Annotated in this window: 62 protein-coding genes and 1 pseudogene; 16 read left to right on the plus strand and 47 right to left on the minus strand. The window is 68.4% G+C overall.

From position 1 onward, the window contains the following. The 12 genes from MK181_05305 to MK181_05360 all read right to left on the minus strand — a co-directional run. Positions 1 to 332: translation initiation factor IF-2 N-terminal domain-containing protein (locus tag MK181_05305; GenBank protein ID MCH2419213.1), on the minus strand; the 332-nt coding region annotated here is incomplete at its 3' end. A 444-nt stretch (positions 333 to 776) separates the two neighbouring features. Beyond that, positions 777 to 1,904: a transcription termination factor NusA gene (gene nusA / locus MK181_05310; protein MCH2419214.1), complete on the minus strand. Its 1,128-nt coding sequence runs from the start codon at positions 1,902 to 1,904 to the stop codon at positions 777 to 779. Next, the gene (locus MK181_05315) at positions 1,901 to 2,413 is read right to left on the minus strand and encodes a ribosome maturation factor RimP (protein ID MCH2419215.1); all 513 of its coding nucleotides are present in this window, start codon (positions 2,411 to 2,413) and stop codon (positions 1,901 to 1,903) included. The genes nusA and MK181_05315 overlap by 4 nt, the downstream gene beginning before the upstream one ends. A gap of 235 nt (positions 2,414 to 2,648) precedes the next feature. Continuing rightward, positions 2,649 to 3,875, minus strand: coding sequence for a flavodoxin-dependent (E)-4-hydroxy-3-methylbut-2-enyl-diphosphate synthase (gene ispG / locus MK181_05320; GenBank protein MCH2419216.1), 1,227 nt, complete (start codon positions 3,873 to 3,875; stop codon positions 2,649 to 2,651). Between the two features lie 51 nt (positions 3,876 to 3,926). Next, entirely contained in the window at positions 3,927 to 5,222 is a 1,296-nt protein-coding gene (locus MK181_05325) for an RIP metalloprotease (protein MCH2419217.1), read from the minus strand. Between the two features lie 6 nt (positions 5,223 to 5,228). Further along, the gene (gene dxr / locus MK181_05330; protein ID MCH2419218.1) at positions 5,229 to 6,386 is read right to left on the minus strand and encodes a 1-deoxy-D-xylulose-5-phosphate reductoisomerase; all 1,158 of its coding nucleotides are present in this window, start codon (positions 6,384 to 6,386) and stop codon (positions 5,229 to 5,231) included. Positions 6,387 to 6,427: 41 nt separating this feature from the next. After that, entirely contained in the window at positions 6,428 to 7,729 is a 1,302-nt protein-coding gene (locus MK181_05335) for a phosphatidate cytidylyltransferase (GenBank protein MCH2419219.1), read from the minus strand. A 27-nt stretch (positions 7,730 to 7,756) separates the two neighbouring features. Further along, the gene (frr, locus tag MK181_05340; GenBank protein MCH2419220.1) at positions 7,757 to 8,320 is read right to left on the minus strand and encodes a ribosome recycling factor; all 564 of its coding nucleotides are present in this window, start codon (positions 8,318 to 8,320) and stop codon (positions 7,757 to 7,759) included. 52 nt (positions 8,321 to 8,372) lie between these two features. Then, positions 8,373 to 9,110: a UMP kinase gene (gene pyrH, locus MK181_05345; protein ID MCH2419221.1), complete on the minus strand. Its 738-nt coding sequence runs from the start codon at positions 9,108 to 9,110 to the stop codon at positions 8,373 to 8,375. Between the two features lies 1 nt (position 9,111). Next, positions 9,112 to 9,903, minus strand: coding sequence for a translation elongation factor Ts (tsf, locus tag MK181_05350; GenBank protein ID MCH2419222.1), 792 nt, complete (start codon positions 9,901 to 9,903; stop codon positions 9,112 to 9,114). A 2-nt stretch (positions 9,904 to 9,905) separates the two neighbouring features. Continuing rightward, positions 9,906 to 10,877 carry a 30S ribosomal protein S2 gene (rpsB, locus tag MK181_05355; GenBank protein ID MCH2419223.1) on the minus strand — a complete coding sequence of 324 codons (972 nt, stop codon included), beginning with the start codon at positions 10,875 to 10,877 and terminating at the stop codon, positions 9,906 to 9,908. Between the two features lie 166 nt (positions 10,878 to 11,043). Continuing rightward, positions 11,044 to 11,379: a cytochrome c gene (locus MK181_05360; protein MCH2419224.1), complete on the minus strand. Its 336-nt coding sequence runs from the start codon at positions 11,377 to 11,379 to the stop codon at positions 11,044 to 11,046. A gap of 162 nt (positions 11,380 to 11,541) precedes the next feature. On the opposite strand from MK181_05360, the gene MK181_05365 reads away from it, so the two are divergent. Next, positions 11,542 to 11,736 (plus strand): hypothetical protein, encoded by a 195-nt coding sequence (locus MK181_05365; GenBank protein ID MCH2419225.1) that lies wholly within the window; start codon positions 11,542 to 11,544, stop codon positions 11,734 to 11,736. A 19-nt stretch (positions 11,737 to 11,755) separates the two neighbouring features. On the opposite strand, the gene rplS is transcribed toward MK181_05365, so the two are convergent. The 20 genes and pseudogenes from rplS to MK181_05465 form a co-directional block, all read right to left on the minus strand. Further along, positions 11,756 to 12,103 (minus strand): 50S ribosomal protein L19, encoded by a 348-nt coding sequence (rplS, locus tag MK181_05370; protein MCH2419226.1) that lies wholly within the window; start codon positions 12,101 to 12,103, stop codon positions 11,756 to 11,758. A gap of 169 nt (positions 12,104 to 12,272) precedes the next feature. Next, complete coding sequence (gene trmD, locus MK181_05375) at positions 12,273 to 13,007, minus strand: tRNA (guanosine(37)-N1)-methyltransferase TrmD (GenBank protein ID MCH2419227.1); 735 nt, start codon at positions 13,005 to 13,007, stop codon at positions 12,273 to 12,275. Next, positions 13,004 to 13,531: a ribosome maturation factor RimM gene (gene rimM, locus MK181_05380; GenBank protein ID MCH2419228.1), complete on the minus strand. Its 528-nt coding sequence runs from the start codon at positions 13,529 to 13,531 to the stop codon at positions 13,004 to 13,006. The genes trmD and rimM overlap by 4 nt, the downstream gene beginning before the upstream one ends. A 7-nt stretch (positions 13,532 to 13,538) precedes the next feature. Next, entirely contained in the window at positions 13,539 to 13,787 is a 249-nt protein-coding gene (locus tag MK181_05385; GenBank protein MCH2419229.1) for a KH domain-containing protein, read from the minus strand. Positions 13,788 to 13,966: 179 nt separating this feature from the next. Then, positions 13,967 to 14,188 (minus strand): annotated as a pseudogene (rpsP, locus tag MK181_05390) (30S ribosomal protein S16). Positions 14,189 to 14,369: 181 nt separating this feature from the next. Next, positions 14,370 to 15,821: a signal recognition particle protein gene (gene ffh, locus MK181_05395; GenBank protein MCH2419230.1), complete on the minus strand. Its 1,452-nt coding sequence runs from the start codon at positions 15,819 to 15,821 to the stop codon at positions 14,370 to 14,372. Between the two features lie 22 nt (positions 15,822 to 15,843). After that, positions 15,844 to 16,689, minus strand: a complete 846-nt coding sequence (ftsY, locus tag MK181_05400) for a signal recognition particle-docking protein FtsY (GenBank protein ID MCH2419231.1) — start codon at positions 16,687 to 16,689, stop codon at positions 15,844 to 15,846. A 116-nt stretch (positions 16,690 to 16,805) separates the two neighbouring features. Beyond that, positions 16,806 to 18,323 (minus strand): trypsin-like peptidase domain-containing protein, encoded by a 1,518-nt coding sequence (locus MK181_05405; GenBank protein MCH2419232.1) that lies wholly within the window; start codon positions 18,321 to 18,323, stop codon positions 16,806 to 16,808. 49 nt (positions 18,324 to 18,372) lie between these two features. Further along, complete coding sequence (locus tag MK181_05410) at positions 18,373 to 19,584, minus strand: HAMP domain-containing histidine kinase (protein ID MCH2419233.1); 1,212 nt, start codon at positions 19,582 to 19,584, stop codon at positions 18,373 to 18,375. Continuing rightward, positions 19,581 to 20,273 carry a response regulator transcription factor gene (locus MK181_05415; protein ID MCH2419234.1) on the minus strand — a complete coding sequence of 231 codons (693 nt, stop codon included), beginning with the start codon at positions 20,271 to 20,273 and terminating at the stop codon, positions 19,581 to 19,583. The genes MK181_05410 and MK181_05415 overlap by 4 nt, the downstream gene beginning before the upstream one ends. A gap of 51 nt (positions 20,274 to 20,324) precedes the next feature. Beyond that, positions 20,325 to 23,825, minus strand: coding sequence for a chromosome segregation protein SMC (smc, locus tag MK181_05420; GenBank protein MCH2419235.1), 3,501 nt, complete (start codon positions 23,823 to 23,825; stop codon positions 20,325 to 20,327). Between the two features lie 94 nt (positions 23,826 to 23,919). Then, positions 23,920 to 24,759: a hypothetical protein gene (locus MK181_05425; protein ID MCH2419236.1), complete on the minus strand. Its 840-nt coding sequence runs from the start codon at positions 24,757 to 24,759 to the stop codon at positions 23,920 to 23,922. Further along, complete coding sequence (gene rnc / locus MK181_05430) at positions 24,756 to 25,511, minus strand: ribonuclease III (GenBank protein MCH2419237.1); 756 nt, start codon at positions 25,509 to 25,511, stop codon at positions 24,756 to 24,758. The genes MK181_05425 and rnc overlap by 4 nt, the downstream gene beginning before the upstream one ends. Beyond that, positions 25,489 to 25,779: a phosphopantetheine-binding protein gene (locus MK181_05435; GenBank protein MCH2419238.1), complete on the minus strand. Its 291-nt coding sequence runs from the start codon at positions 25,777 to 25,779 to the stop codon at positions 25,489 to 25,491. Before MK181_05435 ends, rnc begins: the two co-directional genes overlap by 23 nt. A 140-nt stretch (positions 25,780 to 25,919) precedes the next feature. Beyond that, positions 25,920 to 26,903, minus strand: a complete 984-nt coding sequence (gene plsX, locus MK181_05440) for a phosphate acyltransferase PlsX (protein ID MCH2419239.1) — start codon at positions 26,901 to 26,903, stop codon at positions 25,920 to 25,922. A 19-nt stretch (positions 26,904 to 26,922) separates the two neighbouring features. Beyond that, the gene (gene rpmF / locus MK181_05445; protein ID MCH2419240.1) at positions 26,923 to 27,102 is read right to left on the minus strand and encodes a 50S ribosomal protein L32; all 180 of its coding nucleotides are present in this window, start codon (positions 27,100 to 27,102) and stop codon (positions 26,923 to 26,925) included. A 136-nt stretch (positions 27,103 to 27,238) separates the two neighbouring features. Beyond that, the gene (locus MK181_05450) at positions 27,239 to 27,775 is read right to left on the minus strand and encodes a DUF177 domain-containing protein (protein ID MCH2419241.1); all 537 of its coding nucleotides are present in this window, start codon (positions 27,773 to 27,775) and stop codon (positions 27,239 to 27,241) included. Between the two features lie 40 nt (positions 27,776 to 27,815). Further along, positions 27,816 to 28,481: a hypothetical protein gene (locus tag MK181_05455; protein ID MCH2419242.1), complete on the minus strand. Its 666-nt coding sequence runs from the start codon at positions 28,479 to 28,481 to the stop codon at positions 27,816 to 27,818. Then, positions 28,478 to 28,957 carry a pantetheine-phosphate adenylyltransferase gene (gene coaD / locus MK181_05460; GenBank protein ID MCH2419243.1) on the minus strand — a complete coding sequence of 160 codons (480 nt, stop codon included), beginning with the start codon at positions 28,955 to 28,957 and terminating at the stop codon, positions 28,478 to 28,480. Before coaD ends, MK181_05455 begins: the two co-directional genes overlap by 4 nt. Continuing rightward, positions 28,954 to 29,541, minus strand: coding sequence for an RsmD family RNA methyltransferase (locus MK181_05465; protein ID MCH2419244.1), 588 nt, complete (start codon positions 29,539 to 29,541; stop codon positions 28,954 to 28,956). Before MK181_05465 ends, coaD begins: the two co-directional genes overlap by 4 nt. Positions 29,542 to 29,589: 48 nt before the next feature. On the opposite strand from MK181_05465, the gene MK181_05470 reads away from it, so the two are divergent. Beyond that, on the plus strand, positions 29,590 to 29,781 hold the full coding sequence (locus tag MK181_05470) for a hypothetical protein (protein MCH2419245.1): 192 nt from the start codon (positions 29,590 to 29,592) through the stop codon (positions 29,779 to 29,781). A 10-nt stretch (positions 29,782 to 29,791) separates the two neighbouring features. Here MK181_05470 and MK181_05475 read toward each other — a convergent pair whose 3' ends face one another. The 3 genes from MK181_05475 to MK181_05485 form a co-directional block, all read right to left on the minus strand. Next, positions 29,792 to 30,394, minus strand: a complete 603-nt coding sequence (locus tag MK181_05475; protein ID MCH2419246.1) for a GNAT family N-acetyltransferase — start codon at positions 30,392 to 30,394, stop codon at positions 29,792 to 29,794. A gap of 48 nt (positions 30,395 to 30,442) precedes the next feature. Then, the gene (gene recG, locus MK181_05480; protein MCH2419247.1) at positions 30,443 to 32,572 is read right to left on the minus strand and encodes an ATP-dependent DNA helicase RecG; all 2,130 of its coding nucleotides are present in this window, start codon (positions 32,570 to 32,572) and stop codon (positions 30,443 to 30,445) included. A 62-nt stretch (positions 32,573 to 32,634) separates the two neighbouring features. Next, positions 32,635 to 34,278 carry a DAK2 domain-containing protein gene (locus MK181_05485; protein ID MCH2419248.1) on the minus strand — a complete coding sequence of 548 codons (1,644 nt, stop codon included), beginning with the start codon at positions 34,276 to 34,278 and terminating at the stop codon, positions 32,635 to 32,637. 173 nt (positions 34,279 to 34,451) lie between these two features. Here MK181_05485 and rpmB point away from each other — a divergent pair, with 173 nt between their 5' ends. The 3 genes from rpmB (at position 34,452) to MK181_05500 (ending at position 36,803) form a co-directional block, all read left to right on the plus strand. Continuing rightward, complete coding sequence (gene rpmB / locus MK181_05490) at positions 34,452 to 34,646, plus strand: 50S ribosomal protein L28 (GenBank protein ID MCH2419249.1); 195 nt, start codon at positions 34,452 to 34,454, stop codon at positions 34,644 to 34,646. Between the two features lie 22 nt (positions 34,647 to 34,668). Then, positions 34,669 to 34,893, plus strand: coding sequence for a hypothetical protein (locus MK181_05495; protein ID MCH2419250.1), 225 nt, complete (start codon positions 34,669 to 34,671; stop codon positions 34,891 to 34,893). Between the two features lie 101 nt (positions 34,894 to 34,994). Beyond that, positions 34,995 to 36,803 carry a phosphoenolpyruvate carboxykinase (GTP) gene (locus MK181_05500; protein ID MCH2419251.1) on the plus strand — a complete coding sequence of 603 codons (1,809 nt, stop codon included), beginning with the start codon at positions 34,995 to 34,997 and terminating at the stop codon, positions 36,801 to 36,803. A gap of 9 nt (positions 36,804 to 36,812) precedes the next feature. On the opposite strand, the gene MK181_05505 is transcribed toward MK181_05500, so the two are convergent. Genes MK181_05505 through MK181_05520 form a run of 4 tightly spaced genes read right to left on the minus strand, consistent with a single transcriptional unit; the run spans position 36,813 to position 40,081 of the window. Then, positions 36,813 to 37,196 carry a hypothetical protein gene (locus MK181_05505; protein MCH2419252.1) on the minus strand — a complete coding sequence of 128 codons (384 nt, stop codon included), beginning with the start codon at positions 37,194 to 37,196 and terminating at the stop codon, positions 36,813 to 36,815. 44 nt (positions 37,197 to 37,240) lie between these two features. Further along, entirely contained in the window at positions 37,241 to 38,065 is an 825-nt protein-coding gene (locus MK181_05510; protein MCH2419253.1) for a PIG-L family deacetylase, read from the minus strand. A gap of 2 nt (positions 38,066 to 38,067) precedes the next feature. Further along, a complete protein-coding gene (locus tag MK181_05515; protein ID MCH2419254.1) occupies positions 38,068 to 39,210 on the minus strand; it encodes a CoA transferase in 1,143 nt (380 codons plus the stop codon). A gap of 34 nt (positions 39,211 to 39,244) precedes the next feature. Then, entirely contained in the window at positions 39,245 to 40,081 is an 837-nt protein-coding gene (locus tag MK181_05520) for an alpha/beta fold hydrolase (GenBank protein MCH2419255.1), read from the minus strand. 60 nt (positions 40,082 to 40,141) lie between these two features. Between MK181_05520 and MK181_05525 the strand changes: the two genes are divergently transcribed. After that, positions 40,142 to 40,582, plus strand: coding sequence for a GNAT family N-acetyltransferase (locus tag MK181_05525; GenBank protein MCH2419256.1), 441 nt, complete (start codon positions 40,142 to 40,144; stop codon positions 40,580 to 40,582). 11 nt (positions 40,583 to 40,593) lie between these two features. On the opposite strand, the gene MK181_05530 is transcribed toward MK181_05525, so the two are convergent. Further along, positions 40,594 to 40,938, minus strand: a complete 345-nt coding sequence (locus tag MK181_05530; GenBank protein ID MCH2419257.1) for a metallopeptidase family protein — start codon at positions 40,936 to 40,938, stop codon at positions 40,594 to 40,596. 79 nt (positions 40,939 to 41,017) lie between these two features. Here MK181_05530 and MK181_05535 point away from each other — a divergent pair, with 79 nt between their 5' ends. After that, a complete protein-coding gene (locus tag MK181_05535; GenBank protein ID MCH2419258.1) occupies positions 41,018 to 43,348 on the plus strand; it encodes an ATP-dependent DNA helicase UvrD2 in 2,331 nt (776 codons plus the stop codon). A gap of 28 nt (positions 43,349 to 43,376) precedes the next feature. Here MK181_05535 and MK181_05540 read toward each other — a convergent pair whose 3' ends face one another. Then, positions 43,377 to 44,159 carry an exodeoxyribonuclease III gene (locus MK181_05540; protein MCH2419259.1) on the minus strand — a complete coding sequence of 261 codons (783 nt, stop codon included), beginning with the start codon at positions 44,157 to 44,159 and terminating at the stop codon, positions 43,377 to 43,379. 17 nt (positions 44,160 to 44,176) lie between these two features. Further along, positions 44,177 to 44,821, minus strand: a complete 645-nt coding sequence (locus MK181_05545; GenBank protein MCH2419260.1) for an HAD-IA family hydrolase — start codon at positions 44,819 to 44,821, stop codon at positions 44,177 to 44,179. Between the two features lie 65 nt (positions 44,822 to 44,886). Here MK181_05545 and ettA point away from each other — a divergent pair, with 65 nt between their 5' ends. Genes ettA through MK181_05575 form a run of 6 tightly spaced genes read left to right on the plus strand, consistent with a single transcriptional unit; the run spans position 44,887 to position 50,314 of the window. Then, positions 44,887 to 46,584, plus strand: coding sequence for an energy-dependent translational throttle protein EttA (ettA, locus tag MK181_05550; GenBank protein ID MCH2419261.1), 1,698 nt, complete (start codon positions 44,887 to 44,889; stop codon positions 46,582 to 46,584). Continuing rightward, positions 46,581 to 46,928, plus strand: a complete 348-nt coding sequence (locus tag MK181_05555) for a hypothetical protein (GenBank protein ID MCH2419262.1) — start codon at positions 46,581 to 46,583, stop codon at positions 46,926 to 46,928. The genes ettA and MK181_05555 overlap by 4 nt, the downstream gene beginning before the upstream one ends. 10 nt (positions 46,929 to 46,938) lie before the next feature. Further along, the gene (locus MK181_05560) at positions 46,939 to 47,703 is read left to right on the plus strand and encodes a 3'(2'),5'-bisphosphate nucleotidase CysQ (protein MCH2419263.1); all 765 of its coding nucleotides are present in this window, start codon (positions 46,939 to 46,941) and stop codon (positions 47,701 to 47,703) included. A 3-nt stretch (positions 47,704 to 47,706) separates the two neighbouring features. Then, positions 47,707 to 48,390: an endonuclease NucS gene (gene nucS, locus MK181_05565; protein ID MCH2419264.1), complete on the plus strand. Its 684-nt coding sequence runs from the start codon at positions 47,707 to 47,709 to the stop codon at positions 48,388 to 48,390. A gap of 7 nt (positions 48,391 to 48,397) precedes the next feature. Continuing rightward, the gene (locus MK181_05570) at positions 48,398 to 49,603 is read left to right on the plus strand and encodes an NAD(P)/FAD-dependent oxidoreductase (GenBank protein ID MCH2419265.1); all 1,206 of its coding nucleotides are present in this window, start codon (positions 48,398 to 48,400) and stop codon (positions 49,601 to 49,603) included. A gap of 57 nt (positions 49,604 to 49,660) precedes the next feature. Then, positions 49,661 to 50,314 (plus strand): phosphatase PAP2 family protein, encoded by a 654-nt coding sequence (locus tag MK181_05575; protein MCH2419266.1) that lies wholly within the window; start codon positions 49,661 to 49,663, stop codon positions 50,312 to 50,314. A gap of 22 nt (positions 50,315 to 50,336) precedes the next feature. On the opposite strand, the gene MK181_05580 is transcribed toward MK181_05575, so the two are convergent. Together MK181_05580 and MK181_05585 are read right to left on the minus strand one after the other, a co-directional pair. Next, entirely contained in the window at positions 50,337 to 50,516 is a 180-nt protein-coding gene (locus MK181_05580; protein MCH2419267.1) for a hypothetical protein, read from the minus strand. A 109-nt stretch (positions 50,517 to 50,625) separates the two neighbouring features. Next, positions 50,626 to 51,423, minus strand: a complete 798-nt coding sequence (locus MK181_05585) for a thioesterase family protein (protein MCH2419268.1) — start codon at positions 51,421 to 51,423, stop codon at positions 50,626 to 50,628. Between the two features lie 381 nt (positions 51,424 to 51,804). On the opposite strand from MK181_05585, the gene MK181_05590 reads away from it, so the two are divergent. Continuing rightward, positions 51,805 to 52,635 (plus strand): ChbG/HpnK family deacetylase, encoded by an 831-nt coding sequence (locus MK181_05590; GenBank protein ID MCH2419269.1) that lies wholly within the window; start codon positions 51,805 to 51,807, stop codon positions 52,633 to 52,635. Between the two features lie 9 nt (positions 52,636 to 52,644). Here the strand turns inward: MK181_05590 and MK181_05595 are convergent, their stop codons facing one another. Further along, on the minus strand, positions 52,645 to 53,040 hold the full coding sequence (locus MK181_05595) for an SCP2 sterol-binding domain-containing protein (GenBank protein MCH2419270.1): 396 nt from the start codon (positions 53,038 to 53,040) through the stop codon (positions 52,645 to 52,647). Beyond that, entirely contained in the window at positions 53,040 to 53,939 is a 900-nt protein-coding gene (gene mca / locus MK181_05600) for a mycothiol conjugate amidase Mca (protein ID MCH2419271.1), read from the minus strand. Before mca ends, MK181_05595 begins: the two co-directional genes overlap by 1 nt. A gap of 92 nt (positions 53,940 to 54,031) precedes the next feature. Here mca and MK181_05605 point away from each other — a divergent pair, with 92 nt between their 5' ends. Together MK181_05605 and MK181_05610 are read left to right on the plus strand one after the other, a co-directional pair. Continuing rightward, positions 54,032 to 54,481, plus strand: a complete 450-nt coding sequence (locus MK181_05605) for an NfeD family protein (GenBank protein ID MCH2419272.1) — start codon at positions 54,032 to 54,034, stop codon at positions 54,479 to 54,481. Positions 54,482 to 54,520: 39 nt separating this feature from the next. Continuing rightward, positions 54,521 to 55,528 (plus strand): SPFH/Band 7/PHB domain protein, encoded by a 1,008-nt coding sequence (locus tag MK181_05610; GenBank protein MCH2419273.1) that lies wholly within the window; start codon positions 54,521 to 54,523, stop codon positions 55,526 to 55,528. A 37-nt stretch (positions 55,529 to 55,565) separates the two neighbouring features. Here MK181_05610 and MK181_05615 read toward each other — a convergent pair whose 3' ends face one another. Continuing rightward, the gene (locus MK181_05615; protein ID MCH2419274.1) at positions 55,566 to 56,786 is read right to left on the minus strand and encodes a hypothetical protein; all 1,221 of its coding nucleotides are present in this window, start codon (positions 56,784 to 56,786) and stop codon (positions 55,566 to 55,568) included. Positions 56,787 to 56,806 lie beyond the last annotated feature (20 nt).

Consider the following 56,806-nt stretch of genomic DNA (forward strand, 5'->3'; position numbering starts at 1 on the left):
GCGCCGGCGCGCGGCTGGCGGTGGCAATCGGGCACGGGTTCGGGGACAGGGTACCAGACCTGCGGCGCTCCGGCTGAGCCGTCGCCCGGCTCGGGCTCGGGATCCGGCTCCGGCGGCTTCGCGACCTTCTTCTTGCCTGGTTCCTCAGGCTGGACGTCGCGCACCAAGCCCTCACGCTGTGCCTTGCGACGGGCCCGGTCGGCCTGGGCTTCGACGATGCCCGATGAGTGGCTCTTCACACCTATACCCAGGGATTCACAGAGGTCGAGGACCTCGGCGTTGGTCATCCCCAGTTCTCGCGCCAGCTCATAGACGCGGATGTTCTTCGGCACGGTGGTTTCGTCGTCCTGTTTGTTGGTGGAGTTTGTTGGTGGAGTTCTGCTCGTACGGGGATCGGCCCCCGAATCAAAGAGATCGACAGGTGGGTCGGCACCGGCCGAACCGCCGTCTGACGCTATCGGTTGGAGGGTTGGATCACCCGTCCGACTCCCGCGGGTCGGAGATGGCTCGACAGGCAGCGACTATCGAACGGAGATAGTCGACAGTCGCCGGCCGACGAAAGGACCGGGCCAGGTCGCTGACCCGCAAAGCTTCCAGACAGGCGTCTGTCGGGTGCAGCCAAGCACCCCGGCCGGGGGCCGTCCGGTCGACCCGTGGGCCGGCCGCACCCTCCGGCCAGGCCAACCGGACCATCTCGGTGGCCGGCCCTATGGCCCGGCAGGCGACACAGGTCCGCTCTGGCCCGACCCCCACGGGAGCGGTACCGGGTCGGACGCCTACTTCTCTTCCTCCCCGGTCTCGGTGGCCGCCACGGTCCACTCGCCAGCCGAGACGGCCGGGCCGCCCTCGGCGGGCTTCCAGACCTGTTCACCAGTCTCCTTGTCGACCACCCACTCGCCCTCGGCCCAGTCGACGTCGGCGTACGCCGCTTCTTGGGCCACCTGGGTCTCACTCTTAATGTCGACCCGCCAGCCCGTCATCCGTGCAGCCAAGCGGGCGTTTTGGCCCTCCTTGCCGATGGCAAGGGACAGCTGGTAGTCAGGAACAACCACCGTGGCGGTGCCGGTGTCCTCGTCAATGAGGACTTCCTTTACCTTGGCCGGAGAGAGGCCCTTCATCACGAAGTCGGCCGGATCCTCCGAGAACGGGACGATGTCGATCTTTTCGCCCCGCAGTTCGTTGACGACCATCCGTACCCGGGCTCCCCGCGCACCCACACAGGCCCCAACCGGGTCCACGTTGGAGTCGTTGGACCACACAGCGATCTTGGTGCGGTGACCTGGCTCCCGGGCACAGGCCCTGATCTCGACAACGCCGTCCGCGATCTCGGGAACCTCCAGCTCGAACAGCCGCTTGATGAGTCCCGGATGGGTCCGACTGACCACGATCTGGGGGCCCTTAGCCGTCTTGCGGACCTCTACGATGTAGGCCTTAAGCCGGGCGTTGGCCTCCGGGCGCTCGAAGGGAACCTGCTCGGCCTGAGGCAGCAGGGCTTCGACCCGGCCTAGGTCCAGAAGGGTGTACCGAGCGTCAGTCTGCTGGATCATGCCGGTAACGATGTCGCCCTCGCGGCCGGCGTACTCCTCGTACTTGAGGTCGCGCTCGGCCTCCCGGATCCGCTGGGTCATGACCTGCCGGGTCGTCTGGGCGGCGATTCGACCGAAGTTCTCAGGCGTAACGTCAAACTCCTCACCAACCGGCTCGCCCTCCTCGTCTAGGTCCTGAGCCAGCACCCGAATGTCCATCGTCTCGGGATCAATGGTTACCCACGAGAATTCGTGGGCGCCGGGCATGCGCTTGTAGGCCGACTCGAGGGCATCGGCCAGAGCGGCGAACAGGGAGTCCACGGAGATCCCGCGGTCAGCCGCCAGGGCCTGGAGGGCCTCCATCATCTCGGGGTTCATGACCCGACCTTCCTTCCCGAGTCGGCGGAGCCGTCCCGATCGTGCCCCTTACGAGCCGACTTGGGCTCAGGGGTCCAGATGAAGACGGTGCGCGCCTTAAGAATCTCGTCGTGGCGGATGGATCGGACCGAGCCGTCGGCCGTCCGGACAACGACGCCCTCGCGATTACTCGCCTGCAGGACGCCGGAGACCCGACGATCGCCGTCGGTGCCGGGCTGGGTCTTGATCGTCACCTCGGTACCGACGGCCCGCTCGAAGTGGACGGGACGCTTGAGGGGCCGCTCGAGGCCAGGGCTGGTGACCTCGAGGGTGTAGGTCCCGGCAATGAGATCCTCATGGTCGAGGGCACGCGAGACCTCGCGGGTGATCCCGGCGATGGCGTCCATCCCGACTCCCTCGGGGTGGTCGACCACTAAGCGAAGCACGCCGCCCTCGTACTCGACGTCGAGCAACTCGATGCCTATCCGGTCACACAGAGGAGCCGCCATAGCGTCGATCCTGTCGGTCACCGCCATGATGCCTCCTTCCTGTCGTTCCGTCCCGGTGTCGCCACCGGAGCCTCGATTTCCGTCACGGTCACCCGCCGGAACCGAAAACAAAAGGCGTGGGCAGAGCCCACGCCTCGTCGGGAAACCGGCGATGCACGTCGGCGGAAGCATACCGGCGACAGCGGTCAGCGACTAGGGCCAACTGGTGACCGCGGTCGCTGGGCCAACGTGCCCTGGAGCCGCGGACTGACCCGGATCAGACCGTATGACGCCGGATGAGCTCGATCCGCGAGCTGGTGTCGTTGGCATCTTCACCCTGTTCGGCCAGGAGCCGCTCCCGGTCGCGTTCGGCCTCGCGGGCCGCCTTCTCGGTGTCAACGCGGGCCAAGGCGGCCTCGACCCCCTCGGCATGGATGAACTCGGCCCACTCCACCAGGGCATCGACCATCTCGTCCTCGGCCACCACGGCGGCGTTGCGCCCCTTCACGAATAAGTGACCCCGGCGGTTACCTGCCGCGATCCCCAGGTCGGCGTCCCTCGCCTCGCCAGGCCCGTTCACCACGCAGCCCATGACGGCCACCTGCAGGGGGATCTCCCGGTCGGCGAAGGCGGCCATGGCATCGGCGGCCACTGCCACCACATCGATCTCGGCCCTCCCGCAACTCGGACAGGCGATCAGGTCCACGTTCTTGCGCTCACGGAGGCCCATGGCCTCAAGCAGGGCCCGACCGGCACGGGCTTCCTCGACCGGGTCGGCGGTCAGTGAGTACCGGATGGTGTCGCCAATCCCCTCAGCCAGCAGGGTGCCGATGCCGGCCGAGGACTTGATCAGTCCGGCGGGCGGGGGGCCGGCCTCGGTTACGCCAAGGTGCAGCGGATAGTCGGTCACCTCGGAGAGTTGCCGATAGGCCTCGATCATGAGCGGAACGCTGGACGCCTTGACGGAGATCTTGATGAGATCGAAATCAACCTCGGCGAAGTAGCGGATCTCGTCGAGGGCCGACTCGACCATGGCCTCCGGGGTCACCCGTCCGCCGTATTTCTCGTAGAGATCGGGGTGTAGCGAGCCGCCGTTGACACCGATCCGGATGGGCACGCCCCGGTCGCGGGCCTCGGACGCCACGGTTCGGATGTGCTCCGGTCGTCTGATATTGCCGGGGTTGAGACGCAGGCAGTGAACCCCGGCCTCCAGGGCGGCCAAGGCCATTCGGTACTGGTGGTGGATGTCAGCCACGATGGGGACCGGCGAGCGGGGGACGATCCGAGCAAGCCCCTCTGCGGCCTCCAACTCATTGCACGTACAGCGGACGATGTCGGCACCGGCCATGGCCAGGTCGTAGACCTGCTGGAGGGTGGCCTCGTGGTCGGCGGTCCGGGTGATGGTCATGGACTGCACCGAGATCGGTGCTCCCCCACCCACGGCCACGTCTCCCACCATCAGGCGACGGGTGGGGCGGCGTTCGATCCCGGCCTGGACCTCCATGGGGATGAGGCTACCGGTGACCCGACAGAGCCTCCCCTCGGCCGGCGTCGGTCAGCCGAAGTCGGGGAAGTCCACGATGTCCCGGTAGAGGGCAACCACGGTGATGGCCAGGATGAGAGACACCACAGCCCAGGTGACCGGCACCAGCCGGGAGGCGTCGGCCATGTGGCGCCGCCCACCGATTGACCTCACCCGCTCGTATGTGGCGATGGCTACGTGCCCGCCGTCGAACGGGAGGAGCGGCACCAGGTTGAAGACGCCGACGAACACGTTCACCAGGATCAAGAACCACACGTAGGTAGACCAGCCGTCGTCGAACATGGCGCTCCCGAGGCGGGCCGCCCCGTAGATGGAGAGCAGCCGCTCATCGTCGGCCGGGTCGGCTGCTGGCTCCACGACCGGGGCCGGCGATTTGTCGGGCACGGCAGACGGACCACCGGTGGTGGCCTCAGACGGACCTACTGCTCCGGCGAAGAACTTGGCTAGGCCATCGGGGCTGAAGATGCCCACCAGCCCCGTGACCGACATCCACGCTAGGTCGGCGAAGCGAACTACGGCCTCGCCCGCCGCCCGGACGGGACCCATCGTGACCAGGGGTCGGTCCGCTCCGACGCCGAAGAACCCGGTCACCACGCCGTCCACGCCGACCCGCTCCCCGATCACCGCCCGGTGGACCATCGCCTCCCCGTCTCGCTGGACCACCACGTCCACCAGGTCGCCGGGCACCGATCGGACAACGGCGCCGAACTCGTCGAACCGTGTGGTCTCGACCCCGTCCACCGACAGGATCCGGTCGCCCGCTTGAACGTCAACGGCGGCGGCCGTCGATCCTGGTACCACCTCTCCGACTACCCACCGGTCGGGGTCGGGGGTCCCCACGGCGGCGTAGACCACGACTAGCAAGAACAGGGCGATGGCGAAGTGGGTGGCCGACCCGGCGAGGGCCACGGCCATCCGCTTCGGGTAGGACTGCTGGCGGTAGGTCCGCGGCTCGTCTGTCGGATCGACGACGTCGAGGCTGCTCATACCGGTGATCCGGACGTAGGCGCCGGCAAGGAAGATGGCCTTGACCCCGTAGGTGGTCTCTCCCCGGCGCACTGACCACAGTCGCGGGCCGAAGCCGACGAAGAACTCGGTGACCTGCATCCCCGCCCACCGGGCGACCAGGAAGTGGCCTAGTTCGTGCAGGGCCAGCATTGCGACGATCGACAGGACCACCACCAGCCCGGACAGGCCTCCGATGAGGCCGAAGGACACCAGGGCGCCGATCAGGAGGGTTAGCCGGATTCGATCGTTGCGGGGTTCGTTACGGACCGCACGGTCTCTCGGCTCTGGCAGATCGGTCACGGCCGGTCAGTTCCCGGCAACAACGAGGGCCCGGGTCGCCTCGCGGGCCCGCCGATCAACGTCCAGCACTGATTCCACGTCCTCGGCTCGATCACCGGGCCACTGGTCCAGGACCTCGGCCAGGAGGCGGCCGATGCCGACCCATGGCAGGACCCCATCGAGGAAGGCGGCCACAGCTACCTCGTTGGCGGCGTTCAACCAGGCCGGGGCCGTTTCGCCCAGCCGACCGGCGGCGATGGCCAGGTCCAGGCACGGGAAACCGTCCCTGTCGGGTTGCTCGAAGTCGAGGCGCCCTAACTCGGCCCAGTCGATGGCCCCGTAGGCCACTTCGAACCGGTCCGGCCAGGCCAGGGCGTAGCCCATGCACAGGCGCATGTCCGGGTTGGAGAGCTGAGCGATGGTGGCACCGTCGGTGAACGTCACCATGGAGTGGACGATGGACTGTGGATGGACAACCACGTCGATGTTGTCGTAGGCCGTCCCGAACAGTTCGTGGGCCTCGATCACTTCGAGCCCCTTGTTCATGAGGGTCGAGGAGTCGACGGTGACCTTGGGGCCCATGGCCCACGTCGGATGGGCCAACGCCTCTTCCACGGTCACGGCGGCCAGTTCTTCGGCCGACCGGCCCCGGAACGGGCCCCCGGACGCTGTGAGGACGATGCGCGCCACCCGTTCGTCCACGTCGTTGGCTCGCAGGCACTGGTGGATGGCGCAGTGCTCGCTATCGACTGGCAGCAGTTCGGCGCCCGGGGTGGTCCGCACTCGCTGGACAACCGGACCGGCGGCGATCAGGGACTCCTTGTTGGCCAGGCCGAGGCGGCGGCCGGCGGCCAGGGTGGCCAGGGTCACCGGGAGCCCGGCGAACCCGACCACGCCGTTGATGGTCACGTCGGCTAGGACGGCCGCCTCGGCCAGGGCGTCGGGTCCAGCCAGCACTTCGGTTCCGTCGGGCACCCCGGACGCCACGTCGGCGGCCACCGACGGGTCGGCCACAGCCACCAAGTCGGGTCGAAAGGTACAGGCTTGTTCGACCAGCAGGTCGACGGAGCGGGCGGCACCGAGGGCCACCACGTCGAAGTCGTCGGGCCGGTCGGCCACCACCTCGAGGGTTTGGGTGCCGATGGATCCAGTCGACCCGAGTACGGCGACCGAGGTCGGTGACATGGGGCGAGCCTACCGACGGGCTCCCGGACGCCGTGAGCGGATCAGACGGTGAACAGGTCCATCAGCCGGGCAGCGAAGTAGGTGGCCGGCAGGACGAACAGAAGGGCGTCGAACCGGTCCATCAGGCCGCCGTGGCCGGGGAGGATGCTTCCCATGTCCTTGATCCCGAGATCCCGCTTGATCATCGACTCACAGAGGTCGCCGAGCGGAGCGGCTAGGGCGACCACGATGCCGAGTACGAACGCCGTGCCCAGGTCGCCGGGGTCCTGGCCGAACGGGGTTATACGCCCCACCACCAGCACAGCGACCCCGAATGCGACGGCCATACCGCCAATCAGGCCCTCCATGGTCTTGTTGGGACTGACCGCCGATAGTGGGCTGCTCCCGAACATGCGGCCGATGAGCAGGCCTCCAGTGTCGTAGCCGACCGTGCACAGCACGGCGGCCAGCAACATCCCGATGCCGTTCGGGTCGCTCAGCATCAGCCCGACGAAGGAACCCAGGAATCCCACATAGAGAACGCCGAAGAGGGTCACCGAGACGTTGAGCATGGGTGCCTGGCGGTCGATGCCCGTCAGGTACCAAAACAGGGTGAACAACACGGTCAGGGCCAGGATCAGCGGGATGGCGGCTTCAAAACGCCAGTAGGCCCCCAGGTTCAGGGCAGCCACCGCTGTGACGCCGAGAAGGGAGGCCGGCTGGTAGCCGGACCGGCGGACTGCGAGGAAGAACTCGCCGGCGGCCAGGGTGAGCAGCACGGTGGTCAGGGCGAGCGTCGCGTTGGCTCCGATGCGGAAGGCCACCAGGGCCAGGGCACCCAGCCCGACACCTGTCACCACGGCCAGCGGGAGGTCCCGTCCGCTGCTGCTGCCAGCCATGCCCGAGCCGCCCCGGAGCGGAGGGGACGGGGCCACGGGAGTGCCCGACGGCGGAGCCGACCGGGTCCCGGTGGATGCAGCCGAGGCGGTGAGGTCGGGAAGGGGCTCGTCGGGTGGCAGAAGGGGCGGGTCGAATTCGGCGGACGAGGATGATCCGAGCGGCCCGTCATCGAAGAACGCCGCCACGGCCGCCTCGTCGTGGTCACCGACCGGCTGCTGGGACTCGTGATCATCCGGGACGTCGTCAGACCATCGAGGGGCATCGTCGAGGCCGGTCCAGGGGTCGACAGAAGGCGAACCGCCGGTAACGTCGGTGGGCGGTTCTGTCCAGTGGGGCAACTCGTCGCCAGGCGATTCGCCACCGAAAACGGAACGACCGGGTTCGACCACGTCGTCCGGCGAGTCCAGGCCGAGGATCCTGATCTCCTCGAAGCCCTGGTCTTCGCTCCCCTTCTGTTCGTTCACCCCGGGTCTCCCCTCGTGATCACTGGCTCAGACTTCGAGCAGGTCATCTTCCTTGGCTTGACGAGCCTCGTCGATTTCGGCCTCGAAGCCGTGGATCAAGGAGTCCAGGCGGTCGGCGGCCCATCGGAGATCGTCCTCGGACACCGACCCCTCAATATCGTCGAGGTCCTTGCGGGCGTGTCGTCGGACTCCCCGCATCCTGTTCTTGCCGTCCTCTGCCATGGTGTTCACCATGCGTACCAGATCCCGGCGCCGTTCTTCGGTCAGCTCTGGAAAGCTGAGCCGAATACTCCGCCCGTCGTTGCCCGGGGAGAGACCCAGGTCGGCCACCAGGATGGCCTTCTCGATGGCCGGTACGTTGCTCGGGTCGTGTGGCGTGATGAGTAGTTGCCGAGCTTCGGGGATGGAGAACGAGGCCAGTTCCTGGAGGCGCATCTCCACGCCGTAGGCGGTGACTGGCAACTTCTCCACCAGGGCGGAAGAAGCCCGACCAGTGCGCACGGTCGAGAACTCGCGGCGGGTGTGGGCCACGGCCTCCTCCATGGATGACGAGGCCTCGTCGAGGACCATCTGGATCATCTCGTCGCTCAACGCTGCCTCCGTCGTCTGACCGGCGGTCTGCCGGGTCCTCGTCGGTGACGGATCAGGCGACCAGCGTGCCCACCGACTCCCCAGCGAGGATTGACCGGACGTTACCCGAGGCCATGAGGTCGAACATGACGATCGGGAGGTCGTTGTCCATACACAGCGTGATGGCCGTGGCATCCATGGCCCGGAGTCCCTTCTGGATCACGTCTAGGTAGCTGACCTGTTCGAGCCGGGTGGCCTCTGGGTCCACCTTGGGGTCTGCGGTGTAGATGCCATCGGTTCCTGAGTGGGTGCCCTTGAGAACCACGCCAGCCTCGATCTCGACGGCCCGCAGGGCAGCAGCCGTGTCGGTAGTAAAGAAGGGGTTGCCGGTCCCCCCGGCAAAGATCACGACCCGACCCTTCTCGAGGTGTCGGATGGCCCGGCGACGGATATACGGCTCGGCGATCTGCTCCATGTGGATGGCCGTTTGGACCCGGGTGGGCTGACCGAGCTGTTCAAGGGTGTCCTGGAGGGCCAGCGCGTTGATCGAAGTGGCGAGCATGCCCATGTAGTCGGCCTGGGCCCGGTCCATGCCGGCGCCAGCGCCGGACATGCCGCGCCAGATGTTGCCGCCGCCGACGACCACGGCGATGTCGACGTCGAACTCGGAGCGGACGTCGGAGATGTCCCGGGCGATCCGCCCGACGATCTCACCGTCGATGCCGTATCCGGCCTCGCCGGCGAACGCTTCGCCGGAGACCTTGAGGACGATCCGATCCCAGCGTGCCGGGATCCGATCGCCGGTGGTCATCTCAGGCCCCCAAGTAGGCCTGGGTGAACCTCTCGATGCTGCCACCGTTCAGGACGTCGGCTACCGAGGTCTTGTCGCCATGAAGTCCCTGCTCGAGGAGAACGGTGTCGCGGAACCAGCCGGTCAGCCGGCCCTCCACGATCTTGTCCCAGGCCTGTTCGGGCTTGCCCTCGGCCTTGGTGATCTCCAGCAGGGCGGCCCGCTCCCGCTCCACCAGATCGGAGGCGACCTCCTCGCGGGTGAGCACTGTGGGCTTGGCGAAGGCGATGTGGAGGGCTACCTGGTGGAGGGTCTCCTGGTCGACGCCCGAACCCTCGACCACCACGCCGTTCACGCCCCGCCCGTCCTGTACGTGGAGGTAAGTATCGAGCACGTTGCCCTCGGCCGCTTCGATAAGGGAGACCCGGCCGACCTCGACGTTTTCCTTGATGGTGAGACGGAGGTCGTCGATGGCCGTCGAGCGGGCCTCGACAGCCGCTTCGCCATCGGTCAGCACGGCGTTGACCAACTCGTCCACGAGAGACAAGAAGCCGTCTGACTTGGCCGAGAAGTCAGTCTCGCACTTGAGGTGGACTAGGGCGGCCCGGCGACCATCGGAGACGAGGGCCACGGCGCCCTCGACATTTTCCCGGTCAGATCGGGTGGCTGCGTTGGCCAGGCCCTTCTCACGAAGTATCTGGGAGGCCGCCTCGAAGTCGCCGTCGCACTCGACTAGCGCCCTCTTGGCATCCATCATCCCGGCACCGGTGGCGTCGCGCAACGCCTTCACGTCCTTGGCGGCGATATCACCCATGGTCAAGCCTGCTCCTCGTCGGTGCTCTCGACCAGGGCGTCCGCCTCGGCGACTGACTCTTCGGTCTCGGTAGAAGCCTCACCGGCCGCTTCTTCGGCGACCGGGGCTTCGGTGGGCAAATCCTCAGCACCCGCGTCCTCGTCGTCGCCAGCCCCTGCCACGGTGGAGGCCACCCGGGCCTCGCGCTCGACCGACTCAGAAGCCGCTTCGTCGCGAGCCTTGGTTTGCTCGGCGGCCCGATCCTCTGCATCCAGCGACGGTCCATCGTCCTTGCCGGCGCTGCGGGAGTTAAGGATGAAGCGACCCTCCTCGACGGCATCGGCCACCACGCGGCATAGCAGGCTGCCTGACCGAATGGCATCGTCGTTGCCGGGAATGAGGTACTGGATGACGTCTGGGTTGCAGTCGGTGTCGACGACGGCCACCACCGGGATGCCCAGCTTGTTGGCCTCGGTTACGGCGATGTGCTCCCGCACGGTGTCGAGCACGAAGATGGCGTCGGGCAGGCGCTCCATCTCCTGGATACCGCTCAGGTTGCGCTCAAGCTTCTCGAGCTCGCGGCCCAGCATGAGGGCTTCCTTCTTGGGCATGGCGTCAAACTCGCCGGAATCCCGCATGCGCTGGTACTCCTGCATCTTGGAGACGCGCTTGGAGATCGTCTGGAAATTGGTGAGCATGCCGCCCAGCCAGCGCTGGTTCACGTAGGGCATGCCGCACTTCTCGGCGTAGGAGCGGATGGCGTCCTGGGCCTGGCGCTTCGTGCCGACAAACAGCACCCGACCACCGTCAGCGACAAGATCGCGGACGAAGGTGTAGGAAGACTCGATCCGCTCGAGGGTCTGCTGGAGATCGATGATGTAGATCCCCGACCGCTCGCCGTGGATAAACCTCTTCATCCGCGGGTCCCAGCGCCGGGTCTGGTGTCCGAAGTGGACGCCCGCCTCGAGCAGCTGCTTCATGGTCACGACAGCCATGCCGTGGTCTCCCTTCCCATCGGTTCGTCTCGCCCCCACCTCGCGCCCGAGGGCGACCGTGGGTGGGTGGGGGTGTTCTGGTCTGGTCCGACACTCGGTGTGCGAACCGGGGACAAAGTGTACCGGTGCCTGCTGGGAATCAGTTCGGTGACCCCTGACTAACGAGTCAAAGGACCTCTCGGGTGTAGCGGACCACGGCCTCGATCTCGACAGTCGTGTACCGGCCCCGGAAACCGGGCATCCCTCCCCGGCCGTCCTCCACAACCGTTAGTTGGTCCTGGATGTCGGTGAATCGGTCCTCCACCGCCCGCATCGACGGACCACGACCTCCCGAACCGTCCGGAGCATGGCAGGAGGCGCAGGATCGCCCCCAAACATCCCGGCCCAGGACGAGGACGGGGTCGGCCGACCCCGTGTCAGTTCCGGGTACGAGCGGAGGAGCCCCGGCACAGGCCGAAGCGAGCAGGAGGACGACAAGAGCGGCCGAAGGGTGGGGACGCATGGCATGGGCGACGATACTGACGCCATGGGCTTCGACCCCCAGCGCTCACACCGACGACGACCGAGCGACGTGCTCTACGTTGGGGCAACCGTCGTCATCGGCATCCTGCTCGTGGCCTGGGCGCTCTTTCGGTAACCGATGCCAGGCCGAGGAGGTCGTGAGGTGGAAGACCCGGAGATCCTGGGAGAGTTGGAGGAACGTTTCGTCCAGCCGTACCAGGCCACCAAGACCTACTTGTGTCCAGGCTGTAACCGGGAGATTCCCCCCGGTCTCGGCCACATGGTCATCCTGCCGGTCGACGCCCCCGACCTTCGCCGGCACTGGCACCGCGGGTGCTGGGTCGGACGCCAGCGCTGACCCGTTCGAACCGGAACGGTCAGAACTCCCGCTTCTCCTTGACCTTGGCCCGCTTCCCAATCCGGTCGCGTAGGTAGTAGAGCTTCGCCCGACGGACGTCACCCCTGCTGAGCACCTCGATGTGGTCGATGATCGGCGAATGGACTGGGAAGGTCCGCTCCACTCCCACGCCGAAGCTGAGCTTGCGCACCGTGAAGGTCTCCCGAACACCGCTGCCCTGGCGCTTGATGACCACGCCCTCGAACAGCTGGACGCGCTGGCGGTTGCCCTCCACCACGCGAACGTGCACCTTCAAGGTGTCGCCGGCACCGAAGTCGGGAACGTCGTCTCGGAGGTTCTCATGGTCGACGAGATCGGTGGGCTGCATGGCTCGTCCTCGAGAGGCCGGGTCCGGAGAAGCGATCCGGACGGATTCGTGGACCGACCCGGAAGCGAATCGGCAGGATCTGCGGCCCGCTTCACGGACCGGTCGGCCAGCATACGGCCAGCAGCAGCTGACGACACCGGCACCAGTCGGTCCCGCCATGTCGTCCGACTTAGTCCCCGCCCTGACCGAACTCCTCTAGGAGCGCCTGATCGGCTTCGGTGAGTCCACCTCGGCGCTCGATGAGGTCCGGTCGGAGGGCCAAGGTACGGACCAGCGCCCCGGCCCGACGCCAGCGGGCCACCCGCCCGTGATCGCCGGAACGCAATACCTCGGGCACCTCCATGCCCCGGAAGTCGGCCGGGCGTGTGTAGTGCGGATACTCCAACAGCCCGTCGGCAAACGACTCGTCGTCGGGAGAGGCCTCGTTGCCCAGCACACCCGGGCGGAGTCGAGCCACCGCCTCCATGATTGCCAACGCCGCCAACTCGCCACCGGCCAGCACGAAGTCACCCAGCGATACCTCGTCGTCGCACAGCCCGGTCCGGATTCGCTCGTCGACGCCCTCGTAGCGGCCGCACAACAGAGAGAAACCGTCGAGGGCGGCCAACTCAGCCGCTACCGACTGGTCGAAGCGCCGTCCACCCGGGCCTAGCAGGATCAGCGGTCGTGGTGGGTCAACTGCCTCGACAGCGGCGAACACCGGCTCGGGCATCATGACCATGCCGGCCCCACCCCCGAACGGACTGTCGTCGATCGTGCGGTGTGCATCCTCGGTGGCCAGGCGGAGGTCGTGGGCCCGCACGTCGAGGTGACCGGCCACTCCGGCCCGACCCAGGATGCTCTCTCCCGCGTACGCCTCGACCATTCCGGGAAAGATCGTGAAGACGTCGATCCGAAGCGTCACGGGGCACCTCCCCCGTCACCAACGAAATCATCGTCGAGCAAACCGGCTGGCACCTCTACGTCGATGCGGATGCCGGGCTCAAAGCCCACGAGGAAGGCCAGCGGGACTAGCCGACCGTCGTCCAACTCCAGGAGATCGCTGGCTGGGTTGTCGATTAGGGCAATCACCGTGCCGTGTTCGGCACCGTGCTGGTCGACGACCGTCGCCCCGACCAGCTCATGAACCCAGAGGGTCTCGTCGTCGGCATCGAGGATCGGCGAGGCTGACAGCACCACCCCGCGCCAGGCCTCGGCAGCGTCCCGGCCGTCGATTCGGTCGAACCGGACCAGGTGGCGGTGCTGGTGAGGTCGGCTGGACACCACAGTCAGCGGCCCGCGCCCGGTCTCCAGTACCGATCCGGGGTCCAGCCGCTCCAGGCGCTGGGTGACGAGGCTGACAACTACCTCCCCACGAACACCGTGGGGCTTGTCGATCCGGCCGATCTCGAGAAGGGCCGGACCGTCGGGGTCCGACCGGCCGTCCATCGGACAGTCAGTCGACGAAGTCGACGTCGATCTCGGTCTCGTCGCGGACCGCGGCGGCCCGGACAATGGTCCGGATGGCGTTGGCCACCCGGCCGCGACGGCCGATAACCCGGCCCATGTCGCCGTCAGCGACGGTCACTGAGAAGGTGCACCGCTCCTCGCCCGACGTCTCGATGCGGACCTCGTCCGGCTCTTCGACGATCGACTTGATCAGGTACTCGAGGACTCCCTCGGCGGTCTTGGCTTCAGCGCTCATGATGCGTCCTCCTCGGACTCCTCGGCAGGAGCCTCCTCAGCGGCCTCTTCAACGGCCTCATCAACGGCCTCTTCAACGGCCTCATCAACCGGTGCCGGCACAGCAGGGGCGACTGGCGCCGCGGTGACGCTGGTACCCACTGGCTGACCCTTGAACTCGTCCCAAGCCCCGGTGATCTTCAGGAGCTTCTCGACGCGCTCGGTTGGCTGGGCGCCGTTGCGGAGCCACTCGACGGCCTTCTCGTTGTCGATCTCGATGACGGACGGATCACGGCGGGGGTCGTAGAAACCGACCGCCTCGATGATCCGCCCGTTGCGCGCCTTGCGCGAGTCGGCGGCCACCACACGGTAGGTCGGCTGCTTCTTCTTACCCATCCGCATCAGGCGGAGCTTCACGGCCACGTCGGTACCACTCTCTTCTCGTGTGTGGCCCCGCACGGTCTGGCGGGGCAGGGATCGGGGCACGGCAGACTATGCACCCCTTCGGTCCGCACAGTCTGCCGTGACGCGGCCCATTTTCCAGCCCCTCCGGTCGGAAGCCACGAATGACGGCCGTCTCACCGACCGGACCCAGTGCTCGGAATCAGCTCTTCGGCCGGTCCAGGCCGCCGCCCAGCAACCCCGGAACGTTCGTCTCATCACCCAAACCGGGTAGGGAGAGCCCCTTCTTACGGTCCACCGGGACTGGGCCCCGGGCCGTGGTCCGCCCACCGCCTCCCTTCCGACCCTTCCGGACCTTCTTCTTCGTCGCACCCCGACCACCCATTTGCTTCATCATCTTCCGCATCTCACGGAACTGCTTGACCAGCTGGTTGATCTCCCCTGCCTGGGTGCCGCTGCCCCGGGCGATCCGGGCCCGACGTGAGCCGTCGATGATGTCGGGATCAAACCTCTCAGCCGGGGTCATCGAGTTGATGATCCCCTCGATCCGGTCGATACGCCCATCATCGACGTCGACGTCGCCCATCTGCTGCGCCATGCCCGGCACCATGCCCATCAGGTTGCTGATTGGCCCCATCTGGCGGAGTGCTCGGATCTGGTCCAGGAAGTCGTCCAGCGTGAAGGTGCCCTCCAACATCCGGGCAGCCGCCGCCTCAGTTTGCTCCTTCTCGAAGGTCTCCTCGGCCTTCTCGATGAGTGTCTCCACATCACCCATTCCCAGGATCCGCCCAGCTAGGCGGTCCGGATGAAAGGTTTCGAAGTCCTCTAGGCCCTCCCCCGTCGAGGCGAAGGCAACCGGGCGACCAACCACCTCTTTGATGCTCAGGGCCGCACCACCACGGGCATCGCCGTCGAGCTTGGTGAGAACCAGAGCATCTAGGCCCAGGCGAGCGTGGAAGGCCTCAGCCGTTGACACCGCGTCCTGGCCGGTCATGGCATCGATGACCAGGAACGTGTGGTGGGGCTCCAACACTCCGGACACCTCGGCCACCTCGGCCATGAGGTCGTCGTCGATGGCTAGACGCCCCGCCGTGTCGCAGACCACGACGTCGCGTCCCAGCCGGGCCGCCTCGGCCAGGCCAGCCCTGGCAACGGCCACCGGATCCGACGGCTCGCTGAACACCGGGACGCCGATGCGGTCGCCCAGGGTCCGCAACTGCTCGACGGCCGCCGGCCGCTGGAGGTCGGCCCCGATCAGTATCGGGTTACGTCCCCGGGCCTTGTACCACCGAGCCAACTTGGCCGCCGTGGTCGTCTTGCCCGCTCCCTGCAGGCCCGCCAGGAGAACCACGGTCGGCGGCTTCGAGGCATACGGAAGGCGGGCCGCCTCGCCGCCCAGGATCTCGGTGAGCTCCTCGAGAACGATCTTCACCACCTGCTGGCCAGGGTTGAGCGCACCAGCCAACTCGGCGCCCACAGCGCGCTCCCGGATCCGGTCCTGAAGGGTGCGCGCCACCTCCAGGTGGACGTCGGCCTCCAGGAGCGCCACCCGAACCTCTCGGAGGAACTCGTCGACGTCGTCGGGACCCAGGCGACCCTTACCACGGACCCTCCGCAGGATCCCCTCGAAACGGTTGGTCAGGCTCTCAAACACCGTGCGGCCTCCTGAACCCGTCTCAGGCCGGAACGTCGGCCGCGAACAGGGCGTCCACGAACTCCTCGGGATCAAACGGCACCAGGTCGTCCACGCCCTCTCCCACCCCGACCAACTTCACCGGGATGCCGAGGTCGTCCTGAACGGCCACCACGATCCCCCCGCGCGCTGAACCGTCCAACTTGGTCAGCACAATTCCGGTCACATCGACGGCCTCGGCGAACTGTCGAGCCTGAACCAGACCGTTCTGGCCGGTCGTGGCGTCGATGACCAGGAGGGTCTCGGTGACCGTACCGGCCCCCTTATCAGCCACCCGCCGAACCTTGGATAGCTCGTCCATGAGGTTGGCCTTCGTGTGGACCCTCCCTGCGGTGTCGGCCAGCACAAGGTCGGCCCCCCGAGATGCTGCATGGGCCACGGCGTCATACACCACCGAGCTGGGGTCGGCACCCTCGGCGCCCCGCACCACGGTCGAACCCGACCGGTCGGCCCACAGCGACAGCTGGTCAGCCGCCGCGGCCCGGAACGTATCGCCAGCAGCGAACACCAGCCGGCGACCGGACACCGACTCCCTGTAACCCAGCTTGCCGATGGTCGTCGTCTTGCCGACGCCGTTCACGCCAACAAACAGCCAAACCGACGGCTCGCCCCCGAGGGCCAGATCACGATCCGCCTCGCCTAGTCGGGCCAGGAGCTCCACCTTGAGCAGCCTCAGCAGGCCATCGGCGTCAGCTACCCCCTCGCGTCCCACCCGCTTCCGGAGGCCGTCGACTAGGGCATCGGTGGTGACCACACCCACATCAGCCAGAAGCAGGGCGTCGGCCAGGCCCTCCCACGTGGAGTCGTCGATCGACGAACTGTTCCGCACCGGCGCAAGGTGTGTGGACCAGGCATCGCGAGCGCGACCAAGGCGGGAGCGGAGACCCATGGGAGGCGCATCCTACCGGTGGGGTCCGAACCCACCCCGGGGCACCAACCGGCGCGCTAGCCGGTGAACTGGTCGTCGAGGTCGCCCAACTGAACCAGGGCCAGACCGACCTCGCCATCGCGTTCGTACTCCAACTCGACCCGTGATCCCGGTAGCCGGATCTGGATGTCGGCTCGTAGGGCACCCATGTCGCGGATGATTCGGCCATCCGACCGGAAGACGCGGTCGCCGACCAGTAGGCCCGCCAACTCGGCGGGCGATCCCTCCACCACTTCAACGATCAGGGCGCCCGGCCGTCCGTCAATGGTCGACTCGCCCCGGATGCCCAGCCATGCCGTTCCGATTGGTTCGCCCAGGATCAGACGACGGGCCACCAGCACCACTGTGTCGCTGGGGATGGCGAAGCCCACGCCGATGTTGCCGGTTGCGAAGCCAGTGCTTTGGATGGCCGTGTTCATGCCGATAACCCGGCCCTCGCGATCGGCTAACGGCCCTCCCGAGTTACCCGGGTTGATCGGCGCGTCGGTTTGGATCATGGAAACCCCGGCACACTCGGCGCTGAATCCCGACTGGCAGCCGTACGAGTCGATGACCCTTCCCACGGCACTCACGATTCCTGCGGTGACCGTGCGGTCCAGGTCGAAGGGGCTCCCCAGGGCGACAGCCAACTGCCCCACATGGATGTCCTCGGTAAAGGCGAAAACCGCTGGCACCAGGCTGCTGTCCGGCTCGGTCAGCTGAAGCACGGCCACGTCGCGCCGAACGTCGAACCCCACCACCTCGGCGACGATTTGCCGACCGTTGGGCAGACTGACCACCACCTCGTCGGCATCATCGACCACGTGGGCGTTGGTGACGATCCGACCCCCGTCGTCAAAGACGATGCCGGAACCGTGACTGGTCTCGGGGACCGAGACCAGCACCACCGAGTCAACCAGCGCTTCGGCCACGGCGACCACCGGCTCGTCGCCCGAATCGTCGACCGGCGCCTCGGCGAACAGACGGGCCACCAGTAACTCGACCTCCTCGGCGGTCAGGCCGGCCGACTCCTCGATAAGGCGTCCGACCACGGTTTCTACCTCTTCGGCCGACAGCCCGGCCGACTCCTCGACCACGGAGGCGGCGATAGAAGCCACGTCGTCGGTCGACAGGCCAGGGGCTTCGGAAAGCCGGTCGGCCACGATGACCTCCACGTCGGCGGCCGAGAGCCCCTCGCGCTCGGACAAAATTCCCTCGACCAGGGCCGTCACCTCGGCCTCGGACAACCCCCCGGTGGCCAGGACAGTCCCGGTCGCCTCCTCGGACCGGATCTCTAACGGGACGCTGGAAGCCGCATCGCCATCCTCGCCGCGCAGCATCCAACCGGCCACGGCCCCGGCCACCAGTGCAGCCACCAGGACGGCCACGGCGAACAAGCCCGCCAAGAGTCGGCCGCTGATGCGGACCGGAGGTTCGATCGGCGGTACGGGTGCCGGCAGCAGGCCCGGAAAGGTGGGCTCAACGGGCCGACGCCCCCCGACCTCGATGGACCGGCGGTCGACGGACCGTCGCTGGTGGGCCTGATCGTCCTCCATCAGACTGAAAATAGAGCGCCCAACGCCCAACTCCTACGCATCAAGAGATTTAGGAGTCCACATACCGGGGCAACCAAAGGGTGAACGTGGCCCCCTCGCCCTCTACTGACCTCACAGTGGACCGCCCACCGTGGCCCTCGGCGATCTGGCGCACGATGGCCAGACCCAGGCCAGACCGCCCGGCTTCCCGGGCCGACGCCCGGTCACCCCTCCAGAACCGCTGAAATACCCGGTCGACGTCACCGACAGCGATCCCAGGTCCGTGGTCGATAACCGAGGCCCAGACCATCTCCTCGTCCCGGCCCACAGAGACCCGGACCGTTCCGCCCCCCGCCGAGACCCGAATGGCGTTACTCAGAAGATTCGCTACCGCGCGGCGCAGGGCCACGGCGTCCCCCACCACCTCCAGGCCATCGATCCGGTCGTGGTCCAGCACCACACCAGACCGCGAGGCAGCCGCTGCGAAGTCCTCGACCGTCTCACCTACCACGGCGCCCACGTCGATGGGCTCGCGTCGGCTGTCCGGACGCTCGTGGTGGGCGTACAGCAGTAGGTCGTCGACCAGAGCCGACATGCGCTCGGCGGCCCGGAGGGACACCCGCCCGGCCGCCCGAAAGTCCTCCGGCCCGGCCTCTGGATCGGCCATAACCACGTCCAGGTTTGTGCGCAGTACAGCCAACGGGTTACGCAGCTCGTGTGACGCCTCCTGGACGAATCGCCGCTGGCCCTCGAAAGCCTCGTCCAGCCGGTCCAGCATCTCGTCGAAGGTGTCGGCCAGGTCCCGGAGCTCGTCCGACGAGCCTCCCAGTTCGATCCGCCGGGACAGATCGGTGGCGGTGATCTCCCGGGCCACAGCCGAAATCCGACTAATGGGTCGAAGAACCAGGCCGGCCACATACCAGCCCACGGCCAGACTCCCGAGGAACACGCCGGCCAGGGCGGTGAAGGAGTAGGCCCGCAGCCGCTCGAGAGCCCTCCGGTTGACCTCCTCCTCGAAGATGACCAGCCACGGACGATCCTCCTGTTGGTCGACCGACAAAGAGGCCTGGTCGGTAGAACCCTCTTGGGCCAACTGCTCAAATCGGGCCAGGTGCGACGTGGGCTGTTCGGACAGAGCGCGGGACAGACCTAGGTAGATACCCCCCACCATCACGGCGGCCAGCGCGAAGAGAACAATGGAGTAGAGCAGGGCCAACCGGGTACGTAGGCTGCCGAACCGGTCCGGGAAGCGCCCGGCCAGGCCCACCCCGGTCCGGTTCACCGGTCCACCGGCTCATCGACCAACCGGTAGCCCGACCCGACCACGGTCTCCAAGAGCGGCTCCTCGCCCTCCAGGGAGAGCTTGCGGCGCAATGTCCCCACGGTCACCCGCACGGTGTTGGTGAACGGGTCGGCGTGCTCGTCCCACACGTGGTCCAGGAGAACCTCCTGGGACACCACGTCGCCGGGACGGGTCATGAAGTACCGCAGCAATGCGAACTCCTTGGCCGTGAGGTCTAGATCACGCTCACCCCGGCTGGCTCGGTGGCGGGCCGTGTCCAACACCACGTCGCCGACCTCCAGTACGGCCCCCGACCGGCCCGGGTCGCGCCTCAGCAGGGAACGGATACGGGCCGAGAGTTCGTCGAAGGCAAACGGCTTGACCAGATAGTCGTCGGCCCCGACGTCCAACCCCCGTATACGGTCCTCGACGGTGTCCCGAGCCGTCAGCATCAGGATCCGGGGTGGGACCTCGCCCGGCGGATCGGCCCGCAACGTCGAGCAGACCTCCAGCCCATCGATCCCAGGCATGGTCAGATCCAGGCAAATCAGGTCGTATGGGATGAAGGTGGCCTTCTCGATCGCCTCCGCTCCCCCATCGGCCGTGTCGACGGCGTAGCCCTCCCGACGGAGCCCTCGGGCCACCGCGTCGAGCAGGTCGGCCTCATCGTCGACCACGAGGATGCGCACGGGGACGACGGTACTCCGACCTTCCCCGCGGCCAGACCGCGGGACTCCAGATCAGCCGTTGGTCAGGACTCCGAGCCGCCGGGCCACCCGCTCGGCCTCCACCCGCTCGCTGATCACCCTCGACGACCCGCCGGGAGCCATCGATACGCCGTAGAGGCAGTCGGCGGCCTCCATGGTCCGCTTCTGGTGACTGACGATCATCAGCTGGGCGTGGTCTCGGAACTGGTCGACCAGGCCCAGGAACCGGTGCAGGTTGACGTCGTCGAGGGCCGCCTCCACCTCGTCCATGACGTAGAACGGCGAAGGACGACTGCGGAACACGGCGAACAGGAAGGCCAGGGCGGTTAGTGACCGCTCGCCGCCGGACAGCAGCGAGAGCTTCTTAACGTTCTTGCCCGAGGGTCGCGCCTCCACGTCGAGACCCGTCTCCAGTAGGTCGTCGGGATCGGTGAGGCGCAGCTGCCCCTCACCACCAGGGAAGAGGGCATCGAACAGGTCGGTGAAGTGGCTTGACACCTCGGCGAAGGCAGCAGCGAACACCGACACAATCTCTTCGTCCACCGACCGAATGACCTTCCTCAGGTCCTTACGGGTGGAACGGATGTCGTCCAACTGCTCTTGGAGGAACTCATGGCGCTCCCGGAGACCGTCAAACTCAGCCAAAGCCAGCGGGTTAACCGGTCCCATCAACTTCAGCTCGCGCTCTAGGTCGGCTATCCGGTTGGCCGCCGTTACCCCCTCGTCCAGTTCGGGGCACGGAGCATCCAGGGCGGCGTCGGGCTCCAGGTCGAACTCGGCGCGGATCGACTCGGTCAGGCTCTCAAGGCGCAAACGTGTCTCAGCCCGCTCGATCTCCAGCCTCGACTGGTGCTCACGGGCCTCCCGGAGGACGGTCTCGGCAGTCGAGCGCTCGCGACGCAGGCCGTCCAGGCGGGCGGCCACGGCCCGAACCCGCTCGGATTGCTGGCGCCGGTGATCACGCAGGGCATCCAACCGGGTATCGACCATCGACAGGCGCTCATCCAACGCCGCTGTGAGTTCACGGGTAGCGGCCTCCCGCCCGTCTAGGTCACCGCGCTGGGCAGCGGCAGCGGCCCGCTCGTCGGCCAACTGGCCCAACCGTGACCTCAGGTCGGTAGCCCGAGCCCGAACCACGGTCTGGCGACCGGTGGCCTCGGCGACCCGAACGTCGTGGCCGGTTCGTCGGGCACCCAGCTCGGCGGCCCGCTCCTCCAGTGAACTCCGGGCAGCGTTCATCCGGTGTCCTGCCTCCACGGACGCCTCCTCGACCGCCTCCAGACCGGGCAGGCGCCGCTCCAAGTCGTCGACCCTCCGGGCCTCGTCTTCCAGGCGCTGGCCCAACTCGCCCAGGCGGGTCCGCAGCGACTCCGCCTCGGTAGTCAGGTCACGACGTTCGACCTGCAGCCGCTGGAGCGCCTCGGTCGACGCCGTGAACCGGCCGTCATGCTCGTCCAGGGCCCGGTTCCGACGGGCCACCTCGTCGTCGGCGTCGCCCGTCGCCCGCTCGGCCACGTCCAGGGCCCGGGTGGCCTCGCCCCGCTCGACCTCGGCATCGGCCAGCCGGCGCTCGGCATCGGCCAGCGCTGCGCCGGTCGCTCCCCGCCCGTCCCCACCGATCCGCCAGCCCGACGGGCCGAAACGGTCACCGGCCAGGGTGACGATGATGGACTCCGGGTAGCTCAGGGCCAGATCGACCACGGCGTCAAGATCGCCGTCGACGACCACGGCGTGGCCAAGCAAGCGGTCTAGGAGACCGTCGACGCCCTCCCGTCGGGCCCGGACCCGGGACCGGATGGGCGACCCCACCGGCGGAGAAGAACAACCGCTCGAGCCGGCGTCCAGAGCCAGCACAGCCGCCGAGAGCCGACCTTCGCGCAGGGCGGTCAGGGCGTGTCGAGCCTGGCCGACGTCGCCGACCACCACAGCGTCCAGCGCCGAACCCGCCGCTGCCTCGAAGGCCGCCTCGAAGCCATCGTCCACCTCGACCAGGTCCAGCAGCGTCCCCAACACGCCTTCGATGCCGGCCAAGTGCTCGGCGCCGGCCCGTGACCGGGCCTCGTTCAGGGCCAGGGACAGGGCATCCACCCGGGCTGTCACCGACTGGACTTCAGCCTCGGCGGCCATGACCCGTTCCCAAGCCGCGTTCCGGGCCACGGCGGCCCCGTGGGCCCGGGACTCGGACTCGGCCACGGCCTCCACCAGGGGCTCTTCGGCTGTCTCTCCCACCGACAGTTCAGAGCGTAAGCAATCGGCCTCGGCGTCCAGGCGAGTCGATGCCTCCTCCAACCCGCCCAGTCGAATGCCTAGGCGCTCACGCTCCGAGGTGGCCTGGGCAACGGCGGCCCTCAGGACGCCGAGCTCGCCACGAGCCTCGGCGGCGTGACCGCCCAGGGCCGGCACGCCTTCCGACCAGTCCATCTCGAAGGCCGCCCGATCGGCGGCCAGCTCGGTCTCGGCCACGGCCAAGCGCTCGGCCTCCGGTGCCAGGCGGTCGGCCTCAGCGTCCAATTCGGCGGCCTCGGCCTCGGCCCGCTCCAACTCCACCTCCAAGCCCACGACTACCTGCTGGGAGGCCAGAGACGACCGCTCCCGCTCAATGCCCCGGAGCCGTTCGACCAGAAGGGCCCTGAGACCCCGACCTCGCTCCCGCAGGGACTCCAGCCGCACCAGCCGGTCGCCCAGGTCGTCGCCTCCCCTGGCAGCCAACTCGGTCTCGGCCGCCGCGACCTCGGCGTCCACTCGGGCCAGCACCCCACCCTGGGTCGACTCATCGGCAGCCAGCGTGGAGCGCCGCCCAGCCTCGTCCCGGGCCCTGGTCTGGAGGGTGTCCAGCTCCCGTCCCGCCCGGTGGAGGCGCAAAGCGGTCAACTCGCCCAGCAGGTCGCCGTGCCGGCGGGCAGCATCGGCCTGACGTTCCAGCGGACGGAGCTGTCGGCGGACCTCGCGCAGCAGGTCAGACAGCCGGTCCAGGTTGGTTTCGGTGGCCCGCAACCGCCGCTGAGCCTTCTCCTTACGGCGCCGGTATTTCAGGATCCCGGCCGCGTCCTCGATGATCATCCGCCGGTCCTCCGGACGGGCGTTCAGTACGGCGTCGATCTGGCCCTGGGAGATGATGACGTGCTGTTGGCGGCCGACCCCCACGTCGGACAGCAGTTCCTGGATGTCCAGCAGGCGGCAGGGCGCGCCGTTCATCGAGTACTCGCTATCACCGCTTCGGAACAGGGTCCGGGTGATGGTCACTTCCGCAAACTCCACCGGGAGCTGGCCCAACGAGTTGTCGATGGTCAACGAGACCTCAGCCCGACCCAGGGCAGCCCTGGTGGACGTGCCAGCAAAGATGACATCGTCCATCTTCTGGGATCGCACGGCGCTCGGCGCCTGGGCGCCCAGCACCCACGCGATGGCGTCCACCACGTTGGACTTTCCACTGCCGTTGGGCCCTACGACCACCGTGACACCGGGCTCCATCTCCAGGGTCGCCGTGTCAGCGAACGACTTGAAGCCCTTGATGGTCAGCTGTTTCAGGAACACGCAGGACCCCGCGCGCCGCCCGCCCAAATCACAGGGGTGTCATTCGCCATTCACGCCACCCTAGGCGCGCCAAAGGCGCCCGAGGGGCGCTCCGTCAGACCTGGGTCTCGCAGAAGTAAGTCCAGCTTCCCTTGAGCTTGATTCGCTGGATGGCTGACCGGTTGCGCTGGCTGAGCGCACCCGCCCGGCCGTAAACCGCCAAGTGGTCGCCGTAGGTCCCCGGCTCGCCGTACAGGTCGACGAACGGACGCTCTTCGAGGTCAGTCCCTCGGTACTTGATGGCATCGTTGACCACCGAGATCATCGCCCCATGGAGGCGCCGGACCTCCTGGGTGGAAAGGGTGTTGCTGATCCGGTCGTAGCGCAGTCCGGCGTGGAACAGGATCTCGTCGGAGTAAACGTCGCCGATGCCCACCACCACCGTGTCGTCGCACAGGAGATCCTTGAGCGGTACCTCCCTAGCCAGGACCTGTCCTCCGAACATCGTCCACGGAACCATCTCGCCGGCCGGATCGATGCCCAGCGTGGCCAGGTCTGGGAACTCAGTGAGCAGCTGGTCGCCGGACACCACGCACACCTCCGAGGTGCCGCCGGGGTCGATCAGGCGGACCTGACCGCCCACCGTGAAAGTGAAGGTCATCTCGGTGCCGGGTGCCTTCGCGTCCCGGGCGGCGTGCCGCCGAATACTGGAGCCGGCGCCCGGGCGGATGACCAGTAGGTCGTCTTCCATCTTGATGACCAGGGTGAGTCCGATCCGGCGGACCGGGCCCAACTTGCAGCCCTCCACCGTTCCGGCGAACGATCGGCGGGTGCGGTACCGGGCCAGGGTGGCCATCGAGGCGACCTCCACCGTCTTCACCTTGCGGCCGGAAATCTCCCGGTCCAGGGCGTAGCGGATGATCTCTACCTCGGGTAGTTCGTGTTCGAGAGTCACGTTGATTCCTGACCTGTCGTCGGAGTCCCAGCCTCAACCGGGGATGGGTGTTCAAGGGCGTCCCAGGCCAACTGGGCCGCCTCCTGCTCGGCCCGCTTGCGCGACGTGCCGGTTGCCGGGCCGTACGAACGCCCGGCCACCTCGACCACAGCGTGGAACCGCTTGTCGTGGTCCGGACCGTCGTCGGTCAGCACATAGCGCGGCGGCGGGTCGGATCGGCGGGCGGCCAACTCCTGGAGGCGCGTCTTGAAGTCGTGGAGGCCCGGATCGACCGCCGAGTCGGCCAGCACGTCGGCGAACAGCCGGTCCACGACCGTCCTCACGGCCGCCGGCCCACCGTCTAGGTAGACAGCGGCGACCACAGCCTCCAGGGCATCGGCCAAGATCGAGTCCTTGTCGCTCCCACCGGTCGATGACTCGCCCCGACCTAGGCGGAGTGCCTCACCCAACGGGATCGACCGGGCCACGTCGGCCAACGCCGGGGTGCTCACTACGGCGGCCCGGATCAGAGCCAGTTGGCCCTCGGGCAGCCCAGGATGGTCGCGGTAGACACGTTCAGCGACCGCAAACCCCAGCACAGCGTCACCCAAGAACTCCAGCCGCTCGTTGGAGGAGGCCTCGTGCTCGGCACACCACGACCGGTGGGTCAGGGCGATCTCCAGTAGGTCCGGATCACCGAACCGGTGGCCAAGACCGTCCTCGAGGGCTTCCGAAACGACGGACCGCGGGTCAGCCGAGACGGGAGACGACATAGTCGACGGCATCGCGGACTGTCTTGAGGTCCTCGAGGTCATCGTCCTCGATCCGGAAGCCGGCAGAACGCTCGCTGAGTTCCTCCTCCAGGGCCTCCACCAACTCGATAAGGGCCAGCGAGTCGGCGTCGAGGTCGTCGGCGAACGAGTTGCCCTCGCCGATCTCGGACGGCTCGATCTCCAGGATGTCGGCGAGACGGTCGCGGATCAGTTCCAGGACCTCGTCGCGCCCGATCGGGACGCCCTCGACATGGGTTTCTGCGGGCACGTCGGCTCCTCGCCGTTCAGAGATGTGGGGTGGTCATCGGCCGCCGGGGACAATGAATCAGCCCCAGGAACGGTGGGTCATCCTACCGGTCACAACCCTGGGTCGGAGCGTGGTCGAAAGGGATGGAGATGGTGGGAAGGTCAGGCCTGGGCGGCCACGGCCTCCGTGAGATGGTTGACCACGTCGGCACGCACCATCTCGGCGGCCACGCCGATGGCGTTTCGCATGGCCACGGCCTTCGTGGAGCCGTGGCTAATGACGCAGACCCCCTTGACGCCCAGGAGCATGGCCCCGCCGTAGGTGTCCGGGTGGAACTCCCGGTAGAGGTTGTCCAGTTCGGGAGCCAGTACTTCGGCCGCAGCCATGGCCTCCGGTCGTTCGGCCATAGCGGTCAGGAGGGCGGTCAGGAGGGCCTTGAAGGCCCCTTCGGCCGTCTTGAGGGCCACGTTTCCGGTGAACCCGTCGGTCACGATGACGTCGGCAGTGTCGGTGAGGAGGTCGCGTCCCTCCACGTTGCCGATGAACTCGGCGTCGCGGAACTCGGCGGCGGCCAGGGCCGCGTAGGCGTCCTTGACGAAGGGGCTTCCCTTCCCTGGCTCCTCACCGATGGACAACAGAGCCACCCGGGGCTGTTCAACGCCTAGGCGGGCTCGGGAGAACACGGCGCCCATCTGGCCGAACTGAACCAGCCACCCGGGGCTGCACTCGGCGTTGGCCCCCGAGTCCAGCAGCACGGTTGGGGTCCCACCGGGTACCGGGATCAGCGTGGCGATGGCCGGCCGGGCCACACCGGAGATCCGCCCCATGCGGAGCAGGGCGCTGGCCATGGTGGCCCCCGTGTTACCAGCGCTGACCATGGCCGATGCCCGGCCATCGCGAACCGCCTCAGCCGCCCGGACTAACGAGGAGTCCTTCATCCGACGGACGCTGGAGCCCGGTTCGGCGTCCATGGCGATGACCTCAGACGCCTCGAGGACCTCCAGGTCGCCGACATCGGCGAGCTCCTCGGGGCGGCCGACTAGCAGCACCGGGACGCCGTCCTCCTCGTGGGCCTGCCGGGCGCCGGCGACGATCTCGGCCGGTGCGTGGTCACCGCCCATGGCGTCGACCGCTACGGGCAGCATGATGCGAGGAAGGGGTAGGTCAGTCGACGTCGACGGCCTGGCGACCCGCGTACCAGCCGCAGTTCCCGCAGATGCGATGCGGGCGCTTGGTGACGCCGCAGTGGTCGCAGGAGCTCCGGGCTGCGCGGTCCAGGGTCCAGGCGGACGCCTTTCGGCTACGGCCCTTGGCCTTGGAGGTCTTCTTCTTTGGGACGGCCATCGTCGGTTCCTCGGAGGCGGTCGGTGGGGTGGAGATCGGGTACGTCGACCAGGTGCGCCGACGGCTAGACGAGGCTACCGGCACCGGCTGCGAACCGGTACGGCCATGACGGGGACCACTCCCGGAACCGGCCGCTTCACCCCAAGTCGGGTTCGTCGAACCGGAGAACGTCCAGAGCGGCCCACCGCGGGTCTCCCGCCGGGCCGTCCTCCGTTCCCGATGGGCTTTCGGCGGACCGAAGCCACTCCGGGTCGGGGCCCATGCAGTCGTCGGCGCAGAGCGGCGAGAGGGGCAGAGCCAACAGGACGGCGTCGCGGACCACCGGCTCCAGGTCGGCCTCATCTCCACCCAACTGGTAGGCATCGGCGGCGTCCGTCTCGGGGGCCGACCGACCCGGCTCGTCGGAGGCCATCACCTCGTGGACCCGTAGGTCGACCTCGCCGACCACCGGCTCCAGACAGCGTCGGCAGTCGCCGGACCATCCGGCCCGGACACCGCCCGTCACCACAACCTCGGCACCGCGGGCTTCGGCCTCCAGGTCCACGACAACCCGGCCATCCACCACCGACACGTCGCCAACCCGCAGGTCGTCGAGCACCACCGAGGCCCGGATCAGCCGAGGATCGGCGCGCCGACGCAGGACGGCCAGCGGTATCCGCAGGTCGTCGGTCACCGGGAGGCCACCGGGGCGGGGCGGCACGCTCCCGCCGGGGTCATGGCCCGTCGGTCTCGGCGTCCTGGTCGAAGAACGTGACGCCCGGTCGACCGGCCACCGCCTCACGGGAAGCCTGGGCAGCCTCGGCCGCACGGCGATCCCGGTCCCGGTCAAGGACGGTCTCTTGCAGGCGACGTCGACCCTGGGCGATGGCGTCACGGGTACTGCTCAGCAGCGACTCGAAGCTGCCCAGTTTCTGGTCGCAGTAGTCCTCGGTCTCCCGGCGCATCTTCCGGGTCTCGTCCTCGGCCTTCTCGACCAGGTGGCGGGCCTTCTGCTCGGCGGTCCTCACCACCTCAGTGCGCTGGACCAACCGCTCGGCCCTGGACCGAGCCAACTCGAGGATCTCGTCACCCTCCCGACGCACCTTGGCCAGAAACTCCTCCCGCTCCTTGAGTAACCAGCGGGCCGACCGGAGCTCGTCAGGAAGGCGGGTGATGGCCTCATCGACGAGGCCCAGCAGCTCATCCTTGTTGACCATGGAGGAGGCGGACAACGGCATCGGCCGCGCATTAGCCACCTGCTCGCGCAGTTGGCGCAGGATGGTCTCCATCTGGGGCGGCCGGTAGGGGTCCGGGGTCGTCGGCGTAGTGGGCTGCTGCGGTGGCGGCGCCGCGGTCGGGCCGACCGACTGAAGGGGCGCCACCTCGGCGGGATCGGTCATGTCGCCAGCCGGTTCTCAAGACGGGTGCGCACCGGGACCGGCACCATGTCGTTGACGTCGCCACCCAGACGGGCCACCTCGCGAATCAATCGGGAAGCCAGGAACGACCGACGAGACGCCGTAGGCAGGAAGAGGGTCTGCACCCCAGAGATGGCGGCGTTCATCTGGGCCATCTGGAGCTCGCTTTCGAAGTCGGAGACGGCCCGTAGTCCCTTGATGATGAAGTCGGCCCCGGCCTCAGCGGCCAGGTCGACGACCAGACCGTCGAACATGGTGGTCCGCACGTTTGTGAGGTGGGAGAAGCATTCGTCGAGCATCGCCATCCGCTCCTCCAGATCAAACAGGCCGTCACCCTTCGCCGGGTTCATCAGGGCGGCCACCACCACTTCGTCGAACAGGCCGGCTGCCGTCTGGACCATCTCGACATGGCCGTTGTGCACCGGATCGAAGGATCCTGGATACAGGACGCGGGTCACGGCCTCGGCACCTCTCGCTCGATCGTGGCTGGTTGGTCGGCGGCCCCCGCCGCCTCGGCTCCCGGCAGGAGCAGCGTTACCACGGTACTCCCGTACCGACGGCACGATTCGGCATGCCAACCGGGTCCCGGCTCGATCTGGCGGTCGGATTCGGTGACCACCGGGCCGTCGACACGGCCAGCCAACCCGACCAGCAGGTCGGCCCAGCCGTCGAAGGGGTACGGCGGGTCCAAGAGGACTAGGTCCCACCGGTCGTCGGTGGTGGTCAACCATCGCAGACCGTCGGCCCGAACCACCCGGGCCCGGTCTTCCAGATCACAGGACCGGAGGTTCCGGGACACCAGGTCCACCGCCTCGGCTGACCGGTCCACGAACACGGCCCGTCGGGCACCCCGGGAGAGCGCCTCGATACCCAGTGCCCCGGTCCCGGCAAACAGGTCGAGGACGTCGGCATCCACGACGGCCCCCCGGCTGTGGAGGGCGTTGAACACCGCCTCCCGGACCCGGTCGCTGGTGGGACGCACGTCCACCCCTGATGGTGAGGCCAGACGACGGCCCCGGGCGGTTCCAGCCACGACTCGCATCTAACCAGTATGGAGGCCCGGTGGTCGGCGCGAACTACGGTCGGCCGGGTGCGGGCTCCGGAGACCATCGTGTGCGTGGACTGCGGGGGCACCTGCCACCTACTGGCCCACCCCGAGACCGAGTTCGACCCGGGAGACCCGGTGGCCTACCGCTGTGCCGACTGCGTAGACCGCTGGGACCTGGTGATGCCCGACGACGAGGACGACGGTCAGGGCGACGAGCCACCCAGGGACGTCTGAACTGGACGCATCAGCGGGGGTCGCGCCACATGAGCGGAACCGTTGGACCGCCGTCGACGGCCACCTCACCGGTGACCACGAACCCGTGCCTTTCGTACAGCGGCACGTTGTCCGGGTCGCTGGACTCCAGGTAGGCCCCCAAGCCGTCTACGTCGCAACGGGCAGTCACCGCCCCGATGCAGGCCGAGGCCAGCCCCAGACCCCGATCCGCTTCCCGGGTGCCGACGAACGCCAGGTACCAGTGGGGCGTTCGCGGGTGGGACTGGAAGATCGGAAACAACCGACTCAGGCGCTCCATCGCCCCGGCATCTTCCAGGAGGGCCCGGTTGGCCGCCCCGGCCTCGGCGGCGGCGGCCTCGGCATCATCAGGCTCGTGAGGTCCGACCCACAGGGCGGCGCACCGGCGCAACCCGTCCGGGTCGGTAGGCACGAACACCTCGTCGAACCCGCTCCCGGCAGCCAGGCGGTTGGCAAACAGGGCTGCCAGCTGGGCGGGCCTCCGGTCGGCGTCGTCGAAGAGGAACGCCAGCACGGGGTCGTGGACGAAGGCGTCGGCCAGGGTGGCGACCACGTCGGGCACCTCGCCGGGTCCGATTGTCCGGGCGTCGGTCATGGGACCCTTCCTAGTCCGGTAGACGCCGTGGCCACGACCTCGACGGCATCACGACTTCAGCAGGTAGCCGGACTCGTCGTCCCCGAGGAACAGGGTGACCTCGTCGGCTAGCTCGGGGTGGTCAGCCAGGCCCCCTCCACCGCCGACCAGCCGGAGGGCCTCCTCTCTAGCTGCCTCCACCCATTCCCGGTCGCGGCGCAGCGAGGCTAGGCGGAGGTCGTTACGCCCCTTCTGGCGCTCCCCCATGATCGTGCCCTCGCCCCGCAGGTCCAGGTCCACCTCGGCCAACTCGAAGCCGTCGGTGGTCCGGACCACCGCCCGGATGCGCTCCTCGGACTCCGGGGTAGGCGCCTTACCGACCAGCAGGCAACGACTGGAATGTTCACCGCGCCCCACCCGACCCCGGAGCTGGTGAAGTTGGGCGATGCCAAACCGGGCGGCGTCGAGCACCACCATGACGGTGGCGTTCGGAACGTCGACTCCCACCTCGATCACCGTGGTGGCCACCAGCACGTCGAGGGCGCCGGACCGGAAGAGCCGCATGGTTTTCTCCTTTTCGGACCGACCCACCCGTCCGTGAAGCAGCCCAACCCGGAGCCCGGCCAGCTCGCCGTCCGACAGCGACGTAAAGGCCTCCTCCGCCGACCGTACCTCCAGGTTCTCAGACTCTTCGATCAACGGGCACACCACGTAGGCCTGCCTGCCGGCCTCCACCTCACCCCGGACGACCGGCCACACGTTGGCGTCGTCCTCGTGCCAAGACGTCGCTATGGGGTTGCGCCCCGGTGGCATCTCGTCGAGAACCGACACGTCGAGGTCCCCATAAACGGTCATGGCGGCCGTCCGGGGAATGGGCGTGGCCGTCATGACCAGCACGTCGGGAACCGTGCCGTCGTCGTTCTTCTCTCGAAGAGCGGCCCGCTGTTCGACACCGAACCGGTGCTGCTCGTCGATAACCACCATGCCGAGCGACCCGAACCGGACCCCCTCCTGGATCAGCGCATGGGTACCGATGAGCACGTCGATGCCGCCGGCCACCAACTCTGTACCAATCCGCCGACGCTCGGTCGTGGTGGTGCGGTTGGTCAGCAATTCGACTTTCAGCGGTCGCTGCCCTAGCAGGGTGGCCGGGTCGTCGACGGTGATGCGGTCCAGCATCTCGGCCACCCCCAGGTGGTGTTGTTCGGCCAGGACCTCGGTGGGCGCCATGAGGGCGCCCTGATACCCACCCTGGACGGCGGCCAGCAGCGCCGAGACGGCTACCACCGTCTTGCCGGAGCCCACGTCGCCCTGTAGGAGCCGGTGCATGGGTGCGGGTCGAGCCAGGTCCTCCAGGATCTCGGCCACCACCCGGTCTTGGGCGTCGGTAAACGGGAAGCCGAGACCGGCCCGGAACCCCTCCAGCAGAATGGTCGTGGCGGTGTCGTGGGCAATTCCGACCGAGGTGCGCTCCAGGTCCCGCTTACGCTGGACCAGAGCCAACTGGATCCGGAGCAACTCGTCGAACACGAGGCGGCGGCGGGCCTCAGCCATCTCCTGCATCGACTCTGGGCGGTGGATGGACCGGTAGGCGTCCGAGCGCCCGACCATCCGGTACCGCTCGAGGACGCTTACCGGTACCGGGTCGGACAGGCCCCGGACCTTCCCGACCCGACGGAGTGCCTCGCCCACGAACCCGTCCACGTCCCAGCTCTGGAGGCCGGCCGCCTCGGACTGCGGGTAGACGGCCACGATGCGTCCCGTCCGGTCGCCCACCAGGTCCACCACGGGGTTCGTCATCTGGAGGTCACCTCGAAAGCTGTCGGCCTTCCCGAACACCACGGCCTCCCGGCCCTCGGTCAGTTGCTTGAGGCGCCACGGCTGGTTGAAGAACGCCAGGCGTAGCCCACCCGTGTCATCGGCCACCCGGACCTCGACCAGCGAACGCCCGTTGCGGGTTCGACGCGATGTCACAGCCTCCACCCGGATTAGGACCATGCCCTCCTCGCCGGGAGTCAGCCGGTCCACGGTCGCCTCGCGGCTTCTGTCGAGGTAGCGGCGGGGGTAGTAGCTGAGAAGGTCCAGCACCGACCGGACCTCCATGGCGGCCAGCGAGCGGGCCCGGGCCTCCCCGACCCCGTTCAGGACGGTGACCGGGCGCCCGTCGAGCTCCCGGAGGGTGATGCCCTGGTCGGCCACCAGCCGACGGTACCCCCACCACCCGGACGGACCGGGGCTCCCCGGGCCCGGAGGACGGTCGCCTACTCCACGCCCAGGAAGTAGGGGTAGAGGGGTTGGCCGCCGTCGTGCACCTCGACCTCGACGCCCGGGTGTTCAGCCTCCAACCACGAGACGACGGCCGCCGTGATGGCCTCCTCGGCACCCTCTCCGGCAATCATGGTGACGATCTCGTGCGAGTCGTCGACTATCTCGCCCAGGAGGCTGGTGGTGGCCTCGAACAGGGTGCTGGCCACCACCCGGACCTTTCCCCCGGCGAGGCCCAGGTGGTCGCCCTCGGCGATGTTGCCCACGTCGCTTCCCGAGTCGCGCACAGCCACTGTCACCTCACCGGCCACCACGGCCTCGGCCGCAGCGGCCATGGCCGTCTGGTTGTCCTGGGCGGTGGACTGGGGGTCGTACTCCAGGAGCGAGGCGAACCCCTCGGTGATGCCCCGGGTCGGGACCACCCGGACGTTTTTGTCGCTCTGGGCGTCGACCTGTTCGGCCGCGGCGACGACGTTCCCGTTGTTAGGCAACACCACCACGTCGTCGGCCGGGACAGCCTCCACTGCGGCCAGCAGGTCGGCCGTGGACGGGTTCATGGACTGGCCCCCGGCCACTACTCGCCGTACCCCCAGGGAGCGGAAGATGTCGCGGATACCAGGACCGTTGGCCACGGCCACCACGGCGCACGGCACCGGGTCGCCGACGTCCTCGGCGTCGGCCGACATCTGGTCGCGAACCCACGCTTGCTCCTCGACCTCCTCGAACAAATCGGTAACTCGAATCCGGTTGGGGCGGCCTACGGCGATCCCTGCCTCAATGGCGCCGCCGATGTCGTCGGTGTGGACGTGGCAGTTCCAGACCCCATCGCCCCCGACCACCACGATCGAATCCCCCAGGGCGGCCCACGCCTTCTTGAAGCCGTCGATCGACCCGTCCGGTGCGTCGAGGAAATACATGACCTCGTAGCGGGTCCCCGTCGCCTCGTCGGCGCCGTGGTCGTCGGGGCGCCCTTCGGTCACCGGCGCCGCAACCTCCGGTGGGTCAGGCAGCGGTCGTCCGTCGACGACGGTGAGCACGGCGTCCAGCAGCAGCAGGTATCCGCTGCCCCCGGCGTCTACCACGCCGGCCTCGGCCAGCACGGGCAGCAGTTCGGGTGTCCGGGCCAGGCTCTCGCCGCCGGCCTCCCGGGCCGACTCGGCCACGGCCAGCAGGTCACCGCCTCCTCCGGCGGTGGCCTCGGCTGCTACCGACGACTCGCGGACCACAGTCAGGATGGTCCCCTCCACCGGCGTCATTACGGCCCGGTAGGCGGCCTCCGAGGCGGCGACCAACCCGTCGGCCAGGGTCCGTCCGTCGACCGCTCCGGCCTCAGCGAAGTTGGCGGCCAGGCCACGCAAGACCTGAGAGAGGATCACGCCGGAGTTGCCGCGGGCTCCCATTAGCGAGCCGTGGGAGATGGCGCCGGCTACCTCGACCATCCCCGGAGGGCCACCAGCATCCAAGCCATCCAGCTCGGCGACCACTGATTCGACAGTCATGGTCATGTTCGACCCGGTATCCCCATCGGGTACCGGGTAAACATTGAGCAGGTTCAGCACATTCCGGTGCGAGATCAGCGCATCCCGGAAGGTCCCCATAAGGCCACGCAACGCCGCGGCATCCAACGAGGTGGCGGTCACGGTCCACGAGCGTAGCCATCCTCCTGGGAGGCCCGCCCCCACGCCCGACGGCCAGCGTGACTCGCTACGCAGCGATGCACCGGTGGTTGGAGTCCCCCTCGGGTGGGCCGTAGCCTTGTGCCGTTCGAGGACCGGGCCGGTGGACCGGCCGGTTGAGGTGATAGGGGTTTGTGATGGCGTCCGTTTGTGAGATCTGTGGCAAGAAGCCCTGGTTCGGCAAGTCTCTGAGCCACTCCCATCGGCGGACCAACCGGCGTTGGAACCCCAACATCCAGCGTGTGCGCGCCGTGGTCGGTAAGTCGACCAAGCGCATGAACGTCTGCACCGGTTGCATCAAGGCTGGCAAGGTCGTCAAGGCCGGCCACTAGTCGGCCGGACGAGAACACCGCAGTGCAGGGAGTCGTCAAGTCCTACGACCCGGGAACCGGCGACGGTGTCGTTATCCGGGATACCGACTTCGCCGAGTTCGACCTCGCCGACGGCGCGCTCGAGGGCTCGGTGTTTCGCATGCTCCGTCAGGGGCAGCGGGTCTTGTTCGTTCTGGACGACGATCAGCGGGCAACCTCGCTGTCGCTGGGCTCCGAGGTCGATATGGGGACCCCGGACCTCACCTGAGACGAGGCGTTCCCCTGAGCCGGCCGACCCCGGCCGATTGACCACTGTCACACCCGCTCCGTGTGGCATCGTCGCGCCAGAGCCACTACCGATGGGCGGCCATGGTGGAACGCGGCGCACTGACCACCAACCGGGAACTCCTCGACTGGGTCGAGGACTGGACCAGGGTCCTGGCCCCCGACGCCGTCCACTGGTGTGACGGGTCGGCTACCGAGCACGACCGCCTGGCCGCCGACCTGATCGAGGCCGGCACGTTTCAGCGATTGGCCCATGACCGGAGGCCCGGCAGCTATCTGGCCCTATCTGACCCCGACGACGTGGCTCGGGTCGAGGATCGCACTTACATCGCCACGACCAGCCCGGGTGACGCCGGCCCCACCAACAACTGGCGGGACCCCTCCACCCTGAAGGCCGAAATGCTGAGCCTCTATCGGGGCTGCATGCGGGGACGGACCATGTACGTGGTCCCGTTCTCGATGGGTCCGCTGGGCTCCCCTATCGCCCATATCGGCGTGCAGCTGACCGACTCGGCTTATGTGGCGGTCAGCATGCGAATCATGACCCGCATGGGTCGGGCCGTCCTGGAGGTGCTGGGCGACGACGACTTCGTCCCGTGCGTGCACTCGGTGGGCGCCCCCCTGGAGGTCGGACAGGCCGACGTGCCGTGGCCATGCGATCCCACCAACCGCTACATCTCTCACTTCCCGGAGACCCGGGAGATCTGGTCGTACGGCTCCGGCTACGGCGGTAACGCCCTGCTGGGCAAGAAGTGCTTCGCTCTGCGGATCGCCTCCACTATGGCCCGGAACGATGGCTGGCTGGCCGAGCACATGCTCATCCTCGGGCTTACCTCGCCGGAGGGCGAAAAGACCTACGTAGCCGCCGCCTTTCCGTCGGCGTGCGGTAAGACCAACATGGCCATGCTCGTCCCGACCCTGCCCGGGTGGACGGTGGAAACGATCGGTGACGACATCGCCTGGATGAAGTTCGGCGACGACGGCCGCCTGCACGCCATCAACCCGGAAGCTGGGTTCTTCGGGGTGGCCCCTGGAACCTCAGAGGCCACCAACGCCAACGCCATGGCGACCCTGTGGGGGAACTCCATCTTCACCAACGTGGCCCGCACGCCTGACGGCGACGTCTGGTGGGAGGGCATGACCGACGAGCCGCCGAATCATCTGACCGATTGGCGGGGCGAGCCGTGGACGCCGGAGAGCCCCACTCCGGCCGCCCACCCAAACGCCCGGTTCGCCGCCCCGGCCGACCAGTGCCCGTCGATCGCCGACGAGTGGCAGGATCCGGCCGGCGTGCCCATTTCAGCCATTCTCTTCGGAGGACGCCGGGCCACCAACGTGCCGCTGGTAACGGAGGCCCGGGACTGGGACCACGGCGTGTTTCTGGGTTCCATAATGAGCTCGGAGCGCACGGCGGCCGCCGCTGGAACGGTCGGTCAGGTGCGGTTCGACCCCTTCGCCATGCTCCCGTTCATGGGCTACAACGTCGGCGATTACTTCTCCCACTGGCTGTCCATCGGCGACCGGGCCGAGGCCAATCGACTCCCCCGGCTGTTCTGGGTGAACTGGTTCCGCAGGGACGCCGACGGTGGGTTCCTGTGGCCCGGATTCGGAGAGAACTGCCGAGTCCTGAAGTGGGTGGTCGAGCGGGTGGCCGGAACGGCCGACGCCGCTGAGACACCGATCGGCCTCGTCCCTACCGTGGATGCCATCGACCGAACAGGCCTCGATCTGGATGACGACGCTATGACCCGACTGCTGGCCGTGGACCCGGCGTCGTGGGGCCACGAGGTGGCCCTCATTGATGAGCACTACGCCATGGTCGGCGACCGGCTGCCCAAGCGGCTGGACGCCGAACTGGATGACCTGCGGCGCCGGTTGGACGCCGAGTCCTAGGAACCGCCGTCAGGCGACGATCATGGCCCGGATGCCCAGGCCCATCAGGAAGAGGCCAGCGAACCCATAGAGCAGGTGCCGGTGGGGGCGCAGGCTCTGCCGGTAGCTGTAGACAATGCCCACGGTGATGAGGGCCACAAAGCCGTAGAACAGGTGGAACTGCGGCGGCTCGATGTCCTGGCCGGCCACCAGGCCAACCCCCAGAGTCACCTGTATGGCGATGACCACCTGGACGAGGGCGGTGAACCACCAGAGGGCTCGACCCCGGAGGGCATCCGCCCGGTGGGCGGCCAGGGCCCAGGCTCCGGCCAGGCCGTTGCCGACCACCATCACCCAGGCCAGGCCCTCGTGGATGTCGCTCAGCGTGGCGAGGAGGATCGGGACGCCGGTCACCGGGTCATCATGCCAGCAGGGCTGTAGTGCAGGTCACCGGGCCGTTATGCCAACAGTAGGTCGTCGCTCTGCACCCGTCCGTTGCGGGGACGTCCGGGGTCCACGAACCACTCGGTCCCGAAGGTGGCGGCGAACGCCTCGTCGGGCATGGACAGGAAGAACGAGTCGGCGGCTACTTGGCTGGCGTGGGCTCGGATGGCCTCCCGCTTTCGGTCGATGACCGCCGTGACGTCTACGGCGTGGGTGATCTCGTCGTCCGCCATGCCGAAGGTGTCGACCTCGGTCCGCTGTCGCCGCAGCTCCAGCATCTCCTCGTTGGCCCATGTGGCCTCACCAGACGCGAGTTCGTCAACTGCCCGGTCGATCGCCGCCCGGATGGCGTCTCGGTTCATGGTCACCCAGCGCACCGGGACACCGGCGGTGACCGAAGCCCATCGGACGCCCACCCGGTGGACCTGGATGTGGTCGGGATGTCCGTAGCCGCCGGACGGGTCATAGACCACCAGTAGGTCGGGGTCCTCACCGTCCAGCAGGCCTCCAAGGCGTTCAGCAGCGGCGGCCACGTCAGCCTGCCAGAAGCAGTCCGGGTGGTCGTTGGCCGGGTCATCGGCCATGCCACTGTCCCGGTAGCCCAGAAAGGCCAATCGGTGGACGCCCAGGATTCCGGCCGCCGCGTGCAGCTCGGCCGTCCGCCGTTCGCCCAAAGCCTCGTCGTCGTCTAGCACCCCGGGTACTGGTTCACCCTCCTCGCCCCGGGTCGCGGCGATCAGGACCACCCGATGGCCCTCGTCGACCAGGCGGGCCATGGTCCCCCCGGTGGCTAGTGCCTCGTCGTCCGGATGGGCGTGGAGGAAGGCAACGGTCGCCATGGTCAGGCCACAGCCCCCGACTCGCGGAGGGCGGCCACCTCGTCATCACCCAGGCCGGCCTCTGCCAGCAGCTCGTCGGTGTGCTGTCCCTCGTGGGGTGGCGGTCGGCGGATCTCTCCCGGGGTGGCGCTCAGGCGGGGGGCCGGCCCGGGCTGGACGATGCCTCCGATGTCTACGAAGGTGCCCCGAGCCACGTTGTGGGGATGCTCGATGGCCTCGGACACAGCCAGCACCGGGGCGTAGCAGACGTCGGTTCCCTCCAGCACGGCGTCCCACTCATCGCGGGTCCGGGTGGCCACCACGGCCGCCACCTTCTCCTTCAACTCGGGCCAGCGGGACCGGTCGTGCTGGGCGGCGAAGTCCTCGGCGTCCAGGCCCAGCTTCTCGACCATCTCGGCGTAGAACTGTGGCTCGATCGAGCCGAGGGCGATGTACTCCCCGTCGGAGCACTTGTACACGTCGTAGAAGTGGGCACCGGTGTCCAGCATGTTCTCGCCTCGGTTCGGCGTGGAGAACCCGGTGTGAAGCATCCCGTAGAAGAAGGCCATGAGGCTGGCCGCCCCGTCGACCATTGCCGCGTCCACCACCTGGCCCACACCGGTGCGCTGGGCCGACAGCAGGGCACAGACGATCCCGTAGGCCAGGTACATGCCACCGCCGCCCATGTCGCCGACCAGGTTCAGTGGGGGGACGGGACCGGTGTCATGACGCCCCATGTGGGCCAGCACGCCGGCCAGGGCGATGTAGTTGATGTCGTGCCCGGCCGACGTGGCGTACGGGCCGTCCTGACCCCAGCCGGTCATCCGCCCGTACACAAGGGCCGGGTTCCGGGCCAGGCAGTCGTCGGGTCCGATGCCGAGTCGCTCGGCCACCCCGGGTCGGAACCCCTCGAACACCACGTCGGCCCCCTCCACCAGGCGGAGCACCACCTCGCGGCCTTCGTCGGATTTGAGGTCCACGCCGACGCTTCGACGGCCGCGACCGTTGACGAAGGCGGGCGGACGGTCGGGATCACCGCCGCGGACCGAGGCCGCCCGGTCGATTCGGACGACGTCGGCCCCCATGTCAGCCAGCATCATCCCGCAGAATGGGCCGGGCCCTATCCCGGCTAGCTCGATTACTCGGACGCCGTCGAGTGCTCCCACGGTGATGTCTCCTCGGTCGGTTCTTTGGTCGTGGTCAGGTGGTGCCGTCGGCCCGGTGGCAGTGGGTCGAGATGGCGTCGATCAGGTACGGCCAGGCTCCGGGGGCCAGGTCGTGACCCCAACCGTCGACCAGCACAAAGTCGGCCCCGGGGATGACAGCGGCCGTCCGCTCGCCACCCGACGGGGTGATCAGGGTGTCGGCTGTGCCGTGGAGTACCAGGGTCGGGATCCTGATGGTGGCCAGGAGGTCCTCCCGGGAGCCCCCGTCGTAGGCGGCACGAGCTTGGCGCCTCCAGGCGTGGTGGGGCTGGACCGACCGCTCGGCGTAGGCGGCGAACACCGAGCCCGCGTGGTCGTCGTCGTGCCAGACGCTGGCCCAGACGCGCCGGTCAGCCAGGTTCTTCTTAGCGGCCAGCACCGGGTCCTCGGGAACGGCGACGCCCATGGCCTCGCGGGCCTGGTCGGTAGCCCGGCCAAACCGACGGTCGCCGGTGTGGGAGGCCATGGACACCAGGCTGCGACACCGCTGTGGGTGTTCGGCGGCCAGGACCTGGGCCGTCATGCCGCCCAGCGACAGCCCGACCACGTGGACGTCGACGAACTCCAAGTGGTCCAACAGCCCCACGGCGTCGAGGGCCATGTCGGACAGCGTGTACGACGCACCCTCCTCGAGGATCGTCGACCACCCGCTGTCCCGCTGGTCGTAGCGGACCACCCGGAAGCCCGTGGCGGCAAGCCCCTCACAGAAGCCCTCCTCCCACAGGAGCAGTTGGCTGCCCAGCCCGTGCATAAGCAGCACCGCGGGATCGCCGGGGTCGCCAAACGCCTCGTGGCAGAGGTCAATTCCCGAGGGCAGGGAGGCGATCGGCACCCGGCCATCTTCGGACGCCGGCCCCGGGGGAGCAAACCCGTCGGGGCTAGCGTCCCGACCGTGACCGAGATCCACGACCGGCGCTTCGATGAGTTGGACGCGGCCACGTTCCACGACCTGGTTCGGCTCCGGGTGGACGTGTTCGTCGCCGAGCAGGAGTGCCCCTACCCTGAACTGGACGGCCGGGACATAGAGGCCGGCACCCGCCACGTGTGGATCGACGGTGGGAACGGTCCGATCTCCTACCTGCGGGTCGTGGCCGAGCCGGGGGGCAGCTGCCGGATCGGCCGGGTGGTGACCCATGCCGACGCCCGGGGCAACGGCCTGGCCGGCGTGCTGCTGGACCACGTGCACGCCACCACACCTGGCCTCTTGGTCCTCGACGCCCAGACCTATCTGGTCTCCTGGTACGCCACCCTGGGCTACGTGCCCACTGGCCCCGAGTTCGTAGAGGACGGCATCTCCCACGTTCCCATGGCCCGGCCGTCGGTCGACGCTTAACCGAAGGACCTTCAGCCCCAGCCCAGGTCGTCGAGGGTGTCGTCGTCGATACCGAAGTGGTGAGCGACCTCGTGCACCACGGTGACCACCACCTCGCGCCGGAGCTCGTCAAGGTCGGCACAGGCCTCGCAGAGGGCTAGGCGGTACACGTGGATCCGGTCGGGTAGGACTAGCCCGCCGTAGTCCTCGCGTTCGGTGAGGGGGACACCGTCGTAGAGGCCGAGTAGGTCCGGGGGGTCGCCCCGGTCGGCGGTCAGGACCACCACGTTGTCCATCAGGCCGGTCAGGTCGGGGGGCAGGGTGTCGAGGGCGTCGGCCACCAACGCCTCGAACTCCCGCCTGTCGACCGGCTCCACGGGACGATGGTAGGCCCACTCTCCGACGGACCCGGCGGTCCCGCCGAAGCCGTCGTGGGCCGTCGCTAGGGTGCGCCCGATGGACATGGCGGACCGATCCGACAGCTGGGCAGCCACCCTCGAGGACGTCGCCGCGTCGGACGCGGCCGACGCCGACGCCCTGCTCGCCGGCCTGAACGACGAGCAGAGGGAGGCTGTCACCTCTGAGGCCCTCCCGCTGGCCATTCACGCCGGTGCCGGATCGGGAAAGACCCGGGTCCTGACCCACCGGATCGCCTGGCGGACGCTGACCGGTCGGAGCGACCCCCGCCGGGTCCTGGCCTTGACCTTCACCCGAAAGGCGGCGTCCGAGATGCGTCGGCGGCTTTGGAGGCTGGGCATGCGGGACCAGGTGGCGGCCGGCACCTTCCACTCAGTGGCTTACGCCCAGCTGCGTAACCTTTGGCGAGAAAATGACCAACGGGAACCAGAGCTGCTGGTCCGCAAGATGGGTCTCGTGGCCCCGCTGCTCCCCCGCGATCACCGGGCCACCGCCGCCCTAGACGTGGTGGCCGAGATCGAGTGGGCCAAGGCCCGGCGCATCCGACCGGAGGCCTACCCGGATGCCGCCGAGGCCGCTGAGCGGAACCTCCCCCTGCCCCCGCCCACCGTGGCCCGGATCTTTCGGGAGTACGAGGAGGTCAAAGAAGAGAAGCGGATGGTCGACTTCGACGACCTGCTCGACCAGTGCCGTCGGGCCCTGGCCACCAACAAGCGGTTTGCCGAGGCCCAGCGGTGGCGGTTCCGCCACCTGTACGTGGACGAGTTCCAGGACGTGAACCCACTCCAGTTCCAGCTTCTCGACGCCTGGCTGGACGGTCGACCCGACCTCTGCGTGGTGGGCGATCCCGACCAGGCCATCTACGGGTGGAACGGTGCCGACGCCGACCACCTGCGCCGGTTCCCAGTCCACTTCCCCGGGGCGACGGTGCTGAACCTGCGGCAGAACTACCGCAGTACCCCGCAGATCCTGCGCACCGCAGCAGCCGTCCTAGGCGGAAGCGACCCGATGCTGGCCAACCGCGACCGGGGTCCCGACCCGGTGGTGGAACGCCATCCCGACCACGAGGCCGAGGCCCTCGCTGTGGCCCGACGCATCCGCGAGTTGCGAGGTCCGGACGGTCGCTGGTCCGACCATGCCGTACTAATGCGCACCAACGCCCAGGCCGAGCCGTTGGTGGCCGCTCTCCAAGCGGCTGACATCCCGGTCCGGACCCGAGCTGGGAGCGGCCTGCTGGACCGGGCCGACGTGAAGGCGCAGCTGACCACTCTCGGTCGCAGCGACCGCCCCCTAGCCGACCGGATGGCCGACCTACGCGCCGTCGGCGACGGCGCGGATGATGATGGGGAAGACGGTGGGGATACCGAGAGGCAGGCGGCCTTCGCTGAACTCCGGCGCCTGGCCGACGAGTTCCAGGCCCTCGACCCGTCGGGCACAGCCCGGGGCTTTGTCGCATGGGCCCGATCGCAGGCCCGGGCGACTTCCGACGAGTCGGCGGACGCCGTGGAGGTTTCCACCTTCCACGCTGCCAAGGGGCTGGAGTGGCCGACTGTCCACCTGACCGGCCTCGAGCTGGGCCTGGTGCCTATTGCCCACGCCCAGACCACGGAGGCCCGGGCCGAGGAAAGACGCCTTCTCTACGTGGCCCTCACCCGGGCCGAGGACCGCCTCTTCTGCTCGTGGGCCGCCCAGCGCACTTTCGGGACCCGTACCTCGGCCAGGAAGCCGTCGTTCTGGCTAGAGGACGTGGAGGCGGCCATCGCCGGGCTGGACCGTCCGGTCGGCCGGTCCGAGGGGATGCGCCAGGTGGCCGAAATCCGCCGACGGACCGGGCGGGCCAGCCTCCCCGACCACCCCGTAGTGGACGCTCTGCGCCGGTACCGGTCTACGGCCGCCCAGGCTGCCGACGTTCCCGCTTACGTGGTGTTCACTGACGCCACACTGGCCGACCTCGTGTCCGTCTGGCCTACCACGACCACCGAGTTGCTCGACGTCTCCGGGATCGGGCCGACCAAGGCCGACCGACATGGGGAGGCCCTCCTGGCCGTGCTGGCCTCCCACGACCGGCCGGACCGGACCCGGTCCGACGAGGCGACCCCACCGACCGTGGTCGCGGCTCCCTCGTTCGACCCGGACACCGCCGACCGACCGGAGGATCCCGTCTGCGACGCCCTGCGTACCTGGCGGCTGGAGGCCTCCCGGAAGGCTGGAGTTCCCGCCTACCGGGTCCTCACCAACCGGGCCCTGGACGCCCTGGTGGAGCTCCGGCCGGTGGACGCCGAGGGGCTGCTGGCCGTACCGGGAATCGGCCCGCGCACAGTGGAGGCCTACGGCGATGAGATCCTGGCCGTGCTGGCCGCTACCGGTTAACCGGCCGCCGGCACCCAGCGCGCGGTGATCAGACCAAGGTGAATTCGGCCACTACCGGTGCATGGTCGCTGGGCTTCTCGCCCTTGCGCTCGTTGCGGTCCACCACTATGAAATCCAGTACCGCGGCGGCCGGCGCTGAGGCGTAAACCAGGTCGATCCTCATCCCCATGCGCTTGTAGAACGCCCCACCCCGGTAGTCCCACCAGGAGTGCAGGCCGTTCCCCTCGAACCGCTCGCGGAACACGTCGGTGAACCCAAGGTCCACCAGCCGGGCCAGGGCGTCCCTTTCGGGCGCCGTCACGTGGGTCATCCCCTCAAGGGCCGCCGGATCCCAAACGTCCCGGTCGTCGGGAGCCACGTTGAAGTCGCCCACCACCACTACGGGCTGGTCGGCTGGGTCGGTGTTGGCAACCAGGTCATCGTGCAGGCGCCCCAGCCAGTCAAGCTTGTAGCGGTAGTGGTCGTGGTCGACCTCTCGCCCGTTGGGTACGTAGCAGCTCGCCACCCGCACGCCGCCGCAGGTCGCCCAGAGGATCCGGGCATCGGGATCGGGATCTGCTCGGCCATCGGCGAACCCCGGACGCACGTCGGCTAGCCCAACCCGGGAGATCACAGCCACGCCGTTCCACTGTCCCTCGCCATGGTGGGCCGACTCGTAGCCCAGTGCCTCGAACCGCTCGTGGGGGAACGCAGGGTCAGCCATCTTGGTCTCCTGGAGGCAGAGGACGTCGGGTCCTACGGCCTGGACCCAAGCCTCGACGCGGTCGATGCGGGCCTTCAGCGAGTTGACGTTCCAGGTGACGATGCGCATCGGGGTGACGGTAGCGGTCAGCCGAGCGGGAAGCCGACGATCGCCTCGAGCTCGGCGATGGCCTCCTCCGGGTCCACCACCTTGATCGTGGTCATCCCCATGGCCCGGGCTGGCTTGAGGTTGACACCGAGGTCGTCAAGGAAGACGCATGCGGCGGGTTCCACCCCCAGGCGTTCGCAGGCGATCTCGTAGATCCGCGGCTCGGGCTTGCGGCAGCCCTCGACGCTCGACTGGATCAGCTCGTCGAACAGGCCGACCACCTCCAGGACGTCGTCGGAGAACGGTTGGGAACCGATCGGGGTGATGTTGTTGGTCAGCATCCCGGTCCTGAGCCGGTCGGCGCACCGCCGGAGGGCCTCGACCATGGTCGGACGCAACGTCCCGTGGAGCCCTTCCATGATCCGGGCGGCGTCCACGATGTATCCCTGGGCGGCAGCCTCGGCCTCGAACAGTCGGCCGAACTCGCCGGCGTCAACCTGGCGGCGCTCAAATCGGGCCCAGGCGTTGTCGTCCGGGTTGGTCGAGTTGATGCGTCGCACGGTCCCCGATGGGAGGCCCACTTCGGCCTCGTAGGCGGCGAAGGCGTCGAACGGGCTGGTGAGGATGACACCGCCGAAGTCGAATAGCACGGCCTCGATACCGGTCGACGGGGGTTTGAGCACCAAGGAGAGCGTAGGGACTGACCGGCCACGGGGCCATGCCGGGACCGCCGGTAGCCTCGGCGCCCATGGGGGCCCAGTTCATCTTCACCATGCACCGGGTAGGTCGGTTCCATCCGCCGGACCGGGACGTGCTCTCCAACATCACGCTGGCCTTCTACCCCGGGGCCAAGATCGGCGTCCTGGGAGCCAACGGGGCCGGCAAGTCGTCGTTGCTGCGGATCATGGCCGGGGTAGACGACGGGTTCACCGGCGAAGCCCGGCTGACCGAGGGGTTCACTGTGGGACTCCTGGAGCAGGAACCGACGCTGGACGCCGACAAGGACGTGCAGGGCAACGTCATGTCCGGGGTAGGTGAGGTGGCGGGCCTACTGGCCCGCTACGAGGAGGTTCTAGCCGGGTGGGGTGACCCCGATGCCGACTACGACAAGTTGGGCGCCGACCAGGCCGAATTGGAGAAGAAGATCGAGGCGGCCGGCGCCTGGGACCTCCAGCGAACAATCGAGATCGCCATGGACGCCCTCCGCCTACCACCTGGTGAGGCCGACGTAGCCACCTTGTCCGGTGGCGAGCACCGACGGGTGGCGCTGTGCCGGCTGCTGCTGTCCCGCCCCGACCTGCTGCTGCTGGACGAGCCCACCAACCACTTGGACGCCGAATCGGTGGCATGGCTGGAACGCACCCTGCGCGACTACCACGGCACCGTGGTGGCCATCACCCACGACCGCTACTTCTTGGACAACGTGGCCGGGTGGATCCTGGAGTTGGATCGGGGGAAGGGCATCCCCTACGAGGGCAACTACTCGGGCTGGCTGGAACAGAAATCGGCCCGCCTGGCCGCCGAGAACCAGGAGGACTCGGCCCGCCGCCGCACCCTGGAACGCGAGCTGGAGTGGGTGCGGATGGCCCCCCGGGCGCGCCAGGCCAAGGGCAAAGCCCGACTGTCGGCCTACGAGCGTCTCGTAGCCGAGGCGGCTGAGACCGAGCGTCGGGCCCGGGAACTCCAGATCGACATCCCGGCCAACCAGCGGCTGGGAGACCAGGTGATCGAGGTCGAAAACCTGTCCAAGGGGTTTGGTGACCGCCTGCTCATCGACAACCTCTCGTTCTCCCTGCCCCCGGCCGGAATCGTCGGCGTGATCGGCGGTAACGGCGCCGGGAAGACCACGCTGTTCCGGATGCTCACCGCTGCAGCCGACGGTACGGCCGTCGGGGACACGGCGCCTGACACCGGTGAGATCCGGATCGGTCCGACGGTCGAGATGGGCTACGTCGACCAGTCCCGCGAGAGCCTGAATCCGGACCGGACCGTCTACCAGGAGATCACCGACGACCGGGAGTTCATCGATGTGGGCCGCCGGGAGGTGAACGGCCGCGCCTACGTGGCGTCGTTCAACTTCAAGGGCGCCGACCAGCAGAAGCGGGTCGGCGACCTATCGGGCGGCGAGCGAAACAGAGTGCACCTGGCCAAAGTGCTGCGCAGCGGGGCCAACGTTCTACTGCTCGACGAGCCGACCAACGACCTGGACGTGGACACTCTGCGGGCCCTGGAGGCGGGCCTGGACGCTTACGCCGGGTGCGCCGTGGTGATCAGCCACGACCGGTGGTTCCTGGACCGGGTGGCCACCCACGTCCTGGCCTTCGAGGGAGACTCCCAGGTGCGGTGGTTTGAGGGGAACTTCACCCAGTACGAGGCCTACCGGAGGGACGAGTTGGGCCTGGACGACCAGCCCCACCGAATGAAGTACAGGCCACTGGTCCGATGAGCGCCGCCGATGCCCGCACCCGGCTCCTGACCCCCGGAACTCTGCGGGGGGCCGCCCTATTGCTGTGCGCTACCGGCATCGTGGGGATGATCATCACCTCCATCGCCGACGAGGTCGGGGCGGCCATCACCTTCGGGTTCATCGGGGCAACCGGGGCCTTCGCCCTGCTGCTGGTCGGCGTCCTGGTGCCCGCCGTGGAGTCCGCCGCCTCGTGGGACGAGGAGCGCGCCGCGGCGGTCGAGGACGCGGTCCAGCGCCTGGTGGCTGCCGGTGCCGACGAGGAGGACCTACGGTCCACCATCGCCGCAGCCATCCATCTGGGCCGACGGTCGGCCGGCGACTGATCCGCCCAGCATGGCGACGCCCGACGACCACGCCCTGGCCGCCGACCTGGCCACCCGGGCCGGTGCCCTCCTCATAGAGGTCCGGGGACACCTGGCCTCCGGGGACTCCTCCTCGGAGGCCCTGAAGCGGGAGGGCGACCAGCGATCCCACGAGTTTCTGATGGACGCTCTGGCCGGGCATCGCCCGCACGACGCCGTGCTGTCCGAGGAGGGTGCGGCGGCCGCCGTTCATCCCAACCGGGCTGAGACATCACGGGTCTGGATCGTGGACCCGGTGGACGGGACGAGGGAGTACGGCGATCCTCCCCGCACCGACTGGGCGGTCCACGTAGCCCTGGCAGAGGACGGCCGTCCGACGGCCGGGGCGGTGGCGCTCCCAGCGCTCGACCTCACGCTGTCCACCATGGCCTTGCCGAACCCCACGGACCTCCCGCCGATCCCCGACCGCCCCCGGGTGGTGGTCAGCCGGTCCCGTCCCCCGGCCGAGGCGATGGACGTGTGCGACGCCCTGGGCGGGGTGGTGGTGGAGTTGGGCTCAGCCGGCGCCAAGGCCATGGCGGTAGTCCGAGGCGAGGTCGAGGCCTACGTCCACTCCGGCGGCCAATACGAGTGGGACAGCTGCGCACCGGTAGCCGTGGCGATCGCCGCCGGCCTACACGCGTCAAGGATCGACGGCACGACGCTGCGCTACAACTCCGCCGACCCGTACCTCCCCGACCTGGTGATCTGCCGGGCCGAGTTGGCCGAAGCGGTGCTGGCCGCCCTGGCGGGTTGACCGGTGCGCCTGGTTATCGCCCGCTGCACCGTCGATTACGACGGCCGGCTGACGGCCCACCTGCCTGAGGCAGTCCGGCTCCTCATGGTCAAGGCCGACGGCTGCGTGGCCATCCACGCCGACGGCGGGGCCTACAAACCGTTGAACTGGATGAACTCCCCTAACACCCTCACCGTGGACGACGACCCGGAGGCCGACGACGCCCGGGCAGTCTGGACAGTCCGCAACCCAGGGGGCGAGACGCTGACCATTACCCTCCACGAGGTCCTGTCCGACGAGGCCCACGAGATGGGCCTCGACCCCGGCCTACAAAAAGACGGCGTAGAGGCCCACCTCCAGGAACTGCTGGCCGCCGACCCGACGACCATCCTCGACGGCCTGCGCCTCGTCCGGCGGGAGTATCCCACCGACATCGGGCCGGTGGACCTGCTCTGCCGCGGCGCCCGGGGCGAGACAGTGGCCATCGAAGTAAAGCGTCGGGGCGAGATCGACGGCGTGGAACAACTCACCCGCTACCTCGAGTTCCTGAACCGGGATCCCCTACTGCGTCCCGTCCGAGGGGTGTTCGTGGCCCAGGAGATCCGACCGCAGGCCCGGGTCCTCGCCGAGGACCGGGGCATCGGCTGCGTGGTCGTGGACTACGACGACTTGAGAGGCATCGAGTCCGACGAGCTGAAACTCTTCTGAGGATCGTATGGAGGTCGATCTAGCAATCGTGGGAGGAGGTCCCGCCGGCTCGGCAGCCGCCGTCACCGCGGCCCGGGCCGGAGCCTCGGTCCTGGTAGTGGACAAGGCCTCGTTTCCCCGGGATAAGTGCTGTGGCGACGGGTTGACCACCTTGGCCCTCCGCCTAGGTGAGGAACTCGGCCTGGATCCCGGAGCCATCGCCGGATGGCAGGTGGTAGACGGAGCGGTCCTCCACAGCCCCTCGGGACGGACCATCCGGTTCCCCCTGCCCCGGGACGACGGGCAGTACGCCGCAGTCGTCCCCCGTCGCGAATACGACGCGGCCCTCCTTGATCTGGCCCACCGGGCCGGCGCCAACGTTCGGGTCGGTCACGCAATGGTTGGGATCAAGGTGGATGCCAAGGGTGCGACCCTCGCCGTCGACAGGATGGGCGAGGTACGTGCCACAACGGTGGTGGCCGCCGACGGCATGTGGTCGCCGACGCGACGCCTACTGAGGCTGGCCGACAAGGGCTACCGGGGTGAGTGGCACGCCTTCCGGCAGTACGTAGCCGACGTCGGACCGGCGGCGGCCGACCTCCATGTCTGGTTCGAACCCGACCTACTACCCGGCTACGCCTGGTCGTTCCCCCTCTCCGGTCGTCGGGCCAACGTGGGCTTCGGCGTGCTCCGCGGAGGGCGGGTCGCCGTGGGTGACACCGGGCGACTGTGGGACGAGCTCCTGAACCGACCGGCCATCCGGGAGGTTCTGGGTCCCTCAGCCCGACCAGTGGGGCGTCGCATGGCCTGGCCCATCCCGGCCCGGGTGGGCTCGTCGGCACTGGACCACGGACCGGTCCTGTTCGCCGGGGACGCCGCGGCGGTCACCGATGCCTTGACTGGCGAGGGCATCGGCCAGGCCCTGTTGACCGGGATCCTGGCCGCTGAGGCCTCACTGGCTGGAGGTGGACAGGACCGGGTGGCGGACCGGTACCGACGGTGGGTACTCGGTGACCTGCGGGCCGACCACCGGATGTCGGTCGCCCTCCAGCGGATCCTTGCTCGCCGAATTGGTGCCGACGGTGCCGTCCGTCTCGCCGGGATATCGCAGTGGACCCGGCAAAACTTCGCCCGCTGGATGTTCGAGGACTACCCCCGGGCCCTGGTGGCTACCCCTCGGAGGTGGAGCCGGGGAGCGCTCTCCACCTCGGGCGCCTACCAGGACAGTGGCTGAACGCCTCCCCGATTGGGGCGAATCGGCTCCCGACCCTGCCCGCCGTAGGCTGGATTAGTGGCTACCGCCGAGGTGCCGGCCCCCGAGCCGGCTGACCAGCCGGCCGATCTCTCCGCTCCGCCCGACCCGGACCTCCAGGACTACGCGGCCGGACTACTGGACGAGGTATCGGACGACGACTCTCACCCGCTGGGTCCGATCGGCGCCTCGCTGGACGAGGCGGTGGACCGGATCTGGGACCGGCTTCGGGGAAACCCGGCCATGGACCGGCTCTTCTACACAGCCAGCGAGTTGGGCGACTTCAGCCTGATCTGGCACCTCCTAGGCACGGCCCGTGGCGTGGCCACCCGCGGCGGAACCCGGGAGGCGGCCCGCCTGGCCCTCGCCCTGGGGGCCGAGTCGGCACTGGTCAACGGCGCCGTGAAGTCTGTCTTCAAGCGTGAGCGACCCATCCAGGACGGGGAGCGGCCCCACCACCTGCGCCTTCCGCTAACTAGCAGCTTTCCGTCTGGACATGCCTCGGCGGCCTTCCTGGCTGCCACTTTGCTCTCAGAGCGATCGAAGGTGAAGCCACTCTGGTACGGGTTGGCCTCCGTGGTCGCCACCTCGCGGATCCACGTCCGGATCCACCACGCCAGCGATGTGCTGGTGGGAGCGGGGGTCGGCTTGGCGCTGGGGCGCCTAATCCGGAAGGTCTTCCCGCTGCGCTGAACCGGGCCGACCGGCCCGGTGGTCAGTTGGTGGGAGCGGCCTCGAGTTCGGCGTCACTCGCCGCCAGTAGCAGGCGAAGATCGAGAAGGAGGTCGGCGACCTCCGAGGCAGCGATCAACTCACGGCTCTTCGTGGTCCCCAGGCCGCGGTCGATGATGGCCCGGATCTCTTCGATCGTCGCCGTATCGAGTGCCTCGGTCACCGCCATGTCCTCCCGCTTCTCGTCGATCGCCCCACCCTAGACGGCAATCGGGGAGAACGGCGCCACAGATTCCCCGATCGGGATCTGAAACGTCGCTCTTAGGCCCCCCTCAGCGGGGGTTGCGGAACTGGCAGGTCTGGCTGGCCGTAGCCAGCAGGTGGCCGTCCTCGGCCCACAGGTGGACCGTGCCGTGGGCGTAGCCGTGTACGAGGCTGCCTACCCGGACGTCCACCAGGATCCACTCGGTGTCGACCGGATCGACGACCCGGAGGGTGTTGTCCAGGCTCTGTCCCCCGCCCAGGCCGCCACCCACCGCGTCACGGCCACCCCACGGGACGTAGTCGCCGAGCACGGCCAGAAAGGCCGGATCGACCACCAGGTGGCCTGGAACCCGCACCCACATTGCAACCCGCCCGTCGTCCATGGCTGGCTCGTGGTCGACGGTGCGCCCCCGCACCAGGCGCCGCTCCAGGTTGGCCGAGACCGACCGGGTGGCGGACCGGCTGGGAAAGGGTGGACAGTCCTCCGGTGGTGGGGCGTCCGGCGGGGAGACCCACACGCCGGACCGGGCAACGTCTCGCCGGCCCAGGGTGGCGAACACGGCGATGACCTCGCGACCGTCGACGTGGCCCCGGGCCCTGGCTTGTGTGGTGGCCCGACCCTCAGCCAGTAGATCTACCTCGAGGGTCAGGTCCTCACCCGGCACGGCATGGGAGATGAACTGGGCGGTGGCCCACACGAGGGGCCGGGCGGCGTCGGCCTCCAGCGCCCGCACGGCCGCCCCCAGGCCCGTCCCCCCGAACAGGCGACCCGCTCCCGAGCACTCGTCCTCCGTGAGGGGAAGGATCCAGGTCCGAGGGGTTGGGCCACGACGCAACTCTGTGCTCAGGTAGGACCGGCGAACCATGGTCCGATGATGCCGTCGCCAACCCGTCCGTCCCTCATCCGGAACACCTCAGAGGGGTCCACGGCGGGCGTTGTCACACCTCGTCGCCAAGATGGGGATATGGAAACGCAGCTTCCCTTCCCGAAGCAAACTCCCCGCCGTCCGGCAGCCCGACGTCGTCCGGCGCCTGCGGCCTTCTCTTCTGGTGGGCTAACCCCGGTAAGCCGACTCGACGAGGAGACACGGCGGATTGGCCGAGCCGGCCTGGCAAATGCACGGGCCACCCTGGCGGCTAGCCGTAGGCCCCACGATCTGTTGGTCCGGGAGCCGCCCCCGGGGCAGCCCCTGACAGACGGAGCGAGGCGGTGATACGGGGAGGGACCGTCGGGTACCGTTCACTACGTGACCACCTTGGGCGAGCGACTCGGCCAGAGCCCCGACGACCGACTCCTGATCCTCACTGCTGACCTGCTGGGGATGTGCCACGCGACAAATGTCGGCGTCTACGAGAGCATCCGCAGCGGCCTAGCCACCGGCGCCGGCCTCATGGTGCCTGGCCCGTGGGCTCGTGACGCGGCGTCCCACTATCGCGGTGAGGCGGTTGGGGTGCACCTCACTCTCAACGCCGAGTTGGACTGCTACCGCTGGCGGGCCATCACCCAGGCCCCCAGCCTCCACGACGGCGATGGTGGCTTTCCCCGCACCGTGGAGGACCTTTGGGACCACGCTGACCTGGACGAGACCCGGCGCGAGTGCCGGGCCCAACTGGAACGGGCTGTCCTCTGGGGCTTTGACATCAGCCACCTGAGTTCCCACCTCGGCGCTCTCCAAAACCGCCCTGAGTTCTTCGACCTGTACTTGGAGTTGGCCATCGACTTCGGCCTGCCCCTCCGTTTGGAGGGTGGGCAGGCCGAGGAGGGAGCCGGGTTCCCATTTCGGTCCCTGGCCGCCGACGAGGGTGTGCTGACCGTCGACCACCACCGGTCGCGCCGGCTGGCCGACCCGGCGGTCCTGGAACGGATGGCCATGGACCTCCAGCCCGGGGTGACCGAGATCGTGGTCGAGCCGGCCGCCGACACGCCGGAGTTGCGGGCCGTCTGCGACGAGTGGGGACGCCGGGTCGAACACCGGGATCTGGTGTGCGGCAACACCGAACTGCTGGCCGACCTCGACCGGGGCGGGATCACCCTGGTCAGTTGGCGGGACTTGCGCGACGCGCAACGGGCTGGCTAGGCCTCCGACTCAGAACTCGGTACGAGCCGCCAGGTCAGCCAGCAGGTCGGCCCATGCAGGGCCGCCGAACACTGTCCGGAGGTCGAACACGTAGCGGGCGTAGGCGTCCTCCACCTTGCACCGACCGGTCATGTAGGCCACGTCGGGGTCCAGATCCCCCCGGAACTGGGCCACCGCGTCGGCGTACTTCCAGGTGACTGTGGCCTCGGCCTCGCCGTCGCGTCCGACCAGCACCTCAGCCACCCGACCGTCGGACACCACGAGCCGGAACTGGACCTTGCCGTGCGGCGTGCTGGTCACCACAAACCGCACCACCCCATCCACGCCGGGCTGTTCGGGGAGGCCGGCTGCTCCGTCGGCCAGGTTGGTCAGCCACTCCTCGGACAGGAACGAGAGAGTGGCCATCAGGCGGCCGACTCCCCGGCGGTCCGGATTCCGACGAAGAGATCCTCCTCGACCTCCCCGTCTGCCGGATGGCCGACTTGGCTGACCTCCAACCGGTACTCGTCAAACGGGTGAATGGTCCGGGCCACCTCGTCGGGAAGCCCGAACCAGAACGAAGACGCCGGGTCGATCTGCGTGGCGTGCGCCCGGAGCGCGTCGACCCCCACCTGCCAGTGGTCAGCAATCGGCACCCTCGTGGTGATCAGGTGATCCCGCGACGGGCGCTCGAACCACCAATCGTCGTACGGCGACTCCAGGCCCAGCTCCAGGAACTTGGCGTGCCGTCCGAGGATCCGGGCCCTCGACCACAGGGTGAAGTAGAGCTTCGACGGTTGCCAGGCCGGTCCGGCCTCCGGGTAGCACCGTGGGTCGCCAGCGGCATGGAAGGCGGGTACCGAGACGTCGTGCACCTGGACGTGGTCCGGATGGTCGTACTCCCCCCGGGCATCCGGGTAGGTGACGATGACCTGTGGGCGGACCCGGCGGATGATGGCCACCAGACGGCCGACGGCCTCGTCTTGATCGGCGTTAGCGAAGGCCCCGGGGTGGGCGTTGGCCTCCGAGTCCTTCATGCCTGAGTCCCGGTAACCGAGCATGACAACCTCGTCGTAGCCGATGATCTCGGCCGCCCGGGCCAGCTCGGCCTCTCGCACCGTGGTGATGTTGGCGTGGACCTCCGGCTGGTCCATGGCCGGATTCAGGACGTCGCCCGCTTCGCCCCCTGTGCAACAGACCAGCACACAGTGGACTCCCTCGGCGTGCAGGGAGGCCACGGTGGCCGCTCCCTTGGAGGCCTCGTCGTCCGGATGGGCATGAACAGCCAGGAGGCACAACGGGACGTCGGGAGAAACGGCGGACACGGGCTGGAACGGTAGCGGCCACGACCGGGCCCGAAGCGCCCTCAGACGTGCTCCGTAGTACGTTGCTGAGAGACGTCGCGAGGAGAAGTCTGATGGATCCCGAGGTCTGGCGCTGGATCTGGCTGGCCACCGCCGCCACGTTCATCGTCGGTGAAATCGCCATGACCGGGGCGTTCTTCCTCCTACCGTTCGGCGTGGGAGCCGCCGCGGCAACAGCGGTCGCCTTCACCGGAGCTAACGCCACCTGGCAGTGGCTGGCCTTCGTGCTGGTCTCGATCGCCGCCTTCGCCGGCATCCGACCGATGGCCCGCCGGATGAGACGGGGCGGCAACCCGGTCGGTGTGGGGGCCGATCGCCTGGTCGGCGAGACCGGCGTCGTGGTGACCGACCTCTCCCCCGATCCCGAACACCTGGGCACCGTCCGGATCGGACGCGAGGAGTGGCATGCCGAGACCCCGGACCGCGGACACCTCCCGGCCGGCACCTCCGTCGAAGTGGTCCGGATCGAAGGCACCCGCGCCGTGGTCCAATCCACCCACTAATCCGAACGACAGACACCACCGACCCGAGGAGCACCACCAATGGCCGCCACGATCGTCCTAATTGTCATCGCCTTCGTCCTGTTTGCTTTCGCAGCGTCCGGGATCAAGATCGTTCGGCCGTACCAGAAGGGCATCGTCGAACAGCTGGGTCGCTACAAGGCCACCGTCGATCCGGGCCTGAAGCTGATCATCCCGTTCATTCAGTCCCTGACCCGGGTGGACATGCGGGAGCAGGTAATCGACGTGCCCCCACAGGAGGTCATCACCAAGGACAACGTGACGGTCACCGTGGACGCCGTCATCTACTTCGAGCCCACCGACGCCCAGCGACTTATCTACAACGTGGCCAACTTCATCCTGGCTGTCACCAAGCTGGCCCAGACCAACCTCCGAAACGTGATCGGCGACATGTCGCTGGACAATGCCCTGACGTCCCGAGACAACGTCAACGTGGCCCTTAGGGAGGTACTCGACGACGCTACCGACAAGTGGGGCGTTCGGGTAGTCCGCGTGGAGATCCAGCGGATCGACCCACCGGCCGACGTGATGCACGCCATGCACGAGCAGATGAAGGCCGAGCGGAACCGTCGGGCCGTCGTTCTGGAGGCCGACGGCGGTCGGGAGGCGGCCATCACCCGGGCCGAGGGTGACAAGCAAGCAGTCATCCTGGCCTCCGAGGCCGTCCGGCAGCGGGCCATCCTGGAGGCCGAGGGCGAGGCCGAGGCCATCCGGGCCGTGGCCGACGCCGAGCGGTACCGCCAACTGACGGTGGCCGAGGGCGAGGCCGCTGCTGTACGCAGCGTCTACGGCGCCATTCACGACGGCGATCCGACGCCCGACCTGCTGGCCATCAAGTACCTAGAAGCGCTGGGAACAGTGGCCGACGGACGGGCCACCAAGATCTTCCTGCCCGCCGACATGAGCGCCACTCTCGGCTCGCTGGGCGCCATCGCCGAACTGTTCACCGGCGACGAACCGGAGGACGACCGTCTAGAGATGTCGGCCGGGGACGCGGCTCCCGACGAGCCCGAAGACGCGGCCGGCTGACGACCCGAGCACCCAAGGTGGACCGGCCGGAGGCCGGTCAGCCAGCAGGAACCAGTTCGTCCCCGCCCTCGTCGTCTTCCACCAGTTCCCAACCGCACATGGCGGCCAGGAGTGCCTGGCCCTCCTCGGGACCGCTGGCGATGATCTCGTCGCCGGCAGCCAGGCACACCGGCCCCCGTGGCCGATAGATGTACCCGCCACCGCGGCGGATGGCCAAAACCGTGAAGCCAGGCTCGATGTTTAACTTGAGGTCCTTGAGCATCGAGCCGTCGAGGGTCGAGTCGGAGGCCACCGGGAATCGCACCACCACCTCGTCGGCCTCTGCGAGGGCTATACCCAGGATGGGGTGGAGTTCCTCGTCCTCCTCAACCAGCCAAACCATGGCCTTAGCCTGGTCACCCAGGTCCTCGGCCGCCTCGGCTAGGTGGAGCAAGCCTCGCAGCGCCGTGGGGTCCAGGCCATCGGCTGCCGCGCGCAGCACCCACAGTTCGAGCTGTTCCTTCATCTCGTCTAACCGCTCCTCTAGGTGTCGAACCTCTGCGGCCAGGCCCTGATCCCCGAGCACCAGGGCGCTGTAGGCCAGGCCCACGGCAGCCTCCGACAGGTTCTTCATCTCGACTAGGACGTCGACCGCCCGGTCTAGGTCGGTCAGCGCCTCCCCGTCGTCGGAATGCGGAGGCTCCCAAACCGGGGCGGCGGCCAGCTCTCGAAGTCGGGTGATTCCGTCCGGGGACCCGTGCAGGAACAGGACGTCACCGGGTACGAGCACTGTGTCGCCGTCCACATGGGTGATCCACTGCCGGCTGCGACGGACCGCCATAACCCGCATTCCGGCCTGCACGGTCAGTTCGAGGGCCGACAGCGGCCGGTGGGCCATGTGGGAACCCTCGCTGACCAGTACCCGGTGCGAGACCTCCTCCGCGTCGGACAGGTCGGCCACCAACTGTTGGGGAATGCCCAGCCGGTGGGTGACGATCCGGGCGATGTCCACCGCGTCGTTGGCCATGCGCTCGATGGCCGAGACCACCTGGAGCACCGACGACATGCCCTCCGCCTCCCGGGGACTCCGGGCGGCCAGAACGCACACGGCGCGCATGTCGTGGACCAGCTCGGTCATCTGCTGCTCCAGTTCGTCGACCTCTTCGGCCATGTCCGGGTCACCGAAGTAGACCGAGGCGTACGCCAAGTCCACCATCAGTTCCGAGGTGTCCTTGGCCTCAGCCAGCATGGCCCGCAGGTTGCGGGGTCTATCGTCCATCAGGTCCTCACTCGATGTCG

This window comes from Acidimicrobiales bacterium (genome assembly GCA_022452035.1).
GTDB lineage: Bacteria > Actinomycetota > Acidimicrobiia > Acidimicrobiales > MedAcidi-G1 > UBA9410.

Coding starts and splice junctions, on each gene's coding strand:
- nusA (MCH2419214.1), bottom strand. CDS start 1,904: ATGAACCCCGAGATGATGGAGGCCCTCCAGGCCCTGGCGGCTGACCGC.
- ispG (MCH2419216.1), bottom strand. CDS start 3,875: ATGGAGGTCCAGGCCGGGATCGAACGCCGCCCCACCCGTCGCCTGATG.
- dxr (MCH2419218.1), bottom strand. CDS start 6,386: ATGTCACCGACCTCGGTCGCCGTACTCGGGTCGACTGGATCCATCGGC.
- pyrH (MCH2419221.1), bottom strand. CDS start 9,110: ATGACCACCGGCGATCGGATCCCGGCACGCTGGGATCGGATCGTCCTC.
- tsf (MCH2419222.1), bottom strand. CDS start 9,903: ATGGGTGATATCGCCGCCAAGGACGTGAAGGCGTTGCGCGACGCCACC.
- rpsB (MCH2419223.1), bottom strand. CDS start 10,877: ATGGCTGTCGTGACCATGAAGCAGCTGCTCGAGGCGGGCGTCCACTTC.
- MK181_05360 (MCH2419224.1), bottom strand. CDS start 11,379: ATGCGTCCCCACCCTTCGGCCGCTCTTGTCGTCCTCCTGCTCGCTTCG.
- rplS (MCH2419226.1), bottom strand. CDS start 12,103: ATGCAGCCCACCGATCTCGTCGACCATGAGAACCTCCGAGACGACGTT.
- rimM (MCH2419228.1), bottom strand. CDS start 13,531: ATGGACGGCCGGTCGGACCCCGACGGTCCGGCCCTTCTCGAGATCGGC.
- MK181_05385 (MCH2419229.1), bottom strand. CDS start 13,787: ATGAGCGCTGAAGCCAAGACCGCCGAGGGAGTCCTCGAGTACCTGATC.
- MK181_05405 (MCH2419232.1), bottom strand. CDS start 18,323: ATGGAGGACGATCAGGCCCACCAGCGACGGTCCGTCGACCGCCGGTCC.
- rnc (MCH2419237.1), bottom strand. CDS start 25,511: ATGTCGTCTCCCGTCTCGGCTGACCCGCGGTCCGTCGTTTCGGAAGCC.
- plsX (MCH2419239.1), bottom strand. CDS start 26,903: ATGCTGCCCGTAGCGGTCGACGCCATGGGCGGTGACCACGCACCGGCC.
- rpmF (MCH2419240.1), bottom strand. CDS start 27,102: ATGGCCGTCCCAAAGAAGAAGACCTCCAAGGCCAAGGGCCGTAGCCGA.
- MK181_05455 (MCH2419242.1), bottom strand. CDS start 28,481: ATGACCGATCCCGCCGAGGTGGCGCCCCTTCAGTCGGTCGGCCCGACC.
- MK181_05465 (MCH2419244.1), bottom strand. CDS start 29,541: ATGCGAGTCGTGGCTGGAACCGCCCGGGGCCGTCGTCTGGCCTCACCA.
- MK181_05475 (MCH2419246.1), bottom strand. CDS start 30,394: ATGACCGACGCCCGGACAATCGGACCCGGCGAGGTGCCCGACGTGGTC.
- rpmB (MCH2419249.1), top strand. CDS start 34,452: ATGGCGTCCGTTTGTGAGATCTGTGGCAAGAAGCCCTGGTTCGGCAAG.
- MK181_05500 (MCH2419251.1), top strand. CDS start 34,995: ATGGTGGAACGCGGCGCACTGACCACCAACCGGGAACTCCTCGACTGG.
- MK181_05510 (MCH2419253.1), bottom strand. CDS start 38,065: ATGGCGACCGTTGCCTTCCTCCACGCCCATCCGGACGACGAGGCACTA.
- MK181_05535 (MCH2419258.1), top strand. CDS start 41,018: ATGGACATGGCGGACCGATCCGACAGCTGGGCAGCCACCCTCGAGGAC.
- MK181_05540 (MCH2419259.1), bottom strand. CDS start 44,159: ATGCGCATCGTCACCTGGAACGTCAACTCGCTGAAGGCCCGCATCGAC.
- ettA (MCH2419261.1), top strand. CDS start 44,887: ATGGGGGCCCAGTTCATCTTCACCATGCACCGGGTAGGTCGGTTCCAT.
- MK181_05555 (MCH2419262.1), top strand. CDS start 46,581: ATGAGCGCCGCCGATGCCCGCACCCGGCTCCTGACCCCCGGAACTCTG.
- MK181_05560 (MCH2419263.1), top strand. CDS start 46,939: ATGGCGACGCCCGACGACCACGCCCTGGCCGCCGACCTGGCCACCCGG.
- MK181_05570 (MCH2419265.1), top strand. CDS start 48,398: ATGGAGGTCGATCTAGCAATCGTGGGAGGAGGTCCCGCCGGCTCGGCA.
- MK181_05585 (MCH2419268.1), bottom strand. CDS start 51,423: ATGGTTCGCCGGTCCTACCTGAGCACAGAGTTGCGTCGTGGCCCAACC.
- MK181_05595 (MCH2419270.1), bottom strand. CDS start 53,040: ATGGCCACTCTCTCGTTCCTGTCCGAGGAGTGGCTGACCAACCTGGCC.
- MK181_05605 (MCH2419272.1), top strand. CDS start 54,032: ATGGATCCCGAGGTCTGGCGCTGGATCTGGCTGGCCACCGCCGCCACG.
- MK181_05610 (MCH2419273.1), top strand. CDS start 54,521: ATGGCCGCCACGATCGTCCTAATTGTCATCGCCTTCGTCCTGTTTGCT.
- MK181_05615 (MCH2419274.1), bottom strand. CDS start 56,786: ATGGACGATAGACCCCGCAACCTGCGGGCCATGCTGGCTGAGGCCAAG.